Raw genomic sequence first — 54,535 nt, forward strand, 5'->3', positions numbered from 1 at the left:
CGGGCCGGGGGGGCGGGGCGGGCGGGGGGGGGGGGGGGGGGGGGGCCCCCCCCCCCCCCCCCCCCCGCCGCCGGGGCCTGTCCGGCGGATCAAGTCGCGGGAAACCGGCGGTGACTCATCGGCGCGGGCGAGCGGGGGGACGGGGGCGCCCCCGCGCGAGGCTGTTCGAGCGTGGAGGCAACCGACGACGACGTAGATGGGCGTGCCAAGTCCCGTGTCTCTGGCATACCGCCGGACGGGCCCTAGGGTGCCGATGCCGTGAGGTCACCCCGGCGGGGGGCCGCGAAGCCCTCCAGGGCGGCCCTGGTCAGCCCGGTGGCCCCCGTCACCTCCGCGAGGTCGAGCGCGCCGCAGTCCAGGCCGCGCAGCAGGTAGCCGCTGAGGGCCTTGGCGGTGGCCGGCTCGTCCATCACGTCGCCGCCGGACCGGTTGGCGTACCGGGACAGGCGCTCGGCGGCCTGGACGAAGCCCTCGCGGTAGAAGGCGAAGACGGCCGCGTAGCGGGTCGGGAGGTGGCCGGGGTGCATGTCCCAGCCCTGGTAGTAGGCGCGGGCGAGGGCGCGGCGGGTGAGGCCGTAGTGCAGGCGCCAGGCGTCGTGGACCTTCTCGGTGGGGCCCACGGGCAGGACGTTCGTGGAGCCGTCCGAGACGCGGACTCCGGTGCCGGCCGCCGCGACCTGCATGACCGCCTTGGCGTGGTCGGCAGCCGGGTGGTCACTGGCCTGGTGGGCGGCGGAGACACCGAGGCAGGCGCTGTAGTCGAAGGTGCCGTAGTGCAGGCCCGTGGCGCGTCCCTCGGCGGCCTGGATCATGCGGGCGACGGTGGCGGTGCCGTCGGTGGCGAGGATGGCCTGGCTGGTCTCGATCTGGATCTCGAAGCCGAGCCGGCCCGGCGCGAGCCCGCGCGCCTTCTCGAAGGCCTCCAGGAGCCGCACCATCGCGCCGACCTGTTGCGGGTAGGTCACCTTCGGCAGGGTCAGGACCAGTCCGTCGGGCAGTCCGCCGGCCTGCATCAGGCCGGTGAGGAAGACGTCCAGTGTGCGGATGCCCCGGTCGCGGACGGCTGCCTCCATGCACTTCATGCGGATGCCCATGTACGGGGCCGCGCTGCCCTTGGCGTACGCCTCGGCGATCAGCCGGGCGGCCCGGGCGGCCGTCTCGTCCTCCTCGGCGTCCGGGCGCGGGCCGTAGCCGTCCTCGAAGTCGACGCGCAGGTCCTCGATCGGTTCCCGCTCCAGCTTGGCCCGCACGCGCGTGTACACCGGTTCGGCGAGTTCGTCGGAGAGGCCGAGGACGTCGGCGAAGGACGTGGCGTCCGGGGCGTGCTCGTCGAGGGCGGCGAGAGCCCGGTCGCCCCAGGAGCGGAGGGTGTCGGCGGTGAAGGCGTCGCCGGGGACGTAGACGGTGTGGACGGGCTGCCGGGTGCCGGGGTCGCCGGGGTAGCGGCGGTCGAGTTCGGCGTCGACGGGGGCGAGGGAGGCGCTGATCTCCTCACTGACGGCGCCCGCGAGGCTCGTCGCCACCGTCTGCTGCTGGCCGTGACCCATCTCACAACCTCCACTTTTCCGCGTTACGGAATCAGCAATCCGCATACCGAAGCTAACTGCGGATCTTTCGGACGGTCAACACCCTGTCCACGCCCCGACCATGCCGCTGGTCCCGTGTCGCCTCCCTTTCCCCCTTCCGCACCAGAGGTCAACACCTTCATCCTTGCTCACGAGGGGAGGGAGCACATGGCGGGCTCGGGGGGGATGACGCGGCGCACAGGACTGCGCACCGTGGTGGCGGCCGCCGTCGCGGTCCCCCTGCTCGGGACGGTCCGGGCCTCCGAGGCGCCCCGCGAGCGCCCCCGGCGGGCGTTCCCGGCCCCGCGGCTGGAGGTCATGAGCTTCAACCTCCGCTTCGCCGGCAGCAAGGAGCCGAACAGCTGGGCCGCCCGCCGCCCGGTGATGCGCGCCCTGCTGCGCGAGGCGGCCCCGCACGTCATCGGCACCCAGGAAGGCCTGTTACCGCAGGTGCGCGACATCGAGGCCGACCTCGGACCGCACTACGACTGGATCGGCACCCAACGCGCGGAGGACGACAACGAGTCGGTGGCCGTCTTCTACGACACCCGCCGGCTCACTCCGGTCGAGCACGCCCACTTCTGGCTCTCTGACACACCCGGCGTGCGCGGCTCCAACACCTGGGGCGCGCACGATCCCCGCATGGTCACCTGGGTCCGCTTCCGTGACCGCTACGCCGACGGGCGGGAGTTCTGCCTCTTCAACACCCACCTCGACAACGGAAGCCAGTACGCGCGCGTGCGCTCGACCTCGCTGATCATCGATCGGCTCGCCAGGTTCGAGCCCGACCTGCCCGTGCTGGTCACCGGCGATTTCAACGCCGTCGCCCACCGCAACCCGGTCTATGAGGCGCTGTTGGGCTCCGGTCTCGTCGACACCTGGGACACGGCGCGGCGGCGTGGGCCGGAGTACGCGACCTTCCACGGCTACAAGCCGCTCACGCCGGGCGGCGACCGGATCGACTGGATCCTGGCCCGGCCCGATGTAACCGTCCATCGGACGTGGGTGAACACCTTCTCCGCGAACGGCCAGTACCCGAGCGACCATCTGCCGGTGCAGGCGTCCGTGAGCCTGGGATGAGCCGAGGCCCCCGCGACCACGGTGGTCACGGGGGCCTCGTACAGCCCGGCGGCGATCAGCCGATCGGGGGATCAGCCCTTGCGGGCCTTGATCTCCTCGGTGAGCTGGGGGACGACGTCGAACAGGTCGCCGACGACGCCGTAGTCGACCAGGTCGAAGATCGGGGCCTCGGGGTCCTTGTTGACGGCCACGATCGTCTTCGAGGTCTGCATGCCGGCGCGGTGCTGGATGGCGCCGGAGATGCCGTTGGCGATGTACAGCTGCGGCGAGACGGACTTGCCGGTCTGGCCGACCTGGTTGGTGTGCGGGTACCAGCCGGCGTCCACCGCGGCACGCGAGGCGCCGACGGCCGCGCCGAGGGAGTCGGCGAGGGCCTCGATGATCGCGAAGTTCTCCGCGCCGTTGACACCGCGGCCACCGGAGACCACGATCGCGGCCTCGGTCAGCTCCGGACGGCCCGTCGACTCACGCGGGGTGCGGCCGGTGACCTTGGTGCCGGTGGCCAGCTCGCCGAAGGAGACGGACAGGGCCTCGACGCTGCCGGCGGCCGGAGCGGCCTCGACCGCGGCCGAGTTCGGCTTGACGGTGATGACCGGAGTGCCCTTGACGACCCGAGACTTGGTGGTGAAGGACGCGGCGAACACCGACTGGGTGGCCACCGGGCCCTCGTCGCCGGCCTCGAGGTCGACGGCGTCGGTGATGATGCCGGAGCCGATGCGCAGCGCCAGACGGGCGGCGATCTCCTTGCCCTCCGCGGAGGACGACACCAGCACCGCGGCCGGGGACACCTGCTCGACGGCGGCCTGCAGCGCGTCCACCTTCGGTACGACCAGGTAGTCGGCGTACTCGGAGGCGTCGTGGGTGAGGACCTTCACCGCGCCGTGCTCGGCGAGCGCCGCGGCGGTGTTCTCGGCACCGGCGCCGAGCGCGACGGCGACGGGCTCGCCGATACGGCGGGCCAGGGTCAGCAGCTCGAGGGTGGGCTTGCGGACGGCGCCGTCCACGTGGTCGACGTAGACGAGGACTTCAGCCATGGGATTGCTCTCCTGCGAAACGAAGTTGAGGGGGCGGTCAGCGGGGGCGAGCCCTTAGATGAACTTCTGGCTCGCGAGGTACTCGGCGAGCTGCTTGCCGCCCTCGCCCTCGTCCTTGACGATCGTGCCGGCGGTGCGGGCCGGGCGCTCGGCCGCGGAGTCGACCTTGGTCCAGGCGCCGTCGAGACCGACCTCCTCCGCCTCGATGTCGAGGTCGGACAGGTCCCAGGACTGAACCGGCTTCTTCTTGGCGGCCATGATGCCCTTGAAGGACGGGTAGCGCGCCTCACCCGACTGGTCGGTGACCGACACGACGGCCGGCAGGGAGGCCTGAAGCTGCTCGGAGGCGGCGTCGCCGTCACGGCGGCCCTTGACGGTGCCGTCCTCGACGGAGACCTCGGACAGCAGGGTGACCTGCGGGACGCCCAGACGCTCGGCCACCAGGGCCGGGACGACACCGCCCGTGCCGTCGGTGGAGGCCATGCCGGAGATCACCAGGTCGTAACCGGCCTTCTCGATGGCCTTGGCCAGGACCAGGGAGGTGCCGATGACGTCGGTGCCGTGCAGGTCGTCGTCCTCGACGTGGATCGCCTTGTCGGCGCCCATCGACAGCGCCTTGCGCAGCGCGTCCTTGGCGTCCTCGGGACCCACCGTCAGGACGGTGATCTCCACGTCGTCGTCGGAGTTCTCGGAGATCTGCAGCGCCTGCTCGACCGCGTACTCGTCGAGCTCGGAGAGCAGACCGTCCACGTCGTCCCGGTCGACGGTCAGGTCATCGGCGAAGTGCCGGTCGCCAGTGGCGTCGGGCACGTACTTCACAGTGACAACGATCCTCAAGCTCACGCCGGCTCTCCTACTGCTTCGTCAGTTCTCGGCTGCCTTCTTGCAGGCAGCATAGGCGCCACAAGCGGCCGATCCCGGTCGGGGCGGCCCGCGCTCCGATCGAAATATTACTCGTCAGTACACCCAGTTCGTTCCCGCTAAGCAAGCGCTTTGAACTGTGACCTTTGCAACGCAGCGTAATCGGAATCGGACGGTTTCGCAGGAGAGCCGGGCAGTGATCAATCACGCAGCGCGGTGAACCGCCCCTGGTGGTAGAGCAACGGACGGCCCGCGCCGTCCGGATCGCCCAGGACGACCTCGGCCAGCACGATGCGGTGGTCCCCCGCGGGCACGCGCGCGACGACCCGGCAGACGAGCCAGGCGAGCACGTCGTCCAGGACGGGCACGCCCTCCGGGCCCTCGCGCCAGGCAGTCGCGGCGCCGAACCGGTCGGCGCCGCTGCGGGCGAAGGTGGCGGCCAGCTCCCGCTGGTGCTCGCCGAGTATGTGCACCCCGACATGGCCGGTTCGGGAGACCGCCGGCCAGCTGGAGGCACCGGTGCCGATGCCGAAGGAGAGCATCGGGGGCTCGGCGGAGACCGAGGTGAGCGAGGTGGCGGTGAAGCCCACCGGGCCGGTCTCGCCGGAGGCGGTGATCACGGCGACTCCGGCCGCGTGGCGGCGGAAGACCGAGCGCAGGAGGTCGGGTGAGGCGAGCTGAGGGGTGCCGAGGCCGGGCGTGGCCGTCATGGAGTTGTCCTTCTGCGGGGAGTGACGAGCGGGGTCGTGGCTGCTCAACGAGCCGGACAGCGCGCGCTCGCGGTACGGGCCAGGTCGACGTGGGCCCGTCCGTACAGAAGGAGTTCCTCAGGCATACGGTCAGGCTGACGATAGGTGGCAGGCGCAGTCAAGTCCGTCCCGGCATCCGGGAGATGCCGCACCGTCCCCGGCACCGGCCTCACACCGCCTCCCCCAGGGCCGCGATGACGTCGGCCTTGCGGGGCTGGCCGGTGGCGCGGCGCACGATGTGGCCGTCGGCGTCGAGGACCAGCACGGTCGGGGTCTTGAGAACACCGAGTTCGCGGACGAGGTCCAGACGGGCCTCGGCGTCGATCTCCACGTGGGTCACACCGGGGACCATGCCGGCGACCTCGCCGAGGATCCGGCGGGTCGCCCGGCAGGGGGCGCAGAAGGCACTGGAGAACTGCACGAGCGTGGCGCGCTCGCCGAGTTCACCGCCCAGCCGGTCGGCTCCGAGCCGCTTGCCGTCGTCGCGCCCGCGCACGCGCACCCTCCCGCTCCGCCGTCGGTGCAGCACTCCGTAGGCGCTCGCCGCCGCGAGCACCGCCACGCACACCATGAGTCCGGTCATCACCAGCACAGCATTCACGAGACTGCAAAGATTCCCGCCTCCCGGACGTCTTTCCGCTGCGGAATGCTTGATTCATGGACATTGATGTGAGGGGGCCGCGCTTCGCGGCGGCCGTCACGACCGTCGTCCTGGCGGTCGTGCTGATCACCCAGAACGCCTGGCTGCTGGCCTGGCAGACGCTGGCGTTCGCGCTCGGCGCGGCGGGCGGGGTCGGCCGCTCGCCGTACGGCTGGGCCTTTCGTGTGGCCGTGCGCCCGAAGCTCGGGCCGCCGACGGCGTTCGAGGCGCCGCAGCCGCCGCGGTTCGCCCAGACGGTGGGGCTGCTCTTCGCGGGCGTGGGCCTGGTCGGGTTCACGCTGGGCCCCGACTGGCTGGGGTTCGCGGCGACCGGGGCGGCGCTCGCGGCCGCCTTCCTCAATGCCACTTTCGGGTACTGCCTGGGCTGCGAGATGTACCTGCTCGTACGGCGAGTGGCGGTACGAGCGGAGTAAAGGCGACTTAAAAGGGCGAGGTGGATCACTGGGCGGAGTGACGAGGATCTCGCGGTTCACGGGCACGGGGGCTGGCTCCCCGGCCGTTCTTGGGGCACGATCTGCGAGATGCCGTAAACCTACGGCTGCGTAACTCTGCCGCGGGAGTCCCTTCCCCGGCAGAGAGAAGGAAGGGTCCGAACCCGCCCATGGCAGAGCTTGTCTACCGCCCCGTCGTCGGCCTCGCCCAGACGTTGTTCAAGGTCTGGGACCTCAAGATCGACTGCAAGGGGTCGGAGAACATCCCGCGCTCGGGTGGAGCCGTGCTGGTGAGCAACCACATCAGCTACCTGGACTTCATCTTCAACGGCCTGGCCGCGCTCCCGCAGAAGCGTCTCGTGCGGTTCATGGCGAAGGAGTCCGTCTTCCGCCACAAGGTCTCCGGTCCGCTGATGCGCGCCATGAAGCACATCCCCGTGGACCGCAAGCAGGGTGAGGCGGCGTACGCGCACGCCCTGGACTCGCTGCGCTCCGGCGAGATCGTCGGGGTCTTCCCGGAGGCCACGATCTCGGAGTCCTTCACGCTGAAGAGCTTCAAGTCGGGCGCCGCCCGGCTGGCCCAGGAGGCGGGCGTCCCGCTGATCCCGATGGCCGTGTGGGGCACGCAGCGACTGTGGACCAAGGGCCATCCGCGCAACTTCAAGCGCAGCCACACCCCGATCACCATCCGGGTCGGCGAGGCGGTCGAGGCCTCCCGCGACAAGTACGCGGGCGCGATCACCCGGCAGCTGCGCGAGCGCGTCCAGGAGCTTCTGGAGGCCGCCCAGCGCGCCTACCCGGTGCGCCCCAGGGACGCGAACGACACCTGGTGGATGCCGGCGCATCTGGGCGGCACGGCGCCGACGCCGGAGCAGGTGCGCGAGGCCGAGGCCCGCTGACGTCCCCTTCCCCGACCCCCGCGCCCCGGGCGTGGGGCGGCAGCCGATAGGGTCCCGGCCAGAACCGGAAGCCGGGTGACCGGGGCGCCTGACGGCGGCCGCCGGTCCGGCTGTCGACTGCCGAACGCGCTACGGGGGCGAGGATGCGGCGCTGGACCAAGGTGTCGGTGGCGGCCGTGGCCGCGCTCGGTCTGGGCGGCTGGATCGCCCAGCCGTACGTCCACGAGTGGTGGGTGATCCGCAGCGCCTGTGACGGGGTGCTGCCCGACGACGCCGTACGCTCCCTCGTCCCGGACGACGCCCGCGTCGTGGGCACCGAGGCGGGCGGCGTGAAGGAACTCGGGGACTACCGCTGCGAGGTCACCGTCGCCGACGACCACAGTGCCGACTGGTCGCTGCTGGCCCTGCAGGCCTACACCCGGCGCGACGACCAGGACCGCGCGTTCATGGGGACGTTCCCGGACAGCGGGTTCGCGTCTCAGGCGGCGATGCCCGCGGGACTTCCCGGGTTCATCGGCCGGTTCGGCAGGCTCCAGTTCCTGCTCGACTGCCCCGACCTGGGCAAGGACGCCGACGGACGGCAGCGCAAGCTGCTGGTGCACGCCGGGATCAGTGTCAACGGCACCTGGCGCCAGCCCGCCTCCTACGAGGTGGCCGTCGCGTTCGTCAACGCCGCCTCCGAGCGCCTGGGGTGCGGCGCGAAGCCGCTGACGGCGCCGAAGGGCATCAGCCCGGCCGACCCCGGGGAGGACGAGCCGAGGACGGTCCCGTTGGCGGCCGCCCGGGACACCGCCTGCGGCTGGCTGGCCGACGCGGGGCTGCCGGACCCAACCCACTGGAAGGTCGACGCGCAGCTCACCGACGCCGCGCCCACGGGCCGCTGCGACGTGGCCCTGGGCGACGAGCTCACGGACGGCGACGCGCGGGGGATGGACTTCGTCGCCTGGTTCGGCGACTGGAGCACCCGGCTCGTCGCGGGGAACAACGGCACCGACCGCCCGTCACTGTCCGCGAGCGCCCGCTGCGACGGCGAGGCGGCGCACTTCGCGCTCGACGCCGCGAAGGACATCCCCGGCGTCGGCCCGGCGAAGAAGCGGGCGCTGTTGCAGGCCTTCGCCGCGGAGCAGGTGAAGCGGCGGGGCTGCACGGACCTGCGTCTGAACGCCTGACGTGGGTCAGGTCGCCAGCCAGAGCGCCCGTACGTACCGGTCGTCGATGGCCTGCCGCATCACGTCGGCCCGCGCCTTCGGGATCTTCCGCGCCGCCGCCCAGAAGTCCACCACCCTGAGCAGTTGGTGCCGGGCGTCCATCAGGTCGCCGCGCATCCGGCCCGCGGGGCGGGCGGTGATGCCCGCCATCGGCAGGCGGGTGGTCAGCTGCGCGGTGTGGGCCAAGTACACGCCGCGCGTGTACCGGCCCACGGTCGCGTCGAAGGCGGCGAGGTCGGGGATGGTGCCGTCACGGGCGTAGCGGGCCCGGTACTTCATCAGGGCGCCGACCCGGTCGGCCATGTGCTCGAGGTCGCTGTCGACCCAGTAGGTGTCGGGGCTGTCGAACCCGTCCTTGTGCGGCTTGGGGTGGTAGTCCGGGTCGCCGCCCTTGTCGTCGAGCCGTTCCAGGTAGTACGCGAGCCAGGCGCGTTCGGCGGCGTAGAGGATCGCGAACGCCTTGGGGTCCTTGGCGAGTTCGGCGATCAGGCTCTCCAGGTCGGCCTCGACGTCCGAGTACGGCTGGGTGTGTTCGAAGTCGGCGTGGGCCTCGCCCGGGGCGAGGAACCGGCCGTACGTCGTCCAGCCCTCGTCGTCGAGCCGGGCCAGCTCGGCGGGGACTGCAGGGCGTACCGAGTCGTCGTCGGACCTGGTGTAGCGGTGCTGGTCGACGATGTACTGGGCGAGCATGCGGGCCACGCCCGGGGCCATCCCGTCGGGCAGTTCGACGTCGTCGAGCGCGGCGGCCACGGCGAAGGCGCTGCGGGCCTGGGCGAGGGTGTGCGGGTTCTCGATGCCGGTGGCCCGGGTGGCCGCGTCCACCACCTCGCCGAGCACCTTGCCACCGTCGCCGCACGGGTGCTCGTGCACGAGGAGCTCGCGTACGGCGTCGAAGCGGGCGAGGTCGTCGCCCGGGTCGAGGGCGCGCGTCGCGGCCGCCGGGTCCTTGGCGAGGGCTCGGGTGGAGGAGGGGATCTTCTGGCAGGGCGTGTCGTCTCCGTCGGCGAGGAGGAGCGGTACGGCGGTGGCGGTCGCCAGGAGAGCGAGGGCGACGGCGGAGGCGAGCAGCCAGTGCCGGCGCAGCCGGGCGAGGGGGCCCGACGGGGTGGGGTCCGGCTCGCCGCCGGGCTCCTCGTCCGACCGGTCCTGCGGGTGCCCGCCCGGCTGACGGCCGTGCGGCAGGCCCTCGTTCCCATCCGCGTCGGCCTCGCGGCCCTCTCCCCCATCACGCATGCCGGGAGATTAGCGACTGCGACCGGCCGGCTCCGCGCCGGGGGTGCTCACAGAGCGGTGGGCAGCGTCTTCCAGAGGTACGGCCGGTCGGGGGCGGCCTTCAGCGCACCGAGGACCGCCGGGTGCGGCGCGGCGTACAGGACGGGGTGGTCCAGTTCGCCGGCCTCGGTGTCGGGCGTGAAGGCCAACTGTTCGCCGTCCAGGGAGAACTGGGCGTTCACGCCCGGCTTGTTGCCGCGTGGGTCCTGCCGGTGCCAGCCGCCGTGGAAGCGGACGGCGACCAGTCCGTGCACCACGTCGAACGTCTGGTAGCACAGCGCGGTCGGGATGTCCTCGGCCCGCAGCAGCGCGGCCAGCGCGTGGGCCTTGGCGTAGCAGATGCCCGTCTTCTGCTCGAGCACGTCGGAGGCGCGCCAGGTGACGCGGAGGTCGCCGGAGTCCTGCGAGTGGGGAATGGTGTCGCGCACGAACTCGAAGGCCAGTCGCGCATAGGCATACGAGTCCTCCGCGTTCCGGGCGAGACGTGCGGCGGTGTCCCGCACCAGCGGATGGTCATGGTCGATGACCTCGTCGGCGGCCAAGTACGCGGACAGGTCGGGGGTCTCCTGGATCAGCTCCATGCCTGGAGAGCATAGAAATGCGATCACCCGCGAGTCAATGACTTTTCAGGCGACCGCATATCTATGCATGACCCGGGTGTGGCCTGCTAGCGCGCCGTCTCCTCCTTCAGTGCCGCCACGAACGCGTCCACGTCGTCCTCCGTCGTGTCGAAGGCGCACATCCAGCGCACCACACCGGCCGCCTCGTCCCAGAAGTAGAACCGGAACCGTTTCTGCAGCCGCTCGCTCACGTCGTGCGGCAGCCTGGCGAAGACGCCGTTGGCCTGCACCGGGTAAAGGATCTCCACGCCGTGCACCGCGCGGACGCCCTCGGCGAGCCGCTGGGCCATCTCATTGGCGTGGCGGGCGTTGCGCAGCCAGAGGTCCTTGGCCAGCAGGGCCTCCAACTGCACCGAGACGAAGCGCATCTTGGAGGCGAGCTGCATCGACAGCTTGCGCAGGTGCTTCATGTGGCTGACGGCGTCCTGGTTGATGACGACGACGGCCTCGCCGAAGAGGGCGCCGTTCTTCGTACCCCCCAGGGAGAGGATGTCGACGCCGACGGCGTTGGTGAACGTCCTCATCGGCACGTCGAGGGAGGCCGCCGCGTTCGCTATCCGGGAGCCGTCCAGGTGGACCTTCATGCCGTGCGCATGGGCGTGCTCGCAGATCGCGCGGATCTCGTCCGGTGTGTACAGCGTCCCGAGCTCGGTGCTCTGGGTGATCGAGACGACCTGCGGCATCGCGCGGTGCTCGTCCTCCCAGCCCCAGGCCTGCCGGTCGATCAGCTCGGGGGTGAGCTTGCCGTCGGGTGTGGGGACGGTGAGCAGCTTGAGGCCGGCCATGCGCTCGGGCGCGCCGCCCTCGTCGACGTTGATGTGGGCGCTCTCGGCACAGATCACCGCGCCCCAGCGGTCGGTGACCGCCTGGAGCGCGACGACGTTGGCGCCGGTGCCGTTGAAGACCGGGAACGCCTCGGCCGTAGGACCGAAGTGGCCGCGGATGATCCGCTGGAGGTTCTCGGTGTAGTCGTCCTCGCCGTACGCCACCTGGTGGCCGCCGTTGGCCACGGCCAGGGCGGCCATCACCTCCGGGTGGGCCCCGGCGTAGTTGTCGCTGGCGAAACCGCGGACCTCGGGGTCGTGATGGCGACGGGCGTCGGTCTTCGGGGGGTTCACGGCTGCTCGGTGAGCCACAGACGCTGTCCGTTCACTTCGGGGGCGGGCCTCTCCCAGACTCCGACGATGGCCTCGGCCAGGTCCTTGACGTCCGTGAAGCCCGCGAACTTCGCGTTGGGTCGCTCGGCGCGCATCGCGTCGTGCACCAGCGCCTTCACCACCAGGATCGCAGCCGCGGAGGTCGGGCCCTCGGCGCCCCCGGCCTTGCGGAAGTAGTCGGCCATGGCCAACGTCCACGCCTCGGCGGCGGCCTTGGCGGCGGCGTAGGCGGCGTTGCCCGCGGTGGGCTTGCTGGCGCCCGCGGCGCTGATCAGGACGTACCGGCCGCGGTCGCTGCGCTGCAGCGCCTCGTGGAAGGCGAGGGAGGTGTGCTGCACGGTGCGCACGAGCAGCATCTCCAGGAAGTCCCAGTCGTCGAGGCGCGTCCTGGTGAAGGTCTCGCTGCCGCGCCAGCCGCCGACGAGGTGGACCAGGCCGTCGACCCGACCGAAGTCCTTCTCGACGCGGTGGGCCCACTCCTGGGTCGACTGCAGATCGAGCAGGTCGACCGTGTCGCCGGTGACCGTGGCGCCGCCGTGCGCGTAGCTGGCCGCGTCCACGGCCGCCGCAAGGCGCTCCGGGTCGTTGTCCGAGCCGACGACGGTCGCGCCCGCCTCGGCGAGCCGGAGCAGTGCCGCCCGGCCGGCGGGTCCGCCCGCGCCGGCCACCGCGATCACCGCACCGCTGAGAGCCCCGTTCCCCATGTTCTTCGCCTCCTGAGCAGTGTTCTCGGTACGCAGGTCGCTCACGCGGCGATCCGCTCGGCGCCGTCCGCCGTGATGCCCTTGGTGGAGGCGATCACGTTCTTCAGCTTCTTGGACAGTGCCTCATAGAACATGCTCAGCGGAAACTCGTCCGGAAGCACGTCATCGACGAGTTTCCGCGGCGGCCGGCTCAGGTCGAGGGCGTCGGGGCCCTTGGCCCACTTGGAGCCCGGGTGCGGGGCGAGGTAGGTGGAGACCAGCTCGTAGCCGGCGAACCAGTGGACGAGCTTGGGGCGGTCGATGCCGTCGCGGTAGAGCTTCTCGATCTCGGCGCACAGCTCGTTGGTGACCTGCGGGGCGCGCTGCCAGTCGATGAACAGCTTGTTGTCGGTCCAGCGGACGACGTCGTGCTTGTGCAGGTAGGCGAAGAGCAGCTGGCCGCCGAGACCGTCGTAGTTGCGCACGCGCTCGCCGGTGACCGGGAAGCGGAACATGCGGTCGAACAGCACCGCGTACTGCACGTCACGGGCCTGCGGGACGCCGTCGGCCTGGAGCTTCACGGCCTCCTTGAAGGCGGTGAGGTCGCAGCGCAGCTCCTCCAGGCCGTACATCCAGAACGGCTGGCGCTGCTTGATCATGAACGGGTCGAAGGGCAGGTCGCCGTGGCTGTGGGTGCGGTCGTGGACCATGTCCCACAGGACGAAGGCCTCCTCGCAGCGCTTCTGGTCGTGGACCATGGCGGCGATGTCCTCGGGCAGCTCCAGGCCCAGGATGTCGACGGCGGCGGCGGTGACCCGGCGGAAGCGGGCGGCCTCGCGGTCGCAGAAGATGCCACCCCAGGAGAAACGTTCCGGCGCCTCGCGGACGGCGATGGTCTCCGGGAAGAGGACGGCGGAGTTGGTGTCGTAGCCCGCCGTGAAGTCCTCGAACTTGATGCCGCAGAACAGCGGGTTGTCGTAGCGGGTGCGCTCCAGCTCGGCCAGCCAGTCCGGCCAGACCATGCGCAGCACGACCGCCTCCAGGTTGCGGTCCGGGTTGCCGTTCTGCGTGTACATCGGGAAGACCACCAGGTGCTGGAGGCCGTCCGCGCGGCCCGCGGCGGGCTGGAAGGCCAGCAGCGAGTCGAGGAAGTCCGGCACCTCGAAGCCGCCCTCGGCCCAGCGGCGCAGGTCCTGCACCAGGGCCCGGTGGTAGTCCGCGTCGTGCGGGAGCAGCGGGGAGAGCTCCTCGACCGCCTCGACGGCCTGGCGGACGGTCTGCTCGGCGTCGGCGCGCCCGGGGGCGCCCTCGGCCGTGAAGTCGATCGAGCCGTCCTTCGACTGCCAGGGGCGGATCCGCTCCACGGCATCCTTGAGCACGGGCCACGCCGGGTGCTCCACCACCCTGGCCGCGGGAGGAACCCGATCCTCCGCACCCACCTGCACAAGAACTTCCGTCATGTCCCATCCTCCACAGGAGAACCTCTCGTAGGGACACCGTATGCGTACGAGGTTTCCTCCAGCAAGTGGAGCATCGGGAAATTATCCTGCACATCCCCATGGTCACCGCGTTTTTTCCTGTCGAATACGGGGTAGGCGAGGACTTTCACCATGGGGCGAGGGGTAGGGGAATCCGAGGCGCACACACATGTCCATGTCGGGCCCGGGCCGTTAGGCTGCGGGCTCTTCCAGCGCCGCCGTCGACGGAAGCGAGTCGAGTCTTGAACTTCCTCACCATCGGTCACCGCGGAGTCATGGGTGTCGAGCCCGAGAACACCCTCCGGTCGTTCGTCGCCGCCGAGCACGCCGGCCTCGACGTCGTCGAACTCGATCTGCATCTGAGCAAGGACGGCGCTCTCGTGGTCATGCACGACGCCGACGTGGACCGCACGACCGACGGGAGCGGGCCGATCGCCGACCTCACGCTCGCCGAACTGCGTGCCCTCGACGCGGGGCGCGGGGAGCGGGTGCCGGTCTTCGAGGAGGTCCTGGAGGCGGTCTCGCTGCCGCTGCAGGCCGAGATCAAGGACGTGCAGGCGGCGCGGGCGCTCGCCGAGGTGATGCACGCGCGGGACCTGGTGGAGCGGGTGGAGGTGTCCTCGTTCCACGACGAGGCCGTCGCCGAGATCGCCCGGCTGGTGCCCGGGGTGCGCACGGCGCTCATCAGCAGCCTCCCCCACTTTCGGCCGGGCTCGAGCGGGGGGACCCCCATCGGCCTCGACATCGTGGAGCGGGCCGTGGCCGTCGGCGCCGCGACCGTGTGCCTGAACATCCGGCGGCTCACCCTGGAGATCGTCGAGCACGCCCGCCGGCACGACCTGCGGATCATCGGGTGGGTGGTCAACACGCCGGACCACCTGCGGCTGGTGCGGGCCCTGGAACTGGACGGGGCGACCACCGACGACCCCGAGATCAAGCGCACCGGCCGCTTCACGGCGTGAAAGCGGCGCCGATCGTCACACCAGGGGCTTGACCAGCAGCTCGAACTGCAGGTCGTCGCGCTGCGGAATGCCGAAGCGCTCGTCGCCGTACGGGAAGGGGGTCATCCGGCCCGTACGGCGGTAGCCGCGGCGCTCGTACCAGGCGATGAGGTCGTCACGGACCGAGATCACCGTCATGTGCATCTCGGTCGCACCCCAGATCTCGCGGGCCTGGCGCTCGGCCTCCGCCATGACGATCTTGCCGAGGCCGCCGCCCTGGGCGGTGGGGCTGACCGCGAACATGCCGAAGTAGGCGTGGTCACCGCGGTGTTCGAGCTGACAGCAGGCGACGATCCGGTCGTCCCGCTCGACGACCAGCACCCGCCCCCCGGCCGACTCGATGATCTCCAGCACACTCTCGGGGTCGGTCCGCTGCCCCTGCAGGAGGTCCGCCTCCGTCGTCCAGCCGGCCCGGCTGGAGTCCCCGCGGTAGGCCGACTCGACGAGCGCGACCAGCGCGTCGACATCGGCTTCGGAGGCGTCACGGAAGGTGAGGTCGGTGGCGGCGGCGGTGTCCATACGGCGTTCTCCCGGGTCGTGGGCGCGGCTGATGCCCGGCCGAGCCTAACCCTCCCCTACGCTCCGGATGCATGGTGCATGTACTCAGCAGCCGAATCCTTCTGCGCCCCACCGACCCCGACCGTTCCCGTGCCTTCTACGGCGAACAGCTGGGCCTCGCCGTCTACCGCGAGTTCGGTACGGGGGCGGAGCGGGGCACCGTCTACTTCCTCGGCGGGGGGTTCCTGGAGGTCTCGGGGCGCTCGGAGGCGCCGCCGGATCCGGCCGTACGGCTGTGGGTGCAGGTCGCGGACGTGACGGCGGCGCACGAGGAACTGGCGGCGAAGGGTGTGGAGATCGCCCGGCCGCCGGTGCGGGAGCCGTGGGGCCTGGTCGAGATGTGGATCGCCGATCCGGACGGGACGCCGATCGTGCTGGTGGAGGTGCCCGCCGACCATCCGTTGCGGTACCGGCCGGGCCTCTGAGGTCAGCGGATGCCGGGGCGCTGGGTCGGGCTTAGCGTGCTGGAGGGGGTGCTCCCTTCGGAAGGAACGCCATGAAGCTCGACAGGCCCGTGCCCGGCGGTCCCTGCTGGGCCGAGCTGGGGACCAGTGACCTGGCGGCGGCCCAGCGGTTCTACGCGGAGTTGTTCGGCTGGCGGTGCGAGACGGATCCGCGGCAGGAGGCGGGCGGCTACACCGTCGCCCACCTCGGTGACGCGGCCGTCGCCACGCTCAGCCCCCTCTACCAGGAGGCGCAGCCCGTCGCCTGGAACGTGTCGTTCGCGGTCTCCGACGCCGACGTCTCCGCGCGCATGGTCGACGAGGCCGGGGGCAAGGTCCTGGTCGGCCCGATGGACGTGTTCGACATCGGCCGTTTCGTGGTCGCCCTCGACCCGGGCGGCGCGGCCTTCCAGCTCTGGCAGGCGCGGACCTTCCCCGGCGCCGGGCTGTTCAACGCGCCCGGCTCGCTGGGCTGGGTGGAGCTGATGACCCGCGATCCCGCGCGGGCGGAGGCCTTCTACACGACGCTGTTCGGCTGGACCGTGAACACCTCGGAGCACTACACGCAGTGGGGCGTCGGCGGCGCGGACTTCGGCGGCATGATCACGATGGACGACAAGTTCCCGCCCGAGGTGCCGCCGCACTGGCTGCCGTATTTCGCCGTGGCCGACGTGGACGCCACCACCGCGGCGGCGGTGCGGGCGGACGGCACGGCGCTCATGGAACCCACCTCGGTGCCGGACGGCCCGCGGATCGCGGTGCTGCGGGATCCGCAGGGCGCGGTGTTCGGGGTGTACCGGGCGAGCGACGAGGGGTAGCCCGCCTCGGGGGCGTCGGTCCAGTGGCGTGGCCGTCAAGTCGGTGTGGGCACTCCGTCGCCGTGGAGACCAGGGAGCGTGCCGCTCGCGGCGCCGTGGAAGGGCCGGTGTCCGTGCCGAGGTGGACGGTGAGGGCCGGTGACCCCGCAGGCGGCGACCGGCGTGCGGGGTCAGGCCCGGAGCGCGCGCATGTGTCCTTCCAGGCGGCCGAGCAACTCGCCGAGCAGATCGGCCAGTTCGCCCTGCCGGTCGGCGTCGAGGGCGGACAGTACGGCGCTCTCGTAGGCGAGTTGCTCGGGCAGGATGCCGTCGACGAGGTCGCGGCCGGCGTCGGTGAGGCGGACATGGGCGACGCGGCGGTCGCGGGTGTCGACGCGGCGCTCCACCAGGCCGCGTTCGGTCAGTTGCTTGACGCGTTTGGTGACGGCGGCACCCGAGGAGAAGGTCTCGCGGGCCAGTTCACCGGGGGTGAGTTCGTGGCCGGTGCGGCGCAGCGCGCCGAGCAGGTCGAACTCGGGACGGCTGAGGCCGGCCCGGCGCAGGGGGGCGTCCTCGGCCTGCTGGAGGAGGGCGGCACAGCGGTTGACGCGGCCGATGATCTCCATGGGGCCGGTGTCGAGGCCGGGGTGGACGGTCCGCCACTGCCCCACGACCGCGGCCACGGTGTCGCCCCGGGGGCCGTTCCCGGGGGCCGACGTCCTCCCCCGTTCCCCGCCGTCCCCGCCACCAGGCCGTCCCTGCGTCCCCGTCATGGCCGTACGTCCTCCGTCCTCGCGCTCGCGTCCCGGGCCGGGAGGAGTCCCTGGCGCCGTACCGTCGCGGCGAGCGTACGGTGTCCGGACTGTTCGGCCGTGACGACCCGCTCCTCGGGCAGGGCGTGCTGCCACCACTCGCCGGACGCGGCGTCCGCGGTGGCGCGCAGGTCGACCAGTGTCGCGGCGAGGGCGCGCCGGGCGGATTCCAGGGCTCCGGGGGCCGGGCGCGGCTCGGCGAGGAGGCGGGCGGCGTGCTCCCGGGCGCGCTCCACGGCGGTCAGGGCGTGTCCGAGGCGGTCGCCGGCGCGGCGGTTGGTGACGGCGACCGCGGTGGCGAAGCCGACCAGGGCGCCGACGAAGGTGTCCACGATCCGTTCGGTGATCAGGAGGCCCGCGTTCTGGTAGTGGGCGAACTCGGTGACCAGCAGGGCCATCGGGGTCACGCAGACGCTGCCGAGCCAGTAGTTGCGACTGATCAGCGCCTCCGCGCCGAAGTTGAGGACCAGGCAGACCAGGACCAGGGCGGCCTGGTGGAGGTGGGCGAGCGGGACGAGCGCGGCGAAGGCGACGACGCCGACGAGGTTGCCGACGACGCGCTGCACGCCGCGGCTCCAGGTGAGGGTGACGTTCGCCTGGTAGAGGGAGGCGGCGGTGACCAGGGCCCAGTAGGGGCGGCCGACACCGAGGGCGAGGGAGGCGTGTCCGGCGAGGGCGCAGCCGAGGGCGGTGCGGACGGCGAGCGGGGTGAGGGGGCCGAGGCGGCGCCACCACGAGGGCCGGCCGGCGGTGAGTTCGGCGTCGACGCCGAGGAGTTCGTCGTCGTCGGCGAGGTCGTCGGGGCGGGGCACCGCTCCCGTGCCGCGCAGGGCGCGGGCCCAGGTGCGCAGGCGCTCCGGGTCGGTGTCGGCGGGGGCGGCGAGGGCGACCTCGGCGCGGACCACGAGGCGTTCCAGGGCGCGGCCCGTCTCCCCGTCGCGGGCCGACAGCAGGGTCTGCCAGGCGGCGTGCACCGCGGCGGCCGCGGTGGCGCGGGTCCGGGCGTGGCCGTCGCCGGTGCCGCGGGTGGCGGCGTGGGCGGCGGCCGCGTTCAGCGCCTGGGCGGTGGCGCGGCGCTCCGGACCGTGCGGGCGCAGCAGCCCCGGCGCCATGCCGACGATCCAGGACCAGGCGCCCGCGGCGAGGGCCAGGGCGAGATGGCCGGGCACCTGCTCCAGGCTCTCCGGGGCGAACAGCGAGGCGGAGGTGACGAAGGTGAGGACCACGTTGCCGGGCGGGCCGACGCGGGTCGCGTCGCAGAGCACCTTCTGCGCGGCCGCCAGGAGAGCACCGACGGTGACCAGGACGGCGGCGCTCGCGGTGAGCGAGGCCGCGAGCAGGGCGACGGCCAGCCCGCCGGTCATGCCGAGCACCACCCAGGCCAGGGCACGGGCGCGGGCGGGGTAGGGGCGGTTGTGGGCGTAGAGCGCGCACAGGGATCCGGCCATCGTGTACATCGCCAGGTCGAGGCGGCCGAGCGCCAGCAGGGTCAGGTTGGGCGGGGCGACCGCGGCGACCACGCTCAGGGCGGGCTTGAACCAGATGTCGGAGGGGCGGCCGAGGCGCAGGACACCGGAGAGCGGGAGGCGGGTCGCACTACTCATGACTTTAATTTAGCAGGTGTTTTACTTGTAAAACGAATCGCTGTCCGCCCGGCTGTCGGTGCCGGTTGCCCCGGATCGCCCGGCTCCCCCGTGGCGGGTGAGGCGCCGGACGCTTCCGTCGGATGCGATGGCCCTGGCGGCGGGGAAGGTGCCGGCCGCTGCCCGGCCGACTCCGCCGGCGTCCCGGGCCGACTCGGGCAAGGGGGACACCGTGACCCACTGGCGGGCTCTGATCGTCCTGGGCACTGCCCAGTTCCTGATGGTCCTGGACACCGCCGTCATGAACGTCTCGATCAGTCAACTGGTCGACGACTTCGACACGGAGGTCACCGCCATCCAGGCCGTCATCACGCTGTACGCGCTGGTCATGGCAGCCTTCATGATCGTCGGTGGCAGGCTCGGGGACATCTTCGGACGGCGCCGCCTGTTCTTCCTCGGACTCACCGTCTACGCCATCGGCTCGTCCCTGACCGCTCTGGCCCCGACCCTGTGGGTCCTGGCACTGGGCTGGTCGGTCATCGAGGGCCTCGGTGCCGCGATGGTGCTGCCGGCCATGGTGGCCCTCGTCGCCGAGTCCTACCAGGGGCGGGACCGGGCCGTCGCCTACGGCGTCATCGGCGGCCTGGCCGGCGCCGGCATCGCGGTCGGCCCGCTGCTGGGCGGCTGGGTGACGACGTACCTCACCTGGCGACTGGTGTTCGCCGGCGAGGTGGTGCTCGTCGTGGCGATCCTGTGTTTCCACCGGGTGATCACCGAGTCCCCGCGGACGGGCCGGCGGCCCCGGCTGGACGGCGTCGGCGCCGCGCTCTCGGCCGCCGGGCTGGGGCTGGGCGTGCTGGGGGTGCTGCAGAGCAGCACCTGGGGCTGGGTGCAGCCGCGCAATCCGCCCTTCACCGTCCTGGGCTTCGCTCCCACTCTGTTCGTCATCGGCGCCGGAGTGATCGTGCTGGCCGGCTTCGTGCGCTGGGAGCGACGGCGCGCCACGCGGGGCACCGATCCGCTCGTGGACCTGTCGCTGCTGCGCAGGCCTCCGCTGCGGTCCGGCCTGATGATGCTGCTGGGCCAGAACCTCATCCTGCTGGGGCTGTTCTTCACCATTCCGCTCTACCTGCAGGTGGTGCAGGGCTTCGACGCCTTCCAGACCGGTCTGCGGCTGCTCCCGGTATCCGTCACCATGCTGGTCGCTTCCACGGTGGGCTCCCGGCTGGGGCGGATGGCGGGGCCGCGCCGCGTGGTCCGCCTGGCCCTGGCGACGCTGGCGGCGGCCGTCGTGTGGCTGCTGGCCTCCATCGACCCGGTCATCGACGACGCGCAGTTCGCCGGGGCCATGGCCCTGCTGGGCGTGGGCATGGGCCTGCTCGCCTCCCAGCTGGGCAACATCGTCCAGTCCTGCGTCGGCGAGGAGGAGCGCAGCGAGGCGGGAGGGCTGCAGTTCACCGCCCAGAACCTGGGCTCGGCGCTGGGCACCGCGCTCATCGGGTCGCTGCTCATCGGCGCCCTGGCCCACGCCTTCACCACGCAGGTGGAGGGAGATCCCCGGCTGTCGGACGAGGCCCGCCGGCAGACCGGCATCGCTCTGGAGGCCGGCATCAGCTTCGTGTCGACCGACCAGGTCCGCTCGGCGGCCGAGCGCGCCGGGCTGCGGCCGTCCGAGGTCGACGCCCTCGTGGATTCCTACGCCTCGGCCCAGCTGGACGGCCTGAAGGCGGCGATCCTCGCCACCGGAGGCATCACCCTCGCGTCCTTCCTGGTCACCGGGAACCTGCCGAACGCGCGGGCGAGCCGTCCACGGCAGCCGGACACCGGCACCCCGGCGGGCGGCCCCGGACCGGCGCGCTGAAGGCGAAGGAGCCTCGTATGTCCACGACCCGCCACGACGCCCGGCAGGCCCGCAGGGCCGAGCGCCGGGCGCACGCCGACTACACCGGTGGCGTCTACGGCTCCATGCTCGCCGCCTCCGTGGTGATCGGCGCGGGCACCCTGGGGTCGTTCCCGCGCGCCGAGCTGGTACTGCTGCTGCTCCTGACGGGCGCGGTGTTCTGGGTCGCGCACGTGCACGCGCAGCTGTTCGGGGCGCGCCTGGCGCAGCGGGGTCTGGACCGGCGGACCGTGCTGCACGTGTGCCGTGACGAGTGGCCGATCCTCAAGGCCGCGGTCCCGCCGGCCCTCGCGGTGGCCGTCAGCCCGCTGCTGGATCTGGACGTACAGGGCGCCGTATGGCTGGCGCTCGCCGTGGCCGTCGCGGGGCAGGTGGGCTGGTCGGTGGCGGCGGCGATGCGCGCCGGTGCCTCCCGGGCACAGATGACCGCCTCCGCGCTGGTCAACCTGCTGCTCGGCCTCCTGATCATCTCCTTCAAGATCGTCCTGAAGCACTGACGCGGTCCCCCGTTCCGCGTTTCACCTGCACAGGGTGAGGGCGGACAGGGTGCCGGGGCGCACGATCGCGGGGAAGGGCATACCCGGCCCGTCCCAGGCCGCCCTCGGGAGAGCAGCCCATGCGCTACGAGATACGCGTCGACGGACATGTGTCGGAGACGCTGGCCAAGGCCTTCCCGGAACTGAACCATGTGGTCGTGTCCGGTCAGACAGTCCTGTACGGCCCTGTCACCGACGAGGCGCACCTGTACGGCCTGCTGGCGCGCTTCCGGTCCCTGGGGCTGCGCGTGGTGGAAATGCGCCAGTTGCGGGAGTGACCCGGAGGCCGGGAAGCCGCAGCGGGCCGGAGGTCACGGGCTCGCCGTACGGCTGTTCGTGCCGGAGCGGGCGTGGGCCGACGCCCGGCACAGCGGCCCGAGCAGGCACGGTGGGTCAGGGACCCTGCTGCCGGGCCGCGCGACGCCCTTGCAGCCCGCACCGGCGTCCGAGGAAGTCGCGTCCGCGCCCCTCGGGGCCCACGGCGTCGCGATGTCCGGGAAGACGTCGCCGGCCGCCCGGATCAGCCGCTGAAACGCCACTGCACGGCGCCCCGGCTGCTGTCATGGCGGTCGCCGCCGTTATGGGGAGCGAGCACCGACCGCCGCGCATCCTTGGCCTCACCATGGGGATCGCCGCCGCCGTGCCGAGCGGGAGCGGGACCCAGCAGCAGGTTCCGACGCGACGGATCACCCGCTGGGGGTGACCCCGTGGCCGACGGCTCGCGGGACGCTGGTGCGAACGAGGTCCCCGCTCACCGCCCCGCCGACGGTCGGAGCCGGCCTCGTTCGATCACGCCGATCACGTGAGGAGCGACCATGACCATGTCGAGTGGTCCGGCACCGCGCACCGGGCCGGAGCCCGTCCCCGGCGAGGTGGCCCCGGACCCGGCGGGCGACGACACCGCGCGGGCCCTGGCGATCCTCGGGCGTTCGTGGACGTGGATCCTGGGGTCGGCGATCGCGACGCTCGTGCCGGGCGTCCTGGTACTGGTCTGGCCGGACGAGACACTCCACGTGCTCGCCGTCCTCATCGGCCTGTACCTGCTCGTGACCGGGGCCTTCCGGTTCGTTTCGTCCTTCGGCCGGCACGAGCACGGCGAGCGGCTCGGCGGGCTTCTGGTCGCGGTGTTGTACGTACTGGCCGGAGTGCTGTGCCTGCGGAACCCGTTGCAGACCATCACCGCTCTCTCGCTGATCGTCGGGATCGTCTGGCTGGTGTCCGGCGTGGTCGCCCTCCACACGGCCCTCGCCGCCAAGGACCTGCCCCACCGCGGCTTCGTCCTCGCCGCCGCGGTGATCAGCATCGTCGCCGGGATCGTCGTGCTGGCCCTGCCCACCGAGTCGGCCCGCGCCCTGACACGCTTGCTCGGTCTGTGGCTGGTCCTGCTCGGCGTGTTCGAGGCAGTGGTCGCCTTCGCGTGGCGAGCGGCGGTCCGCAGGGCGGTCGCCCCGGCATCGGGCGGCCCCGCCGAGACCGCCTGACGGTCCACTCGGTGCGGAGCCCGGCGGCTCGAGAAGTCGATGCGGATCCGCGTTCCTCCGGGACGGGCCCGCCCAGGGCAGGTGGTTGGCCGGCGCCGTCCGGGCGCCGCGGCCTCAGTCGTCCGGCGGGTGCGGGTCCTGGCCCCGGTGGCCGGTCGTGGGGCAGCGTCGTTTGCGGCGTTCGAGGTGCAGGCGGCCGACGACCGCTCCGAGGTGGACGACCACGCCGACCGCCACCAGCCAGGACAGGATGATCATGACGACGCCGATGGGGCCGTACACCTCCTCGTTGGTCACGATCGCCGAGGAGAAGTAGAGGGCGGAGAAGACGCCCAGGCCCACCCAGCAGACACCGGTGGCGACCGCCGCCGGGAGCAGGGTGCGCCACCGGACGGCTCCCGCCAGCAGCACGTGCATGCTCCACCACCAGAAGAGCGTCGCCATGGCGAGGCCGCACAGGGCCTGCAGCAGCAGCCCGCCGAGTGCTCTGCCGAGGGCGGCCTGCGCCACGCCGTAGGCGAGCAGTGAGGCGAGCCAGTAGAGCTGTGCCACGATGTCCCGCCATCCACGGACGGGAACGTCGAACACCTCCTGGTACCAGCTCTGCAGGACGCCGGCGGTGGCCACGGCCCCCAGGACCAGCAGGAAGGCGCTGGTGACCGTGAGTGTCCCCGTGCCTTGGCCGGGTGAGAAGAGGGACGCCACAGCCTGCGCGGCCTGCTGGTTCAGGCCCAGCCAGTTGGCGAGCACCGCGGAAGCGTCCCGGCCGGCCGTCGCGGTGACGACGATGAGGAAGGGAAAGAAGCACATCATGGCGAGGGCGGCCAGCTGGAACGAGTGGCCGAAGAAGTCGAGCGCGTTGAGCCGACTCCAGAGCTTGCCCACCCCGCCCGTTCCGATGCGCTGGATCACCGTCGAGCGCCTCCGCTCGAGGCGCATCGCCCATGCGAACTGGCGCCGACGTCTCCAGTTCGGAGTACGAGGCGTCCTGCCGCGGTCTGTCATGGATCGAGTGAACCCGCTCCGTGCCACAGCCGCAGCACGGGGCGCCCTGGGAATCGAGTGAACGCTCACGGCGGCCCGGGCGGGCGCGTGCGGCCAGCGGGCGCCGGGAGCGACGGGGCTGCCGCGGCCAGGCGCGGAACGGGGCCGGTCCTCAGCCGGCACTCACACTCACCCGCCCCGGGTGAGGCCGCCCGGGCCTTGCCGTGGGCACGCTGAGACCGGCACGCCTGCCGGGCGCGCACCCGGGACGGAGAAGAGACATGAGCGAGCAGACGTACCTCGCGTACGACTTTCCGCTGTTGAGCGCCTTCTGGACGATGTTGTGGTTCTTCCTCTGGATCCTGTGGTTCGTCCTGCTCTTCCGGATCGTCGTCGACATCTTCCGTGACGACTCCCTGAGCGGCTGGGCCAAGGCCGGCTGGCTCGTGTTCGTCTGCGTCCTGCCCTTCCTGGGCGTGTTCGTCTACGTGATCGCCCGCGGCAGGAACATGGGCCGCCGGGAGATCGAACAGGCGCGCGCTCAGCAGCAGGAGTTCGAGAGCTACGTACGGGAGACCGCCAAGGGCGGCGAAGGGCGGCCCAGCAGCGTCGACGAACTCGCCAGGCTGTCCGAGATCCGCGCCCGTGGCGACATCACGGACGACGAGTTCCGCAGGGCGAAGGAACTGGTCCTGACCGGCTCGGGTGCCGCGGAGCGCCCGGCCGGCGGCACCCCCACCTCCGGTCGCTGAACACCGCCGGACGACCACCCACTGGACGACAGGACACCGAAAGAAGAGGTGAAGAGGATGGCTGGCACACAGCCCGCACGCGCGCGCACGGCCAAGCAGGAGTGGGCCACCGGCCTGATGGCCTTCGCAGCCGTCATGCTCATGATCGCCGGAATACTGGACATCATGAGAGGCATCGCGGCGATCCTCGAGGACGAGGTCTTCCTGACGACCCGGAACTACATCTTCGCGTTCGACCTGACCGGCTGGGGCTGGATCCACCTGGCCCTCGGTGTGGTTGCCGTGATCGTCAGTCTCGGGCTGTTCCAGGCGTCGACCTGGGCCCGGGTCGCCGGCGTGGCCATAGCCGGACTCGTCATCATCGCCAACTTCCTCTCCCTGCCGTACTACCCGGTCTGGTCGATCGTGATGATCGCCATCTCGGCGTTCATCGTCTGGGCCCTGTGCGTGGCACGGAAGGAGGAGTCCTTCGACCCGTTCGAGCGCACGCCGCGCGGCGTGTGACGTCGGCTCGGACGGCGAGGACGGGACACCGTGGTGCCCCATGGGCGCCGCCGACGCTGCTAGGGCGTGTTTCGAAAGTAGCGTCGTCTGCCCGAAGGGCAGGCCCGGCGGCGTCCGGTGCGTGCGATCGCAAGGCGGAGGGTCGCCCCGATACTGGTTGTATCGGGGCGAGCCCGACAACGCGGCGAGCGTGCGTGCCAGGCGTCGCCGGGCAGACGGGACTTTGGGAACACGCCCTACGCGCCGGGCAGGCGCCCGGGACGTCCTGCCTGCCCGGCGCCCCTGCGGGAGGGCGCGGGCCGCCGGACCGTCGGTCCGGGCCGAGGAAGCCGGCCTGCCGACGATGGCCGGCGACGGCGCCCCAGTCCCTGGTCAGGAGGTCGCGGCGCGGCACGCCCCGCCCTTCGCGGAGATCCCCGCCGGCACCCGCGACCACCACGCCCTCGATCCCGGCTCGAAGGAATACCGGCCGACCACGTCGACGTCGCACGCACCGTGAGAGGCGGGCGACGTCCTCGTCGCGGACGTCGAAGCCGTCCGCGCGCGGCTGGGTGGCCGCGGCGTCCTTGTCACCTGACGCGCTCCGCCGAACGCTCCCCCCGTACACCCTTGCGCTCGCGTGCGCTCCGCGTGTCCCGGGCATCGCATTCCTCGACCGACCGTCGAGCGGGGAGGTGCGCGTGCACGGACCGGCTTCGCCCGGCTGGCTGCTGGTCGCGTTGTGTGCGGCGACCGGCGCGTACTGTCTGCTGCGGATGCGCAGCGGCGACGAGGAGCAGCGCCGGGCCGCGGGCGGCGAGGCGCTCATGGGGTTCGGGATGGCCGTGATGGCCGTGCCCACGGCGGCGTTCACCCCGCCGGAGTGGGCCTGGCCGGCGTATGCGGCGGTCTTCGGCGCGGCGGCGCTGCGGGCCCTGTGGGCGGCCCGCTCCAGCGCCCACCATCTGCACCACCTGGTCGGGGCCTCGGCCATGGTCTACATGGCGGTCGTGATGGCCGCCTCGCCCGGACCCGGGCACGGACACGGCGCCGCCGACGTCCCGCTGCTGACGGGCGTGCTGCTGCTGTACTTCGCCGGATACGTCCTCGTCTCCGGAGTCCGGCTGCTGCCCGTGGCCGGAACGGCGGGCAGTGCCGTCGCGTGGAGCGATCGGCCCGAACTGGCGCGGGCGTGCCGTCTGTCGATGGGGATCGGCATGCTCGCGATGCTGCTGACCATGTGAACCCATGTGATCCCATGGAGCCTGACCGGCAGGTGTCGTGGTCTGCGTCACTTGCCGCGACAAGCCGTACCCCTGAGCGCTACGCCGCTCATAGGGTGCTGCCCATGATGGTCCCCGCGGTCCTGCTGCTGCTCGGCGCCCTGACCGCCTTCGTCGGCCCCCGGCTGCTCGCGCGGGCCGACTGGCCGGACCGTGAACCGGTGGTCGCGCTGTGGGCGTGGCAGTGCGTGGTGGCGGCGATGCTGCTGTGCTGCGCGCTCTCCATGACGCTCAGCGCGGCGGCGGCCTGGCAGGCGGTGCGCGGGCATGTCTTCGCGCCGGCGCCGCGCGCGGTGGTGGAGGCCTACGCGCTGAGCGCGACGGGCCCTTGGGCCGCGGCGACCGCGGTGGCGCTGGCGAGCGCCGGACTGTGGAGCGGGGCGATGCTCGTACGGGAGATCGTCCGGGCCCGGGCCCGGCGTCGGCACCGGCGGGCCGAACTGCGGCTGCGAGCACCGCTGTTGCCGGGTGAGGAGTCGGCGACCGGACGGCTCGTGGTGCTGGAGGACGAGCGGCCCGACGCCTGGTGGCTGGCGGGCGGGACGCCCCGACTGGTGGTCAGCACCGCCGCGTTGCGCCGACTCAAGGGGCGTCAGCTCGACGCGGTCCTCGCGCACGAGCAGGGGCACGCCCAGGCGCGGCACGACTGGCTGCTGCACTGTTCCGCGGCGCTGGCCAACGGCTTCCCGCAGGTGCCGGTGTTCGCCGCGTTCCGCGACGAGATGCACCGACTGGTCGAACTCGCCGCCGACGACATGGCCTCCCGCCGCTTCGGCCGGCTGACCACCGCGCTCGCGCTGGTGGAACTCAACGAGGACCGGGGCGTGTTCGGCCCCTCCCCCACTCCGCAGGCCCACGTTCCGCAGCGCGTGCACCGTCTGCTCACGCCCCCGGACCGGCTCACGGCGGCCCGCAGACTGCGGCTGACGGCCGCGGCCGCGCTGATCCCGGTGATCCCGGTGCTGGTGACGCTGGTGCCGGGCCTACGGGCGCTCGGCTGACCGCAGGCGGGCCGGAAGTCGCCCCCGGGTTGGCTTCGGATCCCGCAGTTCGGCAAGGATCACTTCATGCACAACCTGTCCGTCGACTCCCCGCCCACCGCGTCGCCCTGTCGCACGGCCGTCCGCGCCGGCCTGGTCCTGGGACTGTGCTCCGTCCTCCTCCTGGTCCTGGTCGCGGCCGAGTGGCACCCCCTGATCTCCGTCGACGGCGACGTCTCGCGCACGACCCACCGCTGGGCCGTCGCCGACCCCGACGTCACCCAGGTCTGCCGCGTCCTCACCGACTGGGTCTGGGACCCGCTGACGATGCGCCTGCTGTGCGCGGCGGTCGCCCTCTGGCTGGTGTGGCGGCGCTCGGCCTGGTGGACGGCCGCGTGGCTGGTCACCACGTCGGCCGTGGGCACACTCCTCCAACAGGGCGTCAAGGCCGCTGTCGGCCGCGAACGCCCCGTCTGGCCCGACCCCGTCGACTCCGCCCACTACGCGGCCTACCCCTCCGGCCACGCCCTGACGGCGACGGTGGTCCTCGGCCTCCTCCTGTGGCTCCTGTACCGCCACGGCCCCGACCCCGTCGTATGGCGTACGGCGGTCGCGCTGGCCGTCGTCTCCGTGGTGGGCGTGGGACTGACCCGGATCTGGCTGGGCGTCCACTGGCCGTCGGACGTCCTGGGCGGCTGGCTCATGGGGACGATGCTGGTGGCCCTGGCGATCGCGGCCCATCTTCGGTGGCGACCATGAGCGGTGCCGCGGCGGCGGTGTGCCCGCGTCGGCCGGACGGCGCCTTCCGGGCGGGGCGCAGGTGTGTCCTGCCCGTCCGCCGACCGAGGACGAGGCCCGTCGAGGGCCGAAGCGGGGGTCCGGGGACGGCAGTTCCCGGAACAAGGCCCGCACCAGCACGACGGCGTCCGGGAGGGCGCCTTCGTCCGTGTGCTCTGTGACGCCGATCTTCCTCTCTTCTGGAACGTCGACGCGCCGCGTCCGTAAGATCCACCGCATGACTGCCGCCGTGCTGTTCGACTTCTCCGGGACCCTCTTCCGGGTCGAGTCCACCGAGTCCTGGCTGCGTGCCGTGCTCGACGCGGCGGGCGTCGCGCTGCCCGAGGCGGAGGTCGTCGAGACGGCGCGGGCGCTGGAGACGGCCGGGGCGTTGCCGGGCGGGGCTGCTCCCCTGCGGGTGCCGCGGGAACTGGCCGGTCTGTGGCCGGTGCGGGACCAGAGCGCGCAGTTGCACCGGGCCACGTACACCGGCCTCTCCCGTCAGGTGCCCCTGCCCGACCCGGGCCTCCACGACGCGCTGTACGACCGGCACATGACGCCGGCCGCCTGGGGCCCGTACCCCGACGCCTTCGCTGTACTGAGCGCGCTGCGTGAGCGTGGGATCCGGGTGGGCGTGGTGAGCAACATCGGCTGGGATCTGCGGCCGGTGTTCCGTGAGCACGGCTTCGACCCGTTGGTCGACGCGTACGTGCTGTCGTACGAGTACGGAGTGCAGAAGCCGGATCCGCGGCTGTTCGCGACGGCGTGCGAGGCGCTCGGCGCCGATCCGCGGTCGACACTGATGGTGGGCGACAGCCGGGATGCGGACGGCGGGGCGGCGGCGCTGGGCTGCGCGGTGCACTTCGTGGACCATCTGCCGGCGGCCGAACGACCCGACGGGCTGCGGCCGGTGCTGGATCTGGTGGGCCTGGCGGGCTGAGTCCGGGGGTGGCTCGCTTCCGCGATGCCGCGGTCTGGCGATTCGGCAGTGCGCGATTGGGCGGTTTCGCGATCGGAAGCGGAATCCCGGACGACAGGAAAGGAGCCTCAGGCCACCAATAGGGGGAATGCGCGCCCACTCTGGACGATCCCCCGCGTCGCCCAGAGCAGGCGGCGCCCGGCACGACTCCGAACGGAACGGATCGGACCGGGATGCGCTGAGTATAGTTGGCTGGCAGCCAGTCAACGCAGGAGTTACAGGATGTCCCCGCGCAGCGCCTCGGTCAATGAAGAATTGCGGCGCCGTTCCCGGGAGCGGCTCCTGCAGGCCGCGGTCGAGTTGGTGAGCGAGCGCGGGTACGACGCGACGACGCTCGGTGACATCACGGACCGGGCGGGCTCGGCACGCGGGCTGGTGTCGTACTACTTCCCCGGCAAGCGCCAGCTGGTGCAGTCGGCCGTGCACCGGCTGATGCACCGCACGCTGGAGGAGGTCCTGGAACGGGAGCCGCGCACCGAGGACGGCCGGGAGCGGATGGCGCGGGCCATCGACGCGATCCTGGGGCTGGCCCGGGACCGGACGGTGCTCATGCGCCAGCACATGGCGGGGCTGCTCCAGGCGGAGGGCTTCGTGCAGTGTCCGGAGCAGCAGCGGCTGGCCGAGCTGCTGCGGGACACGGTGGTCCGGCACGGCTCACGAGACGTCGACGCCGACTACCCGATGCTGCGCGCCCTGCTGATGGGGTCCGTCTACGCGATGGTGCTGCCCAACGTGGGCATGCCGATCGCGCCCGTGCGCGCCGAGTTGTTCGCGCGCTACCGGCTCGACTGGAACCTGGGCGTCCCGCCGGGCGCCGAGGCGCCCGGCGGGAGCTGTGACACGGACCTGTCGCGGTTCTTCGCGACAGAGCTGCCGGTCGGTGATCAGTCGAAGTAGTCCGGCTGGGTCTGGACGTTCAGCTCACGCAGCCGGACGTACTTGGCCGGATCCGTGCGCCGGTCGTTGAGCTTCAGCACGTCGAAGCCCTTGGCGATGTCGTTCGAGTAGATGTAGCCGTTGTAGTAGTACGCCGACCAGGAGCCGGCGGTGGTCAGCTTCTCGGTGTCCACCGGGCCGCGCTCGAAGTAGGCGATCTCCTTCGGGTGGGCGGAGTCGGTGAAGTCCCAGACGGAGACGCCGCCCTGGTACCAGGCCTGGACCATGAGGTCCCTGCCCCTGACCGGGATCAGCGAGCCGTTGTGCGCCACGCAGACCTCGACGTCCGCCTGATGCCGGTCGATCTTGAAGTAGCTGCGGAAGACGAGCTTGCGGTGGTCGCCCTTGCCGACGATGTCGTAGATGCCGTCGGCACCCCTGTTCGGGCCGGTCTCCGCGTTGCAGGTGGCCGCGCCGCCGCCGCCCAGCTCGTCGGTGAAGACGACCTTGTTCGCCTTCTGGTTGAAGGTCGCCGAGTGCCAGAACGCGAAGTTCACGTTGTCCTGGACCTGGTCGATGACCTTCGGGTTCTCCGGGTCCTTGATGGAGAACAGGATGCCGTCGCCCATGCAGGCTCCGGCCGCCAGGTCCTTCTCCGGGAGCACCGTGATGTCGTGGCATCCGGTGGTCTTGGAGACGCCCGGGTTGGTGGGCCCGCCCGGGTTGCCGCCGCCGTCCGGTCCCTCACCGGGGAACAGCACGGGGAAGTTCACGATCGCGGCCTTCTCGGGCGCGTTCCGCGGCACCTTGATGATCGAGATGCCGTCGTGCGGGGGCTGGCAGTCGGGGTAGGCCGCGTTGGGCGAGTACGAGGAGACGTACACGTAGACGTTCTTGCGCTCCGGCACCAGCGTGTGGGTGTGCGAGCCGCAGGCGGTCTCGACGGCGGCGACGTACTTCGGGTTCCTCTTGTCGCTGATGTCGAAGATCTTCATGCCCTCCCAGGAGGACTTCTCGGTCGCGGGCTGCGTGGTGCTGTTGCAACTGCTGTCGCTGCGCGAGGAGTCGGTGGAGAGGAAGAGCAGGTTTCCGGAGACGGAGATGTCGTTCTGCGAGCCGGGGCAGAGCACCTCGGCGACGGACTTGGGGGCCTTCGGGTTGCTGATGTCGAAGACGCGGAAGCCGTCGTAGTTGCCGGCGAAGGCGTACTTCCCCTGGAAGGCCAGGTCCGAGTTGGTGCCCTTCAGGGCCTCCTTCGGGATGTTGGCGACGTGTTGGACGTTGGCGGAGTGGACGATCTCGTCCTTGCCGGGTAACTGGCCCTCGGCGATCGCCTCGGCCACCTCGGCCCGCACGCCTTGGGAGACTTCGCGCTCCACGGCCGGGCCGTCCCCCGGGTCGGGGGTCGCGGCCGCCGGGACAGCCGTGAGGAGCGTGGCCAGGAGCCCGGCACAGGCCGCGGCGACTCCCAGGCGTCTGCGCCGCGTTCGGGGATCGTTCAACAGGGTCACTGCGTCCTCCCTTGTTGCCGTTCACAGGGAACGGTTCACGGTCCTCCGAAGTATCGTCTTCATCATGCACAGATCAACAGTCGGCAACACACTCGTCATGAATGTTTTTGATCAGTGGCGCACAGACTCGTGTTAGGCCGGTCCACGTTCCGGTCAGGTCCGCACAGGTCGTCAACCCGGCTCCATCAGGAGGTCGTTGTGCTCTTCCGCCGCGCGCCCCTTGTCACCGCCTCGCTGCTCGTGCTCGCCCTCGGGGGCTGTGACTCCGGGTCGGACGACACCAAGTCGGATGCGGCGAGCGGCCCATCGGTGATCGCACCGGGCATGCCGGGCGAGGAGAACCGGACACTGTCCGCCGAGGACGCGGCCGAACAGCGCGCCGAGGACGACACCCCGAACTCGGCGGACGTCTCCTTCGCCCGCATGATGATCGAGCACCACGCCCAGGCCCTGGAGATGACCGGACTGGCCCCGAAACAGGCCGAGTCCGCGCAGGTGAAGGCCCTCGCCTCACGGATCTCCGCCGCACAGGGGCCGGAGATCGAGGCGATGAGGAGCTGGCTGACGACCCACGCCAAGGGCGGCGAGAGCGGGGCGAGCGGTGGGCACGACCACGCCGCGATGCCCGGGATGGCCACCGAGGCGCAGCTGAAGAAGCTGCGGACGGCTCGCGGCAAGGCCTTCGACGAGCTGTTCCTCACCCTGATGATCACCCATCACGAGGGCGCCCTCACCATGGCCGCGGACGTGAAGGCGCAGGGGAACAACATCCGCATCGAGGAGATGGCGGACGACGTGGTGGCGGAGCAGACGGCGGAGATCACGCGGATGCGGAGGATGTTGTGAGCGGGCCGAGCGCGCAGCGGACGTAGCGTGACCGCATGGTCACTCTTCGCTCGAACGGTCCCGCGGCCGCAGATGGCGCACCGCACCCTGTCAGCGCGACGGCGGCGGTGCGATGCTGGAAGAACCAGCGCTCTCCTGCGCCTGCCGGGGTAAGGAGTTCGGCCGTGCTGCGTGTCGCCGTCGTCGGCTCCGGGCCGAGTGGGGTCTACAGCGCCCAGAGCCTCGTCCAGCAGGACTCCGAGGTGCTCGTCGACGTCCTGGACCGGCTGCCGTGCCCGTACGGGCTGGTGCGCTACGGCGTCGCCCCGGACCACGAGAAGATCAAGTCGCTCCAGCAGAACCTGCGGACGGTGCTGGAGCACGAGCGGGTGCGCTTCCTCGGCGGAGTACGGGTCGGCGCGGACGGGGTGCCCGTCGAGCGGCTGCGGGAGCTGTACCACGCGGTCGTGTACTGCGTGGGCGCCGCGACGGACCGCCACCTGGGGATCCCGGGCGAAAACCTCCCGGGCAGCTGGTCGGCGACCCAGTTCGTGGCCTGGTACAGCGCCCACCCGGACGCCGTCACCGACCGCTTCCTGTCCGGCGCGCGTACGGCCGTGGTGATCGGCGTGGGGAACGTCGCCGTGGACGTCACCCGGATCCTGGCGCGCGGCGCGGCGGAGCTGAGCCCCACCGACATGCCACAGGCCGCGCTGAGCGCGCTGGCCGCGAGCGAGGTGACCGAGATCCACATGGTGGGGCGCCGCGGGCCGTCCCAGGCCCGCTTCACCACCAAGGAGTTGCGCGAGCTGGGCGCCCTGCCGGACACCGACGTGCTGGTGGACGAGGCGGAGCTGGCCCTGGACCCGGCATACACCGACCCGTCCGCGCTGCCGGCGGCGCTGCGCCGCAACGTGGAAGTACTGCGCGGCTGGGCGGCCACGCCGCCCCGGGGCCTACGGCGCCGGATCCACCTGCGCTTCTTCCTGCGGCCCGTCGAACTGTCGGCCGGCGGCGGCCGGGTGCGGGCGGTGCGCTTCGAGCGGACCGCCCCGGACGGGCGCGGCGGAGTGAGGGGGACCGGCCGGTACGAGGACGTCGAGACACAGTTGGTGCTGCGGTCGGTGGGCTATCGCGGAGTGCCGCTGGAGGGGCTGCCGTTCGACGCGGAACGGGGCACGGTTCCCCATCTCGCCGGGCGGGTGCTGCGCGAGGGCGTGGTCGCGCCGGGCGAGTACGTGGCCGGCTGGATCAAGCGGGGCCCGACCGGTGTCATCGGCACCAACCGGCCGTGCGCGAAGGAGACGGTGACCTCCCTGCTGGAGGACGCCCCCGCCCTCGTACGACGGGAGCTGCCCGGTGATCCGCTGCCGCTGCTGCGGGAAGCGGGGGTGGAGCCGGTCGAGTGGGCGGGGTGGCAGGCGATCGAGCGGGCGGAGGCGGAGCTCGGGGCCTCGCTGGGGCGGAGTGTGGTGAAGCTTCCGGACTGGGCGTCGCTGCGGGCGGCGGCGAGCCGGGCGGAGGCAGGTGTACGGGACACGCAACGGCAACATCCGTGAAATCAACAAACTGTTCAAGGCTCGTACGGTCTCGTGCTGTCCGGATGTCGCCTGCCGTGCGGATGCCGCCCGCCGCTCGGGCGCCGCCGCTTGTCCCCCGCCGCCTTCTCCGTCCCCCGCCGCTCTGGAGTGCCCATGGCCACGACCGCGCCCGTTCATCCCGTCGACGAGGTGCCACCCGCCCGCCAGTTGGCCGTCTTCGGTCTGCAGCATGTGCTCGCGATGTACGCGGGCGCGGTGGCCGTGCCGCTGATCGTGGGCGGCGCGATGAAGCTGTCGCCCGCCGACCTGGCGTATCTGATCACGGCGGACCTGCTGATCTGCGGTGTCGCCACGCTCATCCAGTGCGTGGGTTTCTGGCGCTTCGGGGCGCGGCTGCCGATCATGCAGGGCTGTACGTTCGCGGCCGTGTCGCCCATGGTGCTGATCGGGACGACGGGCGGGGGACTGCCCGCGATCTACGGCTCGGTGATCGTCGCGGGGCTCGCGATCGTGCTGCTCGCGCCCGTGTTCGGCCGACTGCTCAGATTCTTCCCGCCGCTCGTCACGGGCACGGTGATCCTGGTCATCGGCCTGTCGCTGCTGCCGGTCGCGGGCAACTGGGCCGCCGGCGGGGCCGGTTCGGCGGACTTCGGGGAGCCGAAGAACATCGCGCTCGCCGCGTTCGTGCTGTTGGTCGTGCTGGGCGTGCAACGGTTCGCACCGGCTTTCCTGAGCCGGATCGCGGTGCTGATCGGCATCGCGGTGGGCCTGGCGGTGGCCGTCCCCTTCGGCTTCACGGACTTCGGCGGGGTCCGGGACGCCGACTGGCTCGGGATCAGTACGCCGTTCCACTTCGGAGCGCCGGCCTTCGAGGCGTCGGCGATCGTCTCGATGCTGGTGGTGGCGCTGGTGACGATGACCGAGACGACCGGTGACCTGATCGCGGTCGGCGAGATGACCGGCCGCAGGGTCGAGCCGCGCGCGCTCTCGGACGGCCTGCGCGCCGACGGCCTGTCCACCGTCCTCGGCGGTGTGTTCAACACCTTCCCGTACACGGCGTACGCGCAGAACGTGGGCCTCGTGGGCATGACGCGGGTGCGCAGCCGCTGGGTCGTCGCCGCTGCCGGAGGCATCCTCGTCCTGCTCGGACTGCTGCCCAAGCTGGGCGCGGTGGTCGCGGCCGTCCCGGCGCCGGTGCTGGGCGGCGCGGGGCTGGTGATGTTCGGGACGGTCGCGGCGAGCGGCCTCAGGACCCTGGCCGAGGTCGACTTCAAGGGCAACCACCAGCTGACCGTGGTGGCCGTGTCGGTGGCGATCGGCATGCTGCCGGTCGGTGTGCCGACGGTCTACGAGAAGTTCCCGGACTGGTTCCAGACGGTGATGAACAGCGGGATCAGCGCGGGCTGTGTGACCGCGGTCGGCTTGAACCTGCTCTTCAACCACCTTCCCGCGAAAGGTGGTTCGGGCGCCGCGGCGGCCGGCGGCGTCGGGGAGGGTGTCGAGAAGTCCCGGGACGACAGCGCCTGAGAGTCTCTTCGCGGGCCGTTCAGTCGAGCAGCGCGGTGTCCTCGGGCGAGCGCCGGTAGACGCCGTCCTGCCGGTCGAGGTGGTGCAGGTCGACGAGGTAGCGGCGCAGAGTCACATGGTCGACCGCGGAGCCCTCGCACCAGGCGCGCAGCCGGTCGTTGACCTCCTGCTCGGAGTACTCCCGGCCCGGCTCGAAGCTGCGTTCCGCGAGATGGCGCAGGACGACCTTCTTGCGCTCCCACTGGGCCGGCAGCCGCACCAGCCGCCCCTCGCGCACGAACGTCCGCAGCAGCGTCTCGATCTGCTCGTCCCCCGACCCGTGGTCCTCCGGCGGCCCGGACACGGCCGCAGCGCGGGCCAGGCCGCGGAAGTGGTCGTACGACACCACGAGCCCGCCGCCGTGTGACACGAGGACCTCGCGGTCCTCGAGCCGGCGCAGCGCGCCGAGGGCGTCCTTGGCCGAGAGCCCGGTCCGCTCGGCGACCTCGGTGGCGTTCCTGGCGCCCAGCGCCACGGCGGCGAAGGCGCGCACCCGGGTCTCGTCGGCGAACAGCCTCACCACGTCGTCGGACGTCATGCTCATCTCTCCATCCCTGGGGACAGGGTCTCGATCTCGACGACGCTACCTTCCGCCCCCATGGGCTGCTCGGCATTTTCCCCGTGCGGCCCGCGGGCCGCACGTGGCCGACAGCTGACGGATCAGCTCGTGGTGCAGGCGGTGCCGTTGAGCGTGAAGGCGCCGGGCGCCGCGCTGTTGCCCGTGTGGTTCGCCTGGTAGCCGATGGTGACGCTCGCGTTCGGTGCGAGTGTGCCGTTGTACGTCGCGTTGGTGGCGGTCACCGCGCCGGAGGCGGGCGTGTAGGTGGCGCCCCAGCCGTTGGTGATGGTCTGTCCGGCGGGCAGGGTGAAGCCGAGTCGCCAGCCGTTCAGCGTGGTGGTGCCGGTGTTGGTGAGGGTCACCGAGGCGGTCAGGCCGGTGCTCCACGCGTTGGTGGACACGGTCACCCTGCAGGGGCCCGCGGGGGGCTGAGGCGTGGGGTTGCCCGAGTCGAGGCCGAAGAAGGTGATCACGCGGGAGGCCATGCCCCAGGCGTACAGGTTGTGTCCGACGCCCTGGAGGCTGATGGCCTCGACGGGGGCCTGGTCACCGGTGCCGCCGTAGCGGGTGCGGGTCCAGCCGGACTGCGGCGAGTCGGTGGCGGCCGGGGTCTGGCCGAGCCCCCGGACGTTGGTCCACTGCTTGATCTCCTCGCCGAAGTTGGGGTAGCGCAGCACGTCGTCCTCGGTGCCGTGCCACACCTGCATGCGCGGCCGGGGCCCGGTGTAGCCGGGGTAGGCACCGCGCACGACGTCGCCCCACTGCTGCGGGGTGCGGATCACCGTGCCGCCGGAGCAGGCGCTGTTCCACTCGGAGCCGTCGGTGGTGGCGAAGCAGCCGAAGGGCACCCCGGCGAACGCGGCGCCCGCCGCGAACACGTCCGGGTAGTCGCCGAGCAGGACGTTGGTCATCATCGCCCCGGAGGAGATGCCGGTGGCGAACACGCGTGAGGTGTCGGCGGAGTACGTCGTCGTCACCCAGTCGATCATCGACTTGATGCCGACGGGGTCGCTGCCGCCGCCGCGTCGGAGCGCCTGGGGCGAGGAGACGTCGAAGCACTTGCTGCTGCGGGTGACGGACGGGTAGACGATCACGAATCCGTGGCGGTCGGCGAGCTGGGAGTACTCGGTTCCCGAGTACATGGCGGGGCCGGAGCCGCCGCACCAGTGCACGGCGACGAGGACGGCCGGGTGCGCGGTGACGTTGGCCGGCACGTACACGTACATCTGCAGGTTGCTGGGGTTGGCGCCGAAGCCGGTGACCTCGGTGAGGGTGGCGGCGGGGACCGCCGCCTCGGTGGTCCGGGCGCGGGCGGAGGCGGTGGGGGCGGCGAGCAGGGCGCCGGTGAGTAACAGCACCAGTGCCGCGAGCGCCGAACGCAGCGCTCTCCTGGGGGAGTCGAGGGTGAACACGCTGGTCCCTTCTGATGGCGGCTCGGGGGACGTCGTACGCGGAGGGTGGGCTCAGCGGGCGGAGCTCGTCCGGGTCAGCAGGCTCAGACGCCTCAGCAGTCGGGAGTGGTCGCCGCTCGCCGCGGGGTCCTTGCCCTCCGCACGCATGGTGGCATGCACATGCCGTCCATGGAAGCGCTCCCACACCCCTGCTCGGGAAGCCCTTGCCGGTCAGCCGGTGTGGCTGAATGTCTTCTGCGCAAAGCGTTGACTAGAAAGCGCTTGCCCCCTACGTTCCGTTCAGCAGTGTGGACGAGCCGCTCAGTCTGATCCCCAGAATGCCGCACTGCTGGTGCAACGAGTTCAACATGGCGTACATCGATCACATATACGATCTCCCCCGCCCTTTCGAAGGGACGCACCCGCATGCGTACAGGCCCCCCACGTACACAGGCGCAAAGGTCCGCTCTGGTGGCGACGGCCGCCGCTCTCGCCACTGCGGCGGTTCTCGCCCTCCCCCAGCAGGCCGGCGCCGCCGAGAGCGCGCCGGTCGGATTCGGCGCCGGGACGACCGGCGGCGGTGGCGCCACGGCGGTCACGGTGTCGACGCTCGCCGCCTTCAGGACGGCCGTCACCGGGAACGCGGCCAAGGTCGTGAAGGTCAACGGCCTGATCACCCTGAGCGGTCAGGTCGACGTCGGGTCCAACACCACGGTCCTCGGCGTCGGCTCGTCCTCCGGGTTCACCGGTGGCGGGCTGCGGCTGAAGAAGGTCACGAACGTCGTCATCCGCAACCTGAACATCAGCAAGCCGCTCGCACCGGCCGACGGTGTCACGGTCGAGGCGTCGACGAAGGTGTGGATCGACCACAACTCCTTCTCGGCGGACCGCGATCACGACAAGGACTACTACGACGGTCTGCTGGACATCAACCACGGCTCCGACAACGTGACGGTGTCCTGGAACACCTTCAAGGACCACTTCAAGGGTTCGCTCGTCGGCCACAGCGACAACAACGCCGGTGAGGACACGGGTCACTTGAAGGTGACGTACCACCACAACCTGTTCAGCAACGTCTACTCGCGCATCCCGAGCCTGCGCTTCGGCACCGGGCACTTCTACGACAACTACGTCGTCGGCGCCGACACGGCCGTGCACTCGCGCATGGGCGCGCAGATGCTCGTGGAGAACAACGTCTTCCGCGGCACGAAGGTCGCGGTGACGACGAACCGCAGCAGCGACGTGGACGGTTACGCCAACCTGACCGGCAACGACCTCGGAGGAGCCGCCACCGAGGTGTCACGGGTCGGGACGTTCACGAAGCCGCCGTACAGCTACACCGCCGAGCCCGCCTCGTCCGTCGTCGCCTCGGTGACGTCCGGCGCGGGCGCCGGAAAGCTCTGACGATCCCCGCCCCCCACAGGAAGAAGGAATCGGGACATGACTTCTTCGGCACGTTCGCGCACCCGCGTGCGCGCGCTGACCGGCATGCTGGCCACTCTCGGCCTGTCGATTGGCATGATCACGACATTATCGGCCCCCGCGAACGCCGCCACCTGGCCCACCGCCAACGGCAGCCAGGCGGTCTCCTCGACCATCCCCGTCTCCGGCACCAAGGACTACGGGATGAAGCGTCTGTACGGCACCGGCGACCTGGGCAGCGGCAACCAGGACGAGGACCAGGGGCCGATCCTGGAGTTGGCCGACGGCGCCGTTCTGAAGAACGTCATCATCGGCGCCCCGGCCGCGGACGGCGTCCACTGCAAGGGCAGTTGCACGCTGCAGAACGTCTGGTGGGAGGACGTCGGCGAGGACGCCGCCACCTTCAAGGGCACCTCCTCGTCGAGCGTCTACACCGTCTACGGCGGGGGCGCGAAAGCCGCCAGCGACAAGGTGTTCCAGTTCAACGGCGCGGGCAAGCTGGTCGTCTCCAAGTTCGCCGTGCAGAACTTCGGCACCTTCGTCCGGTCGTGCGGCAACTGCAAGACACAGCACAAGCGGACGATCATCCTGAACACCATCGAGGTGACCTACCCGGGCGGCCGGATCGCGGGCATCAACACCAACTACGGCGACAGCGTGGCGCTGCGCAACATCACCGTCGTCGGTGACAGCAGCAAGAAGATCATCCCCTGCCAGAAGTACATAGGAAACAACACCGGTGCGGAGCCGACCACGAACGGCACCAGCGCCGACGGCACGTACTGCAACTACACGGCGGCCGACATCATCTACAAGTAGGCGACACGCGCCCGCAGGCCAGTACGTCCCTCTCCCCCCACGGACGGCCGGAGGAAGCGGCCCGCACCCGCTTCCTCCGGCCGTCAGGCGTGTTCCCGCCCGTGCACCGCCTCCGTCACCTCCCGCTGGTAGTCGGTGTAGGCGGCGCGCAGCGCGGCGCCGGGCCAGTCGGCGGGCAGGAGTTCGGGGGGCAGGACGGGGTCGGCGAGGAGGTGCCGTACCGCGGCCGCGAAGGCGGTGAAGCGGTCGGCGGGTCGCCGGGCCCGTGCGATGTGTGCGAGCAGGGCCCGGGCCGTGGCGGCCCACTCGTCCAACGGCCACAGGGCGGCGGCCAGTTCACGGTCCGGTGCGCCGGGGCGGGCGGTGAAGTACCGGGTGACGTCGCCGAGTTCGGCCGGCCAGGGGCGGAGCAGGGTGGCGGGGCGCAGCCACACGCCCTCGCGCAGTTCGGCGAGGCGCAGGCGGGTCAGCTCGGTGCGCAGCTCCGCGCGCTCGGCCGGACCGCGGCCGGTCGCCGTCACGACGGCCATCTCCCAGTCGCCGCCCCAGGGCCGGGTCGCCGGGTGGACGGCGTCGTCCTGCCGCCGCTGGCGCTCCAGCAGGCGGTCACTGAGGCCGTAGACGGCGCCGGCGCGCCGCAGATCACCGGCCGCCACCATCCGGCTGAGCGCCGCCCGCAGCGTGGACCCTCCGACGCCGAAGGGCTCCACCAACCGGACTAGGTCCTTCACCGGCAGCTCCGGCGGATGCGTGCCGAGCAGCAGGCTCAGCACGACCGACCGCGCCGACAAGGGCCGCAGCTCCGGCTCACCGGCCTCCGCCGACACGTTCCCGCGCATGATCCGTACTGTACGTCGCCCCCGTTGTTGCAGCATTGCTGCGACTGTCGGCATCGTGCAACATGGTCGGTATGACCTCGACCCTCGCGCAGTCGCCCGCCCCGGCTCCCACCACGCACGACGTCACCAACCAGCCCCCTCCGTCGACCCCGTACGACGCCTCCGACGACACCGCCCTGCTGGAGGGGCTGCGCCGGGAGGGCGCCGGGTGGGCGGAGGGAGACCTCCGCCGGCTCGGCCTGCTGGCCGGCGGCCCCGAACCGCAGGAGTGGGCCGAGCTGGCCAACCGGCACGAGCCCGAGCTGCGCACGCACGACCGGTACGGGCATCGCGTCGACGAGGTTGACTTCCATCCGGCCTGGCACGAGCTGATGCGGGTCGCCGTGGCGGAGGGGCTGGCCGCGGCGCCCTGGGCGGACGACCGGCCCGGGGCTCATGTCGCGAGGACCGCGGGCGGACTGGTGTGGGGGCACACGGAGGCGGGGCACGGCTGCCCGACGTCGATGACGTACGCCGCCGTCCCCGCGCTGCGACGGCAGCCGGACCTCGCGAAGGTGTACGAACCGCTGCTGACCAGCCGGGTGTACGAGCCGGGGCTGCGGGTGCCGACGGACAAGCGCGGGCTGCTCGCGGGCATGGGGATGACCGAGAAGCAGGGCGGCTCCGACGTGCGGACGAACACCACGACGGCCACGCCCACGGCGGAGGGCGGCGTGTACACCCTGCGCGGGCACAAGTGGTTCACCTCGGCACCGATGTGCGACGTCTTCCTGGTGCTGGCCCAGGCTCCCGGCGGCCTGTCGTGCTTCCTCGTGCCGCGGGTCCTGCCCGACGGCACCCGCAACACGTTCCGCATCCAGCGGTTGAAGGACAAGCTGGGCAACCGCTCCAACGCCTCCTCCGAGCCGGAGTTCGACGCAACGGTGGCCTGGCTGGTCGGGCCCGAGGGGCAGGGTGTGAAGACCATCATCGAGATGGTCAACTGCACCCGGCTGGACTGCGTGATGATGTCGGCGGCCCTGATGCGCAAGACGCTCGTCGAGGCGGGCCATCACGTGCGGCACCGCAGCGCGTTCGGGGCGCGGCTGCTGGACCAGCCGCTGATGCGCAACGTCCTCGCGGACCTGGCGCTGGAGTCGGAGGCCGCCACGACGCTCACGTTGCGGCTGGCCGGGGCGGCGGACCGGGCGGTGCGCGGGGACGCGGGCGAGGGGGCCTTCCGGCGGATCGCCACGGCCGTCGGCAAGTACTGGGTGACCAAGAGGGGTCCGGCCTTCACCGCGGAGGCCCTGGAATGCCTGGGCGGCAACGGCTACGTGGAGGACTCCGGCATGCCCCGGCACTACCGCGAGGCCCCCCTGCTGTCCATCTGGGAGGGTTCGGGCAATGTCAACGCCCTCGACGTGCTGCGGGCGTTGACCCGGGAGCCCGCCACCGCGGACGCCCTGTTCGGCGAACTCGCCCTCGCTCAGGGGGCGGACGCCCGGCTGGACGCGGCCGTCGGCCGGCTCAGGTCGCGCCTCGGCGAGGCGACCCAGGCCGGAGCCCGCCGTCTGGTGGAGCAGATGGCCCTCACTCTCCAGGCCTCCCTGCTGGTGCGGTACGCCCCGCCGGCCGTCGCCGACGCCTTCTGCGCGAGCCGCCTGGGCGGGGACTGGGGGTACGCCTTCGGCACGCTCCCGGACGGCGCGGACCTGGACGGGATCCTGGGCCGGGCACTGCCCGGGGGAGCCTGACCCCGTCCTGCCCCTCCCCCACCGGCGCGTCATGCGCAAGCCGAGCAGGCAGTGTGTCAGGAGTGTCCGTCGAGCAGCGCCTTCCCCAAGGAGGTGATCATGTGATGGACCGTTCTGCCCTGCCGATGTGCGGAGATCAGGCCGGCAGGCCCTCAGAGGAGGGGGACGCGGGCAGGCGCGGCGGCTCGGCCGCCTCACCCCCAAAGGCCCGCCGGCACCCCGTCGTGCGGGCCTCGCCGGAGGTACCCCGGCTCGCCCCCGGCTCGCCCGGGCCTCATCCCGCAGGCCTGCCCCACAGCGCGTCGAACCGCGCCCACTCCGTGTCCCACTGCTCCACACGCCGACGCTCCAGGCGCCCGCGCAGCACCCGGCCGCCCGCGAAGGGCACGGCTGCCGCGGCCACGCCCGCCAGGCCGCCGATCAGGGAGGCGCGTACGCGGGCCTGGGTGGCGGTGGTCGGCTCGGCGACCAGGCGGCCCTGGCGGTCCGTCCAGACCCTGACCTCGGTGCCGACGGCGCTGCCGGGAGCGACGCGCACCTGTCCGGTGTGGGTGGAGCCGTCGGGACCGGTCCAGCCGGCCTTGGCCCACACCTGGTCGCCGCTGGAGGCGCTGCCGTGCGCGGAGGCCTTGCCGGGGGCCCGTTCCGTCAGCTGCCCGGCGATGGGGCGCCACTCGACGCGTTCCCGGGCGAGCCCGTCCTCGACGGACCGGGCCGTCGCCCAGCCGGCCAGGACTCCCGCGAGAAGGGTCACCGCCCAGGCGCCGAGCAGCACCCAGGCCTCCACCGCGTCGGCGCGGCGTTTGAGCGGGTTGCGCCGCCAGCGCCACAGCCACACCTTCGGACCACGGAACGCCATCGCAGGCTTCCTCCTCATGAGCGCACGAACATCCCGGCCGCCCTCCCATACGCGGCAGGCGGGCCGGATGCTCAGGACGAGTCCTCCGTCCCGACGGTCCCACCGGCCCCACAAGGCGCGCACGGGTCCCGCCGAACGTGGCCGACATCATGCGCTCGCGCACCGCCATCGCCGCTGTGACCTGGGGCGATGCCGATTCCGGAGGTGACTGTCAGTGGCGGGGTGCAGACTGGCCGGTGTCTGGGACAAAGACGTCGCGGAGGTGACCGGAATGACAGAGGTACTGCTCGCCGTGGGCACGCGCAAAGGCCTGTTCATCGGGCGCAGGCGCACAGGCGCGTGGGAATTCGACGAATCCCCCTACTTCAACGCACAGGCGATCTACTCGATCTCCATCGACACCCGTGGCGACCGCCCTCGGCTCCTCGCCGGCGGGGACAGCGCGCACTGGGGCCCGTCGGTGTTCCACTCCGACGACCTCGGCCGGACCTGGGCCGAACCGGCCAAACCGGCCGTCAGGTTCCCCCAGGAGACGGGAGCCTCGCTGGAGCGGGTGTGGCAGCTGCACCCGGCGGCCGCGGAGCCGGACGTGGTGTACGCGGGTACGGAACCGGCCGCGCTGTACCGCTCCGAGGACCGCGGGGAGACCTTCGAGCTCGTCCGCCCGCTGTGGGAGCACCCCACGCGCTCGCAGTGGGTGCCGGGCGGCGGCGGTGAGGGCCTGCACACCGTACTCACCGACGCCCGCGACCCGCGGGCGGTGACGGTGGCGGTGTCGACGGCCGGCGTGTTCCGCACCACCGACGGCGGCGCGAGCTGGGCGCCGTCCAACTCCGGTGTCTCCGCGGTGTTCCTGCCGGACCCCAACCCCGAGTTCGGCCAGTGCGTGCACAAGGTCGCGCGGGACGCGGCGAACCCGGACCGCCTCTACCTGCAGAACCACTGGGGTGTGTACCGCAGCGACGATGCCGGGGCGCACTGGACGGACATCGGCGAGGGCCTGCCCTCCACGTTCGGCTTCGCCGCCGCGGCGCACCCCCGCCGAGGCGACACGGCGTACGTCTTCCCCATCAACGCCGACGCGGACCGGGTGCCGGCCGACCACCGCTGCCGGGTCTTCCGGACGGCGGACGCGGGCAAGAGCTGGGAGCCGCTCGTGGCGGGCCTGCCGCAGGAGGACCACTACGGCACGGTGCTGCGTGACGCGCTCTGTACGGACGACGCGGACCCGGCGGGCGTGTACTTCGGCAACCGCAACGGCGAGGTGTACGCCTCGGCCGACGACGGCGACAGCTGGCGGCAGTTGGCCTCGCATCTGCCCGACGTACTGTGCGTGCGGGCCGCGGTGGTCGGATGAGCCGGATTGACAACGGGGGGTGGCCGTACGGCCTCGGCCACCGGTTGATCTCCGCTGCCCGTACGGCAGTAGGGTGACGCCCGTGGCACCACGACCCTTGCATGAAATCGTCGAACCGGGCTGGGCGAAGGCCCTTGAACCCGTGGCCGGGCGGATCGCCGAGATGGGTGACTTCCTGCGCGCGGAGATCGCCGCGGGACGCACCTACCTCCCCGCCGGGCCGAACGTCCTGCGGGCCTTCCAGCAGCCCTTCGACGAAGTCCGCGTCCTGATCGTCGGGCAGGACCCGTACCCGACGCCGGGGCACGCGGTCGGCCTGTCGTTCTCGGTCGCGCCCGACGTACGGCCGCTGCCCGGCAGCCTGATCAACATCTACCGGGAGCTGAACACCGACCTGGGCCTGTCCCAGCCGTCCAACGGCGATCTGACACCGTGGACGCGGCAGGGCGTGCTGCTGCTCAACAGGGCGCTCACCACCGCCCCGCGCAAGCCGGGCGCCCATCGCGGCAAGGGCTGGGAGGAGGTCACCGAGCAGGCGATACGGGCACTGGCCGCGCGCGGCAAGCCGCTGGTCTCCATCCTGTGGGGCCGCGACGCCCGCAACCTGCGTCCGTTGCTGGGCGATCTGCCCTCGGTGGAGTCGGCGCACCCCTCCCCCATGTCGGCGGACCGGGGTTTCTTCGGCTCACGCCCCTTCAGCCGGGCCAACGACCTGCTGATCCGTCAGGGGGGTCAACCCGTGGACTGGCGCCTGCCGTGACCGCACCCGCCGGTCCGGAGCCCTCCCCCGGCATCCTCGCCGTGGACTCGGGCGGCTCCGGCCTGCGGGTCGTCCTCGGCACCGTCGACCGGGGCGTGCTGGGCCGGCGGTCGTCGAAGGTGCCCGTCCGCACCGGTGCGCGGGGCATCGACCCCGGGCATCTGATGGACCAACTGATGCCCATGGTCCGGGCGTTGACGACCGAGACCGGCGTCACCCGCCCCACGACCGCGGTCGTCGGCGCCGCCGGTCTCGGCACTCTGGGCGACGCACTGCGCGCCGACCTCCCCGGTGCCCTGGCAGGGGAGGTCGGCGTCCGCACCACCGCCCTCGCCGCGGACGCGGTCACCGCTTACGCCGGTGCGCTCGGGGCGCGGCCGGGTGCCGTGGTCGTCGCCGGCACGGGCCTGATCGCCGTCGGCACGGACCTGACGACCTGGCGCCGGGCCGACGGCTGGGGTCATCTGCTGGGCGACTGCGGCAGCGGCGCCTGGATCGGCCGGGCAGGCCTGGAAGCAGCCCTGCGTGCCCACGACGGACGGCCCGGCGGCTCCGCCTCGCTCCTGCACTGCGCCGAGGAGCAGTTCGGCCCGGTGCCCGGCCTCCCCGCCCGGCTCTACCCCCGCCCCGACCGCCCGGCCGTGCTCGCCTCCTTCGCACCCCGGGTGGCCGCGTGCGCGGCGAGCGACCCGGTGGCCGCCGGCATCCTGCGGGCCGCGGCCCGGCACATGGCCGACTCGGCCGCCGCCGTGTGCCCGCCCGGCGGAGAGCCCCAAGTCGCCGTCACCGGGGGCCTGTTCAAGATCGGCGACCCCCTCCTCGTACCCTTGGAGGAGGAGTTGGCGCGGCGGCTGCCGTACGCGCGACGCGTCGCGGCCGGCGGCGATCCTCTGGACGGCGCGGTCCGGATCGCCATCGACCTGGCAAGGGGCGTCCTCACCCTGCCGGGTGACGAGACGATGCTGTACGTGGTGAAGGGCGCGGCATGACACAAAAGGGGGATTGGCCCCTTCGAGGGCAAGTCGCCCGGAAAACACGCTGATCACTTCTGATCCGTACGTAACTCATCAGACAAAAGGGGACGGATACCGCTCACCTGCACCCTCCCCGAACAGGGGAGCCCAAGAAGCCAGTAACATGCGGCGCCATGAGCTCCCCCACTGGGCCCGCGTCCGGCCTGCCTGTACGAATGCCGCGCCCCCGCCAGCCCGGGCGGCACCGCCGACCCGAGCCCCTGGCGGCTCCCGAGGGCGCGCCCGCGCTCGTCCTCGCGGTGCCCGGCACGCCGAGTGCCGCCACCCGCGGCCTCGCCGAGGAGATCGTGAGCATCGCCCGCTCCGAGCTCCCCGGCCTCGACGCGCGCATCGGGTATCTCGACGGGGACGACACCGAGTTCCCCACCCTCCAGTCCGTGCTGGTGTACACCGCCGACGAGCGCACCGCTCGCTACGAGCAGGCCCGCGCCGCCGGGATGGACATCAAGGAGCCCGACGGCCCCGTCGCCGTCGTCGTGCCGCTGCTGGCCGGTCCGGACAGCGCCCTGCTGCGCCAGGTCCGCCAGGCCCTCATGGAGAGCCGGGTCGCCGCCGAGCTGACCGACGTCCTCGGCCCGCACCCGCTGCTCGCCGAGGCGCTGCACGTGCGCCTGTCCGAGGCGGGCCTGGCCCGCGCGGACCGCGCCCGCCTGTTCACCGTGGCCACGGCCGCGGACGGCATCATCCTGGCCTCCGTGGGCGGCGAGGAGGCCGTGCAGGCCGCCGGGATCACCGGCATGCTGCTCGCCGCGCGCCTCGCCGTGCCGGTGATGGCCGCGGCCCTCGACCAGGAGGGCTCCATCGCCTCCGTCGCCGAGCAGCTGCGCACCTCCGGCTCCCAGCAGCTGGCGCTGGCGCCGTACCTCATCGGCCCGGAGATCGACGCCACGCTGATCGAGGAGGCCGCCAAGGAGGCCGGCTGCGCCGCCGCCGAGTCCCTCGGCCCCTACCCGGCCATCGGCAAGCTCGCCCTGGCCAAGTACACGACCGCCCTGGGCATCGCCCCGCAGCAGCCCCAGGGCACACCGGTCCGCTAGCCGTACGACGCGCGTACGAGCCTGCAACGCCGCAGATGGGCCCGCTCCGGATCAGGAGCGGGCCCGTCTGCAGTGGGGGCCCGGCGGGGGGCTGAGCACCTGGGCAGGAGGCCGTGAGGCCGACGCGGGACCGCGGTACGCCCGGGGCAACAGGCCGTGAGCCGACGTGAGCCGCGCAACGGGCCGGGTCGGACCGCCCCGGGCGGGCGCCTGGGAGGCGCAGCGGTGACCAGGGCACGCGGCCGCGAGGGGCGGTGCGGGACGCCCTGCGCACCAGGCCGAACGGCGACCGGTGGCGCCGAACGGCGCTGCGTGCGGGGCAGAGGGCCGGGAGGCCGGTACACGCCGAGCCGCGGGTCGGGGCGGGCGTCTGGCGCGGGCAGGACTCCGGCACGAGGCCGTGGGGGACAGTGCCGGACGCCCTGCCGGCCGGGTGATGGTTGCAGACGGGACGCCGAAGGGCGCTGAGCACCTGGGCAGGGGGCACTGAGGCCGACGCGGGACGCGCGAGAACCGGGTCGGGGGTCGCCCGGCGCGTGCCGGGCCTGGCGCCATGGGGGGGAGCACGGGCCGGACGGGGGCGGGCCGGGCGGTGTCGGGCCGCCGCGTGAGGGAGGGCCGTTCAGCCGGTGCTGAGCCAGGTAGCGCCCGGGCGCCTGCCCGCGCTCCTCAGCCGAGCACCACGCATGACGCCGCTGCCACCTCGATGGAGCCGGCGCGCCTGGGCAGACCCGTCGATCGGTCGAGGGCGAACCAGGTCACGTCTCCCGAGCGCTCGTTGGCGACGTAGAGGAAACCGGCGGACTCGGCGAGCGCGCGGGGCCAGCGTCCGGCGCAGGACACCGTGCCGATCAGCCGCAGCGCCTCTCCCTCGCCCTCCACGGCGCACACCGACAGCACGTCCTCGCCGCGGACGGCCGTCCACACGAACCGTCCGTCGGGCGAGACGACGATGCCCGAGGGGTAGGCGTCCCCGGCGGGCGCTCCGGGCAGCAGCGGGACCTCGGCCAGCGGCTTCAGCGAGCCGTCCGGGGCGTCCCAGCGGCACAGCGTGACGGTCGGCGTGAGCTCGTTGACGACGTACGCGTACGAGCCGCCGGGGTGGAAGGCCAGGTGGCGCGGGCCGGAGCCGGGGCGCAGGGCGACCTCCCGATGCAGGACGGGGCTTCCGTCGCGCAGGTCGCACACCCGTACCGAGTCCGTCCCGAGGTCCACGCTGACCGCCCAGCGTCCGGTCGGGTCGGGCTGCACCTGGTGGGCGTGCGGCCCCTGCTGGCGGCGGGTGTGCGGTCCCGAGCCAGTGTGCCGCAGCACGCCTGAGGCGGCCGGGGCCAGGCTGCCGTCCGCCCGGAGGGGAACGGCGGTGACGCTGCCGGAACCGTAGTTGGCGGTCAGGACGTGACCGTCGAACACGCTGAGGTGCGTGGGTCCGCTGCCGTCGACCGGCACGGGTGCCCCCACCGGCTCCGGGACGTCCCCGGCCACGCTGTACGCCGCCACCGCGCCCTCGGCGGTCTCGCTCACCGCGTACAGCGTGTCCCCCGTCGGCGACAGGGCCAGGTACGCGGGGTCGGGGACGCCGTTCACACTGCTCAGGACGGTCAGCGCACCGCCGGCCGGATCCACGGCCGCCGCCACGATCCCTGGTCCGCCGGCCGCCGTGAACGACCCGATGAACGCCCGCTTGCGCCGTCTGCCGACGTCTGCCACCGCTGTCCCCTCTCGTGTCGCCGCTGTTCGGGGTGACGGTAGCAGTCGATCACGAGCGGTCTAGACCAAGGCTCGCCTTGTTGTTCCCTGTCGCTCCCCTTCGTGCGACATCGCCGGTCCGGGCGTGGCGCGGACACCCGCGTCGCGCCTGCGGCCACCCGGCGAGCATGTGCCGCGCCGAGACGGACGTCGCGGGCAGAGGCTCAGGCTCCGACCCGAACCCGACGGGCCCCGCGCAGGGGAACCGCGAGTTCGAGCAGGGCCTGCTCGAGCGCGTGCAGATGGGCGAGGACCGGTTCGGCTTCCCCGGGCCGGGGCGAGGGGACCGCGTCGGCCTGGGGGCGCTGTCCGCCGGTCGGGGCCTCGGTGAGGGCCTCGACGGCCGCCTCCACGCGCCAGCAGGCGGCGGCGAGCCGGGCGTCGTGGGAGGCCTCGGGGTCCGCGGCGACGGAGGCCAGCCCGCGCACCTCTCGCGCGCAGTCGTCGAGCAGCGCGAGCACATGCCGGGCCCGGCCCTTGCGGGCCCGCATCGGGCTGAGCGGGTGCACCAGCGGCGCCAGCGACAACCGGACGCGGGCAAGGATCTGCTCCAGCTCGGCCACTCGCCGGGCCGGGTCCGCCGTCGGCGAGCCCGCGAGCCGGGCGGCGGCCTCGGCGGTGCAGGCGTGCACGCAGCGCAGTGCGCGCTCCACCCAGGCGTCGGTGACGGAGTGCGTGGTCACCGGCAGCACCAGCAGCACCGCCAGCACGGCACCCAGCGCCCCCACGGCCGTCTCGCCCACCCGCAGGGCCAGCATCGCCGGGTCGAGGACTCCGAGCAGCCCGTACAGCATGCTGGCCATGACCGTCACGGCCAGCATCATCCAGGTGTACGAGACGGCGGCGGTGTAGAAGATCCCGAAGACGCTGAGCGCGACGATCACGGCGGTGGCCACCGGCTCCCCGTGCAGGGGGACGGCCACGACCAGGCCGAGCACGATGCCGAGGACGGTCCCGAGGAACCGCCGGAACCCCCGTACGAGGGTCTCTCCGCGGGAGGTCGTGTTCACGAACACCCACCATGTGGCGCCCACGGCCCAGTACCACCGCTCGTCGGACAGCACCTGCCCGACGGCGAGGGCGAATCCCGCCCCCACGGTCGCCTGCACCGCCTGCCGGGTCGTGATCCGCGCGAGTCCGGGGCCACCGGCCGGCGCGGCGACGGCCACCGGTGCAGACAGCCGTCGCTCGTAACACCACAGCCCGAAGCGCACCACCGAGGACGCGACCAGCGACAGCAGCACCGCCTGGTACAGCTCCGGCAGCTGACCGGGAACAGTCCGCAGGAACTGCGCGGCGAAGAAGGTCATGAAGGCGAAGACCCCGAGCGAGTGCCCTCGCGGCCCCCACCGCCGTGCGTACACCCCGGCGCCCACGACGGCGAGGAACACGAGGTCACGGACGACGGGCAGCTCGTGCAGCACGGCCGCGAGCGCGAGCACCGGCAACCCGACGACCGGGAGGAGCGCGGTCGTCACCGCCTGGCCGCGCACCGTCGGGTCGGTCACCGTGAACAGGGCGAGCAGCGCGGCCAGACCGCCGGTGACGGCCGCCACGAGCGAATGCCCGGCCAGCCCGCACAGCACGACGGCGAGCCCGATCCCCAGTACCGCCCGGGAGGCGAACCGCAGCCGCACACGCCCCGGATCCGGCGCCGCGAACGCCCTCTTCAGCAAGTTGCCCCGCCCCTTCCGCACCCTGGTGCGCCGTGACATGAGAAAGGCGCCGCGGAGTCCGCAGCGCCATCGACGCGACCATTTCAGCAGGAGGACGGCTGTTGGTTCAACAGAGGCCGACGATGCTGGGCCAATGGTCCAGCCAGGCCCCGCCTTTGCCGACCATCGAGTGGCCCAACGGACCACTCGTCGCGTCGCCTTCCGGGCGAACGCGGGCGGGCGCGCACGACAGGCCGTTGTCCGTGGCCCGCGTTAGTCTGCGCGCATCCGACCGTTCAGTCCCTTTCGGGAGGTTTTCATGGCCTCGCGTCTCACCCCGTACCTCAGCTTCGACGGCGACGCCCGGCAGGCGATGGAGTTCTACAAGGAGGTCTTCGGCGGCGCCCTGACCCTCAACACCTACGGGGACTTCGGACAGCCGGACGCCCCGGAGGCGGACAGGATCATGCACGGCATGCTGGAGACCCCGGGCGGCTTCACCCTGATGGGGGCCGACGCCCCTCCGGGCATGGAGTACACGCCGGGCAACAACTTCTCGGTGAGCCTCAGCGGCGACGACGAGACCGAGCTGCGCGGCTACTGGGAGAAGCTGTCCGCGGGCGGCTCCGTGTCGGTCCCGATGGAGAAGCAGATGTGGGGCGATGTCTTCGGGATGTGCACCGACCGCTTCGGCGTCCCCTGGATGGTCGACATCGAGGAGCCGCGCGGCTGACCGCAGCGGCGCCCGGGCGCGGGGGCGCCCACCGTGCCGGTCTCCTTCAGCGCTGGTCAGCGCTGGTACAGGCCCACGAGGGTGCCGCCGGCGAGCTGTCGTTTCTCGACCGCCTCGTGCACCTGGGCGGCGTCCGGGGCGTCGGGGAGGACGCACGGTTCGGACAGGGCGTACAGCCGGAAGAAGTAGCGGTGCGCCTCGTCGCCCGGGGGAGGATGCGGGCCGCCCCAGCCCCGTTCGCCGAAGCCGTTGACGAGTTCGGTGCCACCGGGCGGGCACTGTCCCGCCTCGACGCCGTCGCTGCCGGGATCGATGCCGACCACGATCCAGTGCACGAAGGTGCCCGAGGGGGCGTCGGGGTCTTCGCACAGGAGCATCAGCTCGGCCGCGTCGTCCGGTGCGCCGCTCCAGGCGAGCGGAGGGGAGACGTTCTCGCCCTCGTAGGCGTAGTGGCGGGCGATGAACGAGTGATCGTTGAACGCGCTGCTGCGGAGGTCGATGCCAGCCATGTGCCCGGAGTACCCACGCCCGGGCCGGACATGCGGGCCCGGGCGGGACAGGTGGGGCTCATGGGGCCCGCAGACGCCCGGGGTGGCGACGAGCGCGTCGACTCCGCGCCGGGGACCTGCGGGATGTGCTCAGGTGGGCCGTTCGGCAGCCGTGTGCAGGGCTTCCAGCACGTCGTTGTCCGACAGCTGCTCGAAGTCCTCGTACCAGAGGCCGACGGCCATGAAGGACGCCGGAGCGTGGAGACAGATCACCTCGTCGGCCTCGGAGTGCAGCAGGGCCACCGCCTCCGGTGAGCCGACCGGCACGGCCAGGACGACCCGCCGGGGCGCCCGGCGCCGTACGGCGCGCAGCGCGGCGCGGGCCGTGCCGCCGGTCGCCAGGCCGTCGTCGACGACGATCGCGGTCCGTCCGCGCAGGTCGGGGGCGGGGCGGCCCTGCCGGTAGATCCGCTCGCGGCGGCGGAGTTCCCCGCGTTCCCGCTCGACCACGGGGGCGAGCTCGCTCTTGTCGAGACCCAGCCTGACCAGGGCGTCCTCATCGAAGAGGGCGTCGTCGCCGGCGATCGCTCCGACGCCGAGCTCCGGCTGGAACGGGGCGCCGATCTTCCGTACGACGAGCACGTCGAGCGGCGCGTCGAGCACCTGGGCGACCTCCGCGGCCACGGCGACGCCGCCCCGGGGCAGGGCGAGGACGACGGGGTCGGGCAGGGCGCCCTTCTCCTGCTGGGTCCGCAGCACCTCGGCCAGTCTCCGTCCGGCCTGTCTGCGATCACGGAACTGCATGGCGGCTGCCACTCCTCACGGCTGCGTCACTCCTGGCGTGTCACTCCTGACGTCTCACTCCTGGCGCGCGGACTTCAGACAGGTGTCGCACCACTCCTTCGCCACCTCGGCGACCTCCTCCAGCGCGCCGGGCTCCGCGAACAGGTGGGTCGCGCCCGGCACCACATGGAGGGAGTGCGGGCCCCGCAGCCGGCGGGCCGCCTCCTGGTTCAGCCGCAGCACCTCCGGATCCCGGCCGCCGACGACGAGCAGCACCGGCGCCCGTACGCGGTCCAGGGCGTCGTACGCCAGGTCGGGCCGCCCTCCCCGGGACACCACGGACAGGACCTGGTCCGGCCGCTGGGCGGCGGCCACCAGAGCCGCCGCCGCCCCGGTGCTGGCGCCGAACAGGACGACGGGAAGCTCTCCGACGTCGGGCTGTGCCGCGAGCCAGTCGACGACGGCGACCACCCGGCGGCCCAGCAGCGGGATGTCGAAGCGGTGCTCGGCCGTCTCCGCGTCCTCGCGGTCCTCCCTTTCGGTGAGGAGATCGATCAGTACGGTGCCCAGTGCGGCGGTGCGCAGTTCGGCGGCGACCATGCGGTTGCGCGGGCTGTGCCGGGAGCTGCCGCTGCCGTGGGCGAACAGGACCACCGCCCGAGCGGAGGCCGGGGCGACGAGTTCACCCGTCAGCGCCCCGCGGTCGACGGGCACCCGGACCAACTGGGAGATCATCGCCATCACCTTCCGGCGTCTGTCTGCTCGACGAGTCGTCCCTGTATTGCCTGCCGTGACCCGGGTACCCGTATCGGCGAAACAGCTCTCGACGGGCGAGGGACATGGTCGGCGACATGGATGACGAGAGGCAGGCGCGGCGGCAGGGTTCCAGCGGCCACCGGACGGTGCCGCACACGGCCGACATCCGCATCGACGCCTGGGGGACGAGCCGTGAGCGCTGTCTGGTGGAGGCGGCGATGGGGATGGTGGAGTGCTTCGCCGATGTCACGGCGGTGCGGCCGACCGCCGTCGAGCGGCTCCAGCTGGACGAGGCGAGCGACGACGACCTGCTGACCGCGCTGCTGGACGAGGTCGTCTACCGGCTGGAGGTGCACGGCCAGGTGCCCGTCGACGTGGAGGCGGAGGCCACGGAGGCCGGGATGGACGTGCGGCTCGCGGTCGCCACGTTGGCGGACGTGGAGATCATCGGCGCCGTCCCGAAGGCCGTCGCGTGGCACGAGCTGCACATGGGTCCGGACCCGTACGGGTGGTCGTGCGCGGTGACCGTCGACGTGTGACCGGCCGGCATGTGACCGGCCGGTGAGCTCAGCCCTTCACCACGCCCAGCGGCACCAGGCGGGCCACCGTGCGGCACAGCCCCGCCCTCTCGCTCGCCGCCACCACCTCGCCCACGTCCTTGTACGCCTCCGGGGTCTCCTCGGACAGGCCGCGCAGGGACCGCGGACGCACCGCGATGCCGCCCGCCTCCAGCCGGGCCCGCAGCTCCGTCCCGGTGACCGCGCGCGCCGCCTGGTGGCGGCTCATCACCCGGCCCGCTCCGTGGCAGGTGGAGAAGAACGCGTCGCCGCCGGGGACTCCGGTGAGCACGTACGAGGCCGTTCCCATGGTGCCGGGAATCAGCACCGGCTGCCCGAACTCCCGCAGGTCCTCGGGGAGTTCGGGGTGGCCGGGCGGGAAGGCGCGGGTCGCGCCCTTGCGGTGCACGCACAGCCGGCGGCGTCTGCCGTCCACGGTGTGGGTCTCGGTCTTGGCGAGGTTGTGGGACACGTCGTAGACCAGGGAGAGGTGGGTTCCGGCGGCGCGGAGGAAGACCCGGCGGGCCGCGTCGGACAGCAACTGGCGGTTCGCGCGGCCGTAGTTGGCGGCCGCGGCCATCGCTCCGAGATACGCCCGCCCCTCCGGCGAGTGGACGGGGGTGCAGGCGAGCTGC

Annotated in this window: 55 protein-coding genes (1 of these 55 cut by a window edge); 30 read left to right on the plus strand and 25 right to left on the minus strand. The window is 72.3% G+C overall.

Annotated features, from left to right (window positions below):
• Positions 1 to 242: 242 nt before the first annotated feature.
• A complete protein-coding gene (locus ACPT94_RS09395; RefSeq protein ID WP_425245631.1) occupies positions 243 to 1,547 on the minus strand; it encodes a DUF6986 family protein in 1,305 nt (434 codons plus the stop codon).
• Positions 1,548 to 1,733: 186 nt separating this feature from the next.
• Between ACPT94_RS09395 and ACPT94_RS09400 the strand changes: the two genes are divergently transcribed.
• A complete protein-coding gene (locus tag ACPT94_RS09400; RefSeq protein WP_360331221.1) occupies positions 1,734 to 2,645 on the plus strand; it encodes an endonuclease/exonuclease/phosphatase family protein in 912 nt (303 codons plus the stop codon).
• Between the two features lie 71 nt (positions 2,646 to 2,716).
• On the opposite strand, the gene ACPT94_RS09405 is transcribed toward ACPT94_RS09400, so the two are convergent.
• The 4 genes from ACPT94_RS09405 to ACPT94_RS09420 form a co-directional block, all read right to left on the minus strand.
• Positions 2,717 to 3,679 (minus strand): electron transfer flavoprotein subunit alpha/FixB family protein, encoded by a 963-nt coding sequence (locus tag ACPT94_RS09405; RefSeq protein ID WP_425245632.1) that lies wholly within the window; start codon positions 3,677 to 3,679, stop codon positions 2,717 to 2,719.
• A gap of 54 nt (positions 3,680 to 3,733) precedes the next feature.
• Positions 3,734 to 4,522, minus strand: coding sequence for an electron transfer flavoprotein subunit beta/FixA family protein (locus ACPT94_RS09410; protein ID WP_360331227.1), 789 nt, complete (start codon positions 4,520 to 4,522; stop codon positions 3,734 to 3,736).
• Between the two features lie 218 nt (positions 4,523 to 4,740).
• Positions 4,741 to 5,250 carry a flavin reductase family protein gene (locus tag ACPT94_RS09415; protein ID WP_360331230.1) on the minus strand — a complete coding sequence of 170 codons (510 nt, stop codon included), beginning with the start codon at positions 5,248 to 5,250 and terminating at the stop codon, positions 4,741 to 4,743.
• Between the two features lie 208 nt (positions 5,251 to 5,458).
• The gene (locus tag ACPT94_RS09420; RefSeq protein ID WP_360331232.1) at positions 5,459 to 5,872 is read right to left on the minus strand and encodes a TlpA family protein disulfide reductase; all 414 of its coding nucleotides are present in this window, start codon (positions 5,870 to 5,872) and stop codon (positions 5,459 to 5,461) included.
• A 74-nt stretch (positions 5,873 to 5,946) separates the two neighbouring features.
• Between ACPT94_RS09420 and ACPT94_RS09425 the strand changes: the two genes are divergently transcribed.
• The 3 genes from ACPT94_RS09425 (at position 5,947) to ACPT94_RS09435 (ending at position 8,449) form a co-directional block, all read left to right on the plus strand.
• Positions 5,947 to 6,363 (plus strand): DUF4395 domain-containing protein, encoded by a 417-nt coding sequence (locus ACPT94_RS09425; RefSeq protein WP_360331235.1) that lies wholly within the window; start codon positions 5,947 to 5,949, stop codon positions 6,361 to 6,363.
• Between the two features lie 188 nt (positions 6,364 to 6,551).
• The gene (locus ACPT94_RS09430) at positions 6,552 to 7,280 is read left to right on the plus strand and encodes a lysophospholipid acyltransferase family protein (RefSeq protein WP_189943980.1); all 729 of its coding nucleotides are present in this window, start codon (positions 6,552 to 6,554) and stop codon (positions 7,278 to 7,280) included.
• 143 nt (positions 7,281 to 7,423) lie between these two features.
• Positions 7,424 to 8,449, plus strand: coding sequence for a hypothetical protein (locus ACPT94_RS09435; protein WP_425245633.1), 1,026 nt, complete (start codon positions 7,424 to 7,426; stop codon positions 8,447 to 8,449).
• Positions 8,450 to 8,455: 6 nt separating this feature from the next.
• Here ACPT94_RS09435 and ACPT94_RS09440 read toward each other — a convergent pair whose 3' ends face one another.
• The 5 genes from ACPT94_RS09440 to ACPT94_RS09460 all read right to left on the minus strand — a co-directional run bounded on the left by ACPT94_RS09440 (position 8,456) and on the right by ACPT94_RS09460 (position 13,680).
• On the minus strand, positions 8,456 to 9,721 hold the full coding sequence (locus ACPT94_RS09440; RefSeq protein WP_425245634.1) for a hypothetical protein: 1,266 nt from the start codon (positions 9,719 to 9,721) through the stop codon (positions 8,456 to 8,458).
• A gap of 47 nt (positions 9,722 to 9,768) precedes the next feature.
• Complete coding sequence (locus ACPT94_RS09445) at positions 9,769 to 10,341, minus strand: transglutaminase domain-containing protein (protein ID WP_360331244.1); 573 nt, start codon at positions 10,339 to 10,341, stop codon at positions 9,769 to 9,771.
• Between the two features lie 86 nt (positions 10,342 to 10,427).
• Positions 10,428 to 11,498: a threonine aldolase family protein gene (locus ACPT94_RS09450; protein ID WP_425245635.1), complete on the minus strand. Its 1,071-nt coding sequence runs from the start codon at positions 11,496 to 11,498 to the stop codon at positions 10,428 to 10,430.
• Entirely contained in the window at positions 11,495 to 12,241 is a 747-nt protein-coding gene (locus ACPT94_RS09455) for an SDR family NAD(P)-dependent oxidoreductase (protein ID WP_425245711.1), read from the minus strand. The genes ACPT94_RS09450 and ACPT94_RS09455 overlap by 4 nt, the downstream gene beginning before the upstream one ends.
• A 41-nt stretch (positions 12,242 to 12,282) precedes the next feature.
• Positions 12,283 to 13,680 carry a DUF6421 family protein gene (locus ACPT94_RS09460; protein WP_360331248.1) on the minus strand — a complete coding sequence of 466 codons (1,398 nt, stop codon included), beginning with the start codon at positions 13,678 to 13,680 and terminating at the stop codon, positions 12,283 to 12,285.
• 260 nt (positions 13,681 to 13,940) lie between these two features.
• Here ACPT94_RS09460 and ACPT94_RS09465 point away from each other — a divergent pair, with 260 nt between their 5' ends.
• Positions 13,941 to 14,660: a glycerophosphodiester phosphodiesterase gene (locus ACPT94_RS09465; protein WP_360331251.1), complete on the plus strand. Its 720-nt coding sequence runs from the start codon at positions 13,941 to 13,943 to the stop codon at positions 14,658 to 14,660.
• 15 nt (positions 14,661 to 14,675) lie between these two features.
• Here ACPT94_RS09465 and ACPT94_RS09470 read toward each other — a convergent pair whose 3' ends face one another.
• Positions 14,676 to 15,218 (minus strand): GNAT family N-acetyltransferase, encoded by a 543-nt coding sequence (locus ACPT94_RS09470; protein ID WP_360331253.1) that lies wholly within the window; start codon positions 15,216 to 15,218, stop codon positions 14,676 to 14,678.
• A gap of 71 nt (positions 15,219 to 15,289) precedes the next feature.
• Between ACPT94_RS09470 and ACPT94_RS09475 the strand changes: the two genes are divergently transcribed.
• Complete coding sequence (locus tag ACPT94_RS09475) at positions 15,290 to 15,682, plus strand: VOC family protein (RefSeq protein ID WP_360331256.1); 393 nt, start codon at positions 15,290 to 15,292, stop codon at positions 15,680 to 15,682.
• A 71-nt stretch (positions 15,683 to 15,753) separates the two neighbouring features.
• A complete protein-coding gene (locus tag ACPT94_RS09480) occupies positions 15,754 to 16,518 on the plus strand; it encodes a VOC family protein (RefSeq protein ID WP_425245636.1) in 765 nt (254 codons plus the stop codon).
• 170 nt (positions 16,519 to 16,688) lie between these two features.
• Here ACPT94_RS09480 and ACPT94_RS09485 read toward each other — a convergent pair whose 3' ends face one another.
• Entirely contained in the window at positions 16,689 to 17,270 is a 582-nt protein-coding gene (locus ACPT94_RS09485; RefSeq protein WP_425245637.1) for a MarR family winged helix-turn-helix transcriptional regulator, read from the minus strand.
• The gene (locus ACPT94_RS09490; protein ID WP_425245638.1) at positions 17,267 to 18,913 is read right to left on the minus strand and encodes an FUSC family protein; all 1,647 of its coding nucleotides are present in this window, start codon (positions 18,911 to 18,913) and stop codon (positions 17,267 to 17,269) included. Before ACPT94_RS09490 ends, ACPT94_RS09485 begins: the two co-directional genes overlap by 4 nt.
• 211 nt (positions 18,914 to 19,124) lie before the next feature.
• Between ACPT94_RS09490 and ACPT94_RS09495 the strand changes: the two genes are divergently transcribed.
• From ACPT94_RS09495 to ACPT94_RS09510, 4 genes are all read left to right on the plus strand, one after another.
• Positions 19,125 to 20,753 carry an MFS transporter gene (locus ACPT94_RS09495; protein WP_360331267.1) on the plus strand — a complete coding sequence of 543 codons (1,629 nt, stop codon included), beginning with the start codon at positions 19,125 to 19,127 and terminating at the stop codon, positions 20,751 to 20,753.
• A 17-nt stretch (positions 20,754 to 20,770) separates the two neighbouring features.
• On the plus strand, positions 20,771 to 21,289 hold the full coding sequence (locus ACPT94_RS09500) for a hypothetical protein (RefSeq protein WP_425245639.1): 519 nt from the start codon (positions 20,771 to 20,773) through the stop codon (positions 21,287 to 21,289).
• Positions 21,290 to 21,408: 119 nt separating this feature from the next.
• A complete protein-coding gene (locus tag ACPT94_RS09505; RefSeq protein ID WP_360331272.1) occupies positions 21,409 to 21,606 on the plus strand; it encodes a DUF8691 family protein in 198 nt (65 codons plus the stop codon).
• Positions 21,607 to 22,143: 537 nt separating this feature from the next.
• Positions 22,144 to 22,809 carry an HdeD family acid-resistance protein gene (locus ACPT94_RS09510; RefSeq protein WP_360331274.1) on the plus strand — a complete coding sequence of 222 codons (666 nt, stop codon included), beginning with the start codon at positions 22,144 to 22,146 and terminating at the stop codon, positions 22,807 to 22,809.
• Positions 22,810 to 22,923: 114 nt separating this feature from the next.
• On the opposite strand, the gene ACPT94_RS09515 is transcribed toward ACPT94_RS09510, so the two are convergent.
• Positions 22,924 to 23,721, minus strand: coding sequence for a YhjD/YihY/BrkB family envelope integrity protein (locus ACPT94_RS09515; RefSeq protein ID WP_360331277.1), 798 nt, complete (start codon positions 23,719 to 23,721; stop codon positions 22,924 to 22,926).
• Positions 23,722 to 24,074: 353 nt separating this feature from the next.
• On the opposite strand from ACPT94_RS09515, the gene ACPT94_RS09520 reads away from it, so the two are divergent.
• The 7 genes from ACPT94_RS09520 to ACPT94_RS09550 all read left to right on the plus strand — a co-directional run bounded on the left by ACPT94_RS09520 (position 24,075) and on the right by ACPT94_RS09550 (position 29,944).
• Positions 24,075 to 24,545 carry an SHOCT domain-containing protein gene (locus ACPT94_RS09520; protein ID WP_360331280.1) on the plus strand — a complete coding sequence of 157 codons (471 nt, stop codon included), beginning with the start codon at positions 24,075 to 24,077 and terminating at the stop codon, positions 24,543 to 24,545.
• A 57-nt stretch (positions 24,546 to 24,602) separates the two neighbouring features.
• Positions 24,603 to 25,049, plus strand: coding sequence for a DUF7144 family membrane protein (locus tag ACPT94_RS09525; protein WP_360331282.1), 447 nt, complete (start codon positions 24,603 to 24,605; stop codon positions 25,047 to 25,049).
• A gap of 680 nt (positions 25,050 to 25,729) precedes the next feature.
• The gene (locus ACPT94_RS09530; protein WP_360331284.1) at positions 25,730 to 26,272 is read left to right on the plus strand and encodes a DUF5134 domain-containing protein; all 543 of its coding nucleotides are present in this window, start codon (positions 25,730 to 25,732) and stop codon (positions 26,270 to 26,272) included.
• Between the two features lie 104 nt (positions 26,273 to 26,376).
• Positions 26,377 to 27,312 (plus strand): M56 family metallopeptidase, encoded by a 936-nt coding sequence (locus ACPT94_RS09535; RefSeq protein WP_360331287.1) that lies wholly within the window; start codon positions 26,377 to 26,379, stop codon positions 27,310 to 27,312.
• A gap of 66 nt (positions 27,313 to 27,378) precedes the next feature.
• A complete protein-coding gene (locus ACPT94_RS09540) occupies positions 27,379 to 28,050 on the plus strand; it encodes a phosphatase PAP2 family protein (protein ID WP_360331290.1) in 672 nt (223 codons plus the stop codon).
• Positions 28,051 to 28,306: 256 nt separating this feature from the next.
• A complete protein-coding gene (locus ACPT94_RS09545) occupies positions 28,307 to 29,008 on the plus strand; it encodes an HAD family hydrolase (RefSeq protein ID WP_360331293.1) in 702 nt (233 codons plus the stop codon).
• Positions 29,009 to 29,269: 261 nt separating this feature from the next.
• On the plus strand, positions 29,270 to 29,944 hold the full coding sequence (locus ACPT94_RS09550; RefSeq protein WP_360331296.1) for a TetR/AcrR family transcriptional regulator: 675 nt from the start codon (positions 29,270 to 29,272) through the stop codon (positions 29,942 to 29,944).
• Here ACPT94_RS09550 and ACPT94_RS09555 read toward each other — a convergent pair.
• Positions 29,932 to 31,434 (minus strand): LVIVD repeat-containing protein, encoded by a 1,503-nt coding sequence (locus ACPT94_RS09555; RefSeq protein ID WP_360331300.1) that lies wholly within the window; start codon positions 31,432 to 31,434, stop codon positions 29,932 to 29,934. The genes ACPT94_RS09550 and ACPT94_RS09555 overlap by 13 nt on opposite strands.
• 198 nt (positions 31,435 to 31,632) lie before the next feature.
• Here ACPT94_RS09555 and ACPT94_RS09560 point away from each other — a divergent pair, with 198 nt between their 5' ends.
• The 3 genes from ACPT94_RS09560 (at position 31,633) to ACPT94_RS09570 (ending at position 35,327) form a co-directional block, all read left to right on the plus strand.
• Positions 31,633 to 32,280, plus strand: a complete 648-nt coding sequence (locus ACPT94_RS09560) for a DUF305 domain-containing protein (protein WP_425245640.1) — start codon at positions 31,633 to 31,635, stop codon at positions 32,278 to 32,280.
• 164 nt (positions 32,281 to 32,444) lie between these two features.
• On the plus strand, positions 32,445 to 33,818 hold the full coding sequence (locus ACPT94_RS09565; RefSeq protein ID WP_360331306.1) for an FAD-dependent oxidoreductase: 1,374 nt from the start codon (positions 32,445 to 32,447) through the stop codon (positions 33,816 to 33,818).
• 135 nt (positions 33,819 to 33,953) lie between these two features.
• Positions 33,954 to 35,327: a nucleobase:cation symporter-2 family protein gene (locus ACPT94_RS09570; RefSeq protein ID WP_360331308.1), complete on the plus strand. Its 1,374-nt coding sequence runs from the start codon at positions 33,954 to 33,956 to the stop codon at positions 35,325 to 35,327.
• 19 nt (positions 35,328 to 35,346) lie between these two features.
• Here ACPT94_RS09570 and ACPT94_RS09575 read toward each other — a convergent pair whose 3' ends face one another.
• Complete coding sequence (locus tag ACPT94_RS09575; RefSeq protein ID WP_360331311.1) at positions 35,347 to 35,904, minus strand: DUF2087 domain-containing protein; 558 nt, start codon at positions 35,902 to 35,904, stop codon at positions 35,347 to 35,349.
• Between the two features lie 122 nt (positions 35,905 to 36,026).
• Positions 36,027 to 37,337, minus strand: a complete 1,311-nt coding sequence (locus ACPT94_RS09580; protein ID WP_360331314.1) for an extracellular catalytic domain type 1 short-chain-length polyhydroxyalkanoate depolymerase — start codon at positions 37,335 to 37,337, stop codon at positions 36,027 to 36,029.
• Positions 37,338 to 37,742: 405 nt separating this feature from the next.
• Between ACPT94_RS09580 and ACPT94_RS09585 the strand changes: the two genes are divergently transcribed.
• Positions 37,743 to 38,720, plus strand: a complete 978-nt coding sequence (locus ACPT94_RS09585; RefSeq protein WP_360331317.1) for a pectate lyase family protein — start codon at positions 37,743 to 37,745, stop codon at positions 38,718 to 38,720.
• Between the two features lie 36 nt (positions 38,721 to 38,756).
• Positions 38,757 to 39,557 (plus strand): pectate lyase, encoded by an 801-nt coding sequence (locus ACPT94_RS09590; RefSeq protein WP_360331320.1) that lies wholly within the window; start codon positions 38,757 to 38,759, stop codon positions 39,555 to 39,557.
• An 83-nt stretch (positions 39,558 to 39,640) separates the two neighbouring features.
• Here the strand turns inward: ACPT94_RS09590 and ACPT94_RS09595 are convergent, their stop codons facing one another.
• Positions 39,641 to 40,396, minus strand: coding sequence for a PaaX family transcriptional regulator C-terminal domain-containing protein (locus ACPT94_RS09595; protein ID WP_360331323.1), 756 nt, complete (start codon positions 40,394 to 40,396; stop codon positions 39,641 to 39,643).
• Between the two features lie 71 nt (positions 40,397 to 40,467).
• Between ACPT94_RS09595 and ACPT94_RS09600 the strand changes: the two genes are divergently transcribed.
• Positions 40,468 to 42,132, plus strand: coding sequence for an acyl-CoA dehydrogenase family protein (locus ACPT94_RS09600; protein ID WP_425245641.1), 1,665 nt, complete (start codon positions 40,468 to 40,470; stop codon positions 42,130 to 42,132).
• Between the two features lie 274 nt (positions 42,133 to 42,406).
• Here the strand turns inward: ACPT94_RS09600 and ACPT94_RS09605 are convergent, their stop codons facing one another.
• Positions 42,407 to 42,991: an Rv1733c family protein gene (locus tag ACPT94_RS09605; protein ID WP_360331329.1), complete on the minus strand. Its 585-nt coding sequence runs from the start codon at positions 42,989 to 42,991 to the stop codon at positions 42,407 to 42,409.
• A gap of 271 nt (positions 42,992 to 43,262) precedes the next feature.
• On the opposite strand from ACPT94_RS09605, the gene ACPT94_RS09610 reads away from it, so the two are divergent.
• From ACPT94_RS09610 to ACPT94_RS09625, 4 genes are all read left to right on the plus strand, one after another.
• A complete protein-coding gene (locus tag ACPT94_RS09610) occupies positions 43,263 to 44,348 on the plus strand; it encodes a WD40/YVTN/BNR-like repeat-containing protein (protein ID WP_360331332.1) in 1,086 nt (361 codons plus the stop codon).
• 82 nt (positions 44,349 to 44,430) lie between these two features.
• Positions 44,431 to 45,108 carry a uracil-DNA glycosylase gene (locus tag ACPT94_RS09615; protein WP_360331335.1) on the plus strand — a complete coding sequence of 226 codons (678 nt, stop codon included), beginning with the start codon at positions 44,431 to 44,433 and terminating at the stop codon, positions 45,106 to 45,108.
• Positions 45,105 to 46,097 (plus strand): N-acetylglucosamine kinase, encoded by a 993-nt coding sequence (locus tag ACPT94_RS09620; RefSeq protein WP_360331338.1) that lies wholly within the window; start codon positions 45,105 to 45,107, stop codon positions 46,095 to 46,097. The genes ACPT94_RS09615 and ACPT94_RS09620 overlap by 4 nt, the downstream gene beginning before the upstream one ends.
• A gap of 158 nt (positions 46,098 to 46,255) precedes the next feature.
• Positions 46,256 to 47,179 carry a sirohydrochlorin chelatase gene (locus tag ACPT94_RS09625; protein WP_360331341.1) on the plus strand — a complete coding sequence of 308 codons (924 nt, stop codon included), beginning with the start codon at positions 46,256 to 46,258 and terminating at the stop codon, positions 47,177 to 47,179.
• A gap of 669 nt (positions 47,180 to 47,848) precedes the next feature.
• Here ACPT94_RS09625 and ACPT94_RS09630 read toward each other — a convergent pair.
• Both ACPT94_RS09630 and ACPT94_RS09635 read right to left on the minus strand, forming a co-directional pair.
• Positions 47,849 to 48,889, minus strand: a complete 1,041-nt coding sequence (locus tag ACPT94_RS09630) for a lactonase family protein (RefSeq protein WP_360331343.1) — start codon at positions 48,887 to 48,889, stop codon at positions 47,849 to 47,851.
• 203 nt (positions 48,890 to 49,092) lie between these two features.
• Positions 49,093 to 50,604, minus strand: a complete 1,512-nt coding sequence (locus ACPT94_RS09635; protein ID WP_360331346.1) for an FUSC family protein — start codon at positions 50,602 to 50,604, stop codon at positions 49,093 to 49,095.
• A 298-nt stretch (positions 50,605 to 50,902) separates the two neighbouring features.
• Here ACPT94_RS09635 and ACPT94_RS09640 point away from each other — a divergent pair, with 298 nt between their 5' ends.
• Complete coding sequence (locus ACPT94_RS09640) at positions 50,903 to 51,316, plus strand: VOC family protein (protein ID WP_425245642.1); 414 nt, start codon at positions 50,903 to 50,905, stop codon at positions 51,314 to 51,316.
• A gap of 56 nt (positions 51,317 to 51,372) precedes the next feature.
• On the opposite strand, the gene ACPT94_RS09645 is transcribed toward ACPT94_RS09640, so the two are convergent.
• The 3 genes from ACPT94_RS09645 to ACPT94_RS09655 all read right to left on the minus strand — a co-directional run bounded on the left by ACPT94_RS09645 (position 51,373) and on the right by ACPT94_RS09655 (position 53,322).
• Positions 51,373 to 51,825: a YbhB/YbcL family Raf kinase inhibitor-like protein gene (locus tag ACPT94_RS09645; RefSeq protein ID WP_360331352.1), complete on the minus strand. Its 453-nt coding sequence runs from the start codon at positions 51,823 to 51,825 to the stop codon at positions 51,373 to 51,375.
• Between the two features lie 129 nt (positions 51,826 to 51,954).
• Positions 51,955 to 52,608 carry a phosphoribosyltransferase gene (locus ACPT94_RS09650; protein WP_360331355.1) on the minus strand — a complete coding sequence of 218 codons (654 nt, stop codon included), beginning with the start codon at positions 52,606 to 52,608 and terminating at the stop codon, positions 51,955 to 51,957.
• A 54-nt stretch (positions 52,609 to 52,662) separates the two neighbouring features.
• A complete protein-coding gene (locus ACPT94_RS09655) occupies positions 52,663 to 53,322 on the minus strand; it encodes a dienelactone hydrolase family protein (protein ID WP_360331358.1) in 660 nt (219 codons plus the stop codon).
• A 104-nt stretch (positions 53,323 to 53,426) separates the two neighbouring features.
• Between ACPT94_RS09655 and ACPT94_RS09660 the strand changes: the two genes are divergently transcribed.
• Positions 53,427 to 53,882 carry an archease gene (locus ACPT94_RS09660; RefSeq protein WP_360331361.1) on the plus strand — a complete coding sequence of 152 codons (456 nt, stop codon included), beginning with the start codon at positions 53,427 to 53,429 and terminating at the stop codon, positions 53,880 to 53,882.
• 28 nt (positions 53,883 to 53,910) lie between these two features.
• On the opposite strand, the gene ACPT94_RS09665 is transcribed toward ACPT94_RS09660, so the two are convergent.
• Positions 53,911 to 54,535, minus strand: the 3' end of a protein-coding gene (locus ACPT94_RS09665) for an RtcB family protein (protein WP_360331364.1). 788 nt of this gene lie beyond the right edge of the window; 625 of the gene's 1,413 nt are visible here — the last part of the coding sequence; its start codon lies beyond the right edge, outside the window; the stop codon is at positions 53,911 to 53,913.

It is taken from the genome of Streptomyces aurantiaciflavus (genome assembly GCF_049808595.1).
Classification (GTDB): domain Bacteria; phylum Actinomycetota; class Actinomycetes; order Streptomycetales; family Streptomycetaceae; genus Streptomyces.

What these genes read in the sequence shown, in the direction of transcription:
- ACPT94_RS09485 (WP_425245637.1), bottom strand. Translation starts at nt 17,270, where the DNA reads ATGACGGGGACGCAGGGACGGCCTGGTGGCGGGGACGGCGGGGAACGG.
- ACPT94_RS09625 (WP_360331341.1), top strand. Translation starts at nt 46,256, where the DNA reads ATGAGCTCCCCCACTGGGCCCGCGTCCGGCCTGCCTGTACGAATGCCG.
- ACPT94_RS09425 (WP_360331235.1), top strand. Translation starts at nt 5,947, where the DNA reads ATGGACATTGATGTGAGGGGGCCGCGCTTCGCGGCGGCCGTCACGACC.
- ACPT94_RS09585 (WP_360331317.1), top strand. Translation starts at nt 37,743, where the DNA reads ATGCGTACAGGCCCCCCACGTACACAGGCGCAAAGGTCCGCTCTGGTG.
- ACPT94_RS09510 (WP_360331274.1), top strand. Translation starts at nt 22,144, where the DNA reads ATGACCATGTCGAGTGGTCCGGCACCGCGCACCGGGCCGGAGCCCGTC.
- ACPT94_RS09470 (WP_360331253.1), bottom strand. Translation starts at nt 15,218, where the DNA reads ATGGACACCGCCGCCGCCACCGACCTCACCTTCCGTGACGCCTCCGAA.
- ACPT94_RS09480 (WP_425245636.1), top strand. Translation starts at nt 15,754, where the DNA reads ATGAAGCTCGACAGGCCCGTGCCCGGCGGTCCCTGCTGGGCCGAGCTG.
- ACPT94_RS09415 (WP_360331230.1), bottom strand. Translation starts at nt 5,250, where the DNA reads ATGACGGCCACGCCCGGCCTCGGCACCCCTCAGCTCGCCTCACCCGAC.
- ACPT94_RS09640 (WP_425245642.1), top strand. Translation starts at nt 50,903, where the DNA reads ATGGCCTCGCGTCTCACCCCGTACCTCAGCTTCGACGGCGACGCCCGG.
- ACPT94_RS09505 (WP_360331272.1), top strand. Translation starts at nt 21,409, where the DNA reads ATGCGCTACGAGATACGCGTCGACGGACATGTGTCGGAGACGCTGGCC.
- ACPT94_RS09445 (WP_360331244.1), bottom strand. Translation starts at nt 10,341, where the DNA reads ATGGAGCTGATCCAGGAGACCCCCGACCTGTCCGCGTACTTGGCCGCC.
- ACPT94_RS09595 (WP_360331323.1), bottom strand. Translation starts at nt 40,396, where the DNA reads ATGCGCGGGAACGTGTCGGCGGAGGCCGGTGAGCCGGAGCTGCGGCCC.
- ACPT94_RS09455 (WP_425245711.1), bottom strand. Translation starts at nt 12,241, where the DNA reads ATGGGGAACGGGGCTCTCAGCGGTGCGGTGATCGCGGTGGCCGGCGCG.
- ACPT94_RS09600 (WP_425245641.1), top strand. Translation starts at nt 40,468, where the DNA reads ATGACCTCGACCCTCGCGCAGTCGCCCGCCCCGGCTCCCACCACGCAC.
- ACPT94_RS09525 (WP_360331282.1), top strand. Translation starts at nt 24,603, where the DNA reads ATGGCTGGCACACAGCCCGCACGCGCGCGCACGGCCAAGCAGGAGTGG.
- ACPT94_RS09490 (WP_425245638.1), bottom strand. Translation starts at nt 18,913, where the DNA reads ATGAGTAGTGCGACCCGCCTCCCGCTCTCCGGTGTCCTGCGCCTCGGC.
- ACPT94_RS09400 (WP_360331221.1), top strand. Translation starts at nt 1,734, where the DNA reads ATGGCGGGCTCGGGGGGGATGACGCGGCGCACAGGACTGCGCACCGTG.
- ACPT94_RS09405 (WP_425245632.1), bottom strand. Translation starts at nt 3,679, where the DNA reads ATGGCTGAAGTCCTCGTCTACGTCGACCACGTGGACGGCGCCGTCCGC.
- ACPT94_RS09645 (WP_360331352.1), bottom strand. Translation starts at nt 51,825, where the DNA reads ATGGCTGGCATCGACCTCCGCAGCAGCGCGTTCAACGATCACTCGTTC.
- ACPT94_RS09570 (WP_360331308.1), top strand. Translation starts at nt 33,954, where the DNA reads ATGGCCACGACCGCGCCCGTTCATCCCGTCGACGAGGTGCCACCCGCC.
- ACPT94_RS09540 (WP_360331290.1), top strand. Translation starts at nt 27,379, where the DNA reads ATGCACAACCTGTCCGTCGACTCCCCGCCCACCGCGTCGCCCTGTCGC.
- ACPT94_RS09520 (WP_360331280.1), top strand. Translation starts at nt 24,075, where the DNA reads ATGAGCGAGCAGACGTACCTCGCGTACGACTTTCCGCTGTTGAGCGCC.
- ACPT94_RS09605 (WP_360331329.1), bottom strand. Translation starts at nt 42,991, where the DNA reads ATGGCGTTCCGTGGTCCGAAGGTGTGGCTGTGGCGCTGGCGGCGCAAC.
- ACPT94_RS09535 (WP_360331287.1), top strand. Translation starts at nt 26,377, where the DNA reads ATGATGGTCCCCGCGGTCCTGCTGCTGCTCGGCGCCCTGACCGCCTTC.
- ACPT94_RS09655 (WP_360331358.1), bottom strand. Translation starts at nt 53,322, where the DNA reads ATGATCTCCCAGTTGGTCCGGGTGCCCGTCGACCGCGGGGCGCTGACG.
- ACPT94_RS09420 (WP_360331232.1), bottom strand. Translation starts at nt 5,872, where the DNA reads ATGACCGGACTCATGGTGTGCGTGGCGGTGCTCGCGGCGGCGAGCGCC.
- ACPT94_RS09460 (WP_360331248.1), bottom strand. Translation starts at nt 13,680, where the DNA reads ATGACGGAAGTTCTTGTGCAGGTGGGTGCGGAGGATCGGGTTCCTCCC.
- ACPT94_RS09575 (WP_360331311.1), bottom strand. Translation starts at nt 35,904, where the DNA reads ATGACGTCCGACGACGTGGTGAGGCTGTTCGCCGACGAGACCCGGGTG.
- ACPT94_RS09660 (WP_360331361.1), top strand. Translation starts at nt 53,427, where the DNA reads ATGGTCGGCGACATGGATGACGAGAGGCAGGCGCGGCGGCAGGGTTCC.
- ACPT94_RS09475 (WP_360331256.1), top strand. Translation starts at nt 15,290, where the DNA reads ATGGTGCATGTACTCAGCAGCCGAATCCTTCTGCGCCCCACCGACCCC.
- ACPT94_RS09440 (WP_425245634.1), bottom strand. Translation starts at nt 9,721, where the DNA reads ATGCGTGATGGGGGAGAGGGCCGCGAGGCCGACGCGGATGGGAACGAG.
- ACPT94_RS09590 (WP_360331320.1), top strand. Translation starts at nt 38,757, where the DNA reads ATGACTTCTTCGGCACGTTCGCGCACCCGCGTGCGCGCGCTGACCGGC.
- ACPT94_RS09430 (WP_189943980.1), top strand. Translation starts at nt 6,552, where the DNA reads ATGGCAGAGCTTGTCTACCGCCCCGTCGTCGGCCTCGCCCAGACGTTG.
- ACPT94_RS09545 (WP_360331293.1), top strand. Translation starts at nt 28,307, where the DNA reads ATGACTGCCGCCGTGCTGTTCGACTTCTCCGGGACCCTCTTCCGGGTC.
- ACPT94_RS09395 (WP_425245631.1), bottom strand. Translation starts at nt 1,547, where the DNA reads ATGGGTCACGGCCAGCAGCAGACGGTGGCGACGAGCCTCGCGGGCGCC.
- ACPT94_RS09650 (WP_360331355.1), bottom strand. Translation starts at nt 52,608, where the DNA reads ATGCAGTTCCGTGATCGCAGACAGGCCGGACGGAGACTGGCCGAGGTG.
- ACPT94_RS09550 (WP_360331296.1), top strand. Translation starts at nt 29,270, where the DNA reads ATGTCCCCGCGCAGCGCCTCGGTCAATGAAGAATTGCGGCGCCGTTCC.
- ACPT94_RS09500 (WP_425245639.1), top strand. Translation starts at nt 20,771, where the DNA reads ATGTCCACGACCCGCCACGACGCCCGGCAGGCCCGCAGGGCCGAGCGC.
- ACPT94_RS09610 (WP_360331332.1), top strand. Translation starts at nt 43,263, where the DNA reads ATGACAGAGGTACTGCTCGCCGTGGGCACGCGCAAAGGCCTGTTCATC.
- ACPT94_RS09435 (WP_425245633.1), top strand. Translation starts at nt 7,424, where the DNA reads ATGCGGCGCTGGACCAAGGTGTCGGTGGCGGCCGTGGCCGCGCTCGGT.